The organism is Winogradskyella sp. (assembly GCF_045105575.1).
In the GTDB taxonomy this organism is placed as follows: domain Bacteria; phylum Bacteroidota; class Bacteroidia; order Flavobacteriales; family Flavobacteriaceae; genus Winogradskyella.
In genome coordinates, this window is record NZ_JBGCDQ010000051.1 from 1 (window position 1) to 42,384 (window position 42,384).

Below are 42,384 nucleotides of genomic sequence, written 5' to 3' on the forward strand. Positions count from 1 at the left end.
TGTATTTTGTAGCGTTAAGGTACTGTATTTTCTAATCCAATAGGAGATGGTTGATCTTGGCACATTGTACTTTTTGGAAGCACAGTTTGTAGAGATCTGCCCATTTTGAATTTGGTCGACGACTAAAAGTTTGGTTTCTAAGGTTGCTTTTTGGTAGCTTTTTTTTCGCCAGTGTTCATTTTGTTGTTTCATAAGTGACTATCATTAAGTGATTAATTTTTAGTCAACCTATTTCAGGAAAGTACAGATTTAGAATATTGCAGTTGGTCTAATTTGCCAGATGATGATTTTATTTTACAAGATGACAAACCTTGGGTAATTGGTGAGTTTGTTTGGACTGGTTTTGATTATTTAGGTGAACCCACTCCTTATGATGAAGCTTGGCCATCACGAAGTTCTTATTTTGGAATTAATGATTTAGCAGGTTTACCAAAAAACCGTTATTACTTATACAGAAGCCGATGGAATACCAAAGATGAAACACTACATATTTTACCACATTGGAATTGGGAAGGACGCGAAGGAAAAACCACACCAGTTTTTGTCTATACCAATTATGATAGTGCTGAATTATTTTTGAATGGGAAAAGCTTAGGTATTCAGAAGAAAAATAAAGACACACCGCAAAACCGCTATCGCTTAATGTGGATGAATGTAAAATACCAACCTGGAACTTTAAAAGTTGTTGCACTAGATGATAATGGAAATCCTGTCGTAGAAAAAATAATGAGGACTACTGGAAAACCTCATCAAATTATTCTCGATTCTGATGTAAAAACGATTAAAGCAAATGGTGAAGATTTAGCTTTTGTTACAGTTTCTGTTGTTGATAAAAACGGAATTCCGTGTCCTACAGCCACAAATCAACTTAAATTTAAAGTTAAAGGAGAAGGCACTTTCAGAGCTGCCTGTAATGGTGATGCCACATCGCTAGAGTTATTCCATTTACCTACTATGAAACTGTTTAGCGGAAAACTGGTTGTCCTTGTTCAATCTCAAGAAAAAGCTGGTGAAATTAAATTATCTGTGTCTGGAAAAGGGTTACAAAAAGGAGAATTTAGTTTTAGTTCTGTTAATTAATAAACGTTGTATAGTGATTAAAAATAAAGTGGTCTAACTCTATAAAATGAAAATCTTGAAACTAAAATATCAAATTATTATTTTCTTCATTGGCATAATGATGACGCCTCTTGTAAATGCACAAAACTTCGAAAAACACCAGTGGAAAAACCGAATCGTTCTCATCATATCTAGTGATTCCAAATCTAACATTTATGCCTCGCAATGCGAAGAATTCACTAAAGGCTTAGATGAATTTAGTAAACGAAAAGTAATCATTTATAAAATACTTCCCAATAAATACAAACGTGACGAAGAAAGCTGGACACAAAACACCTCTCTATACAAAGCCTATAACGCAAATAGTTCAGATTTCAAAATAGTACTAATTGGTTTAGACGGAAGGATAAAATTATCACAAAACAAATTATTAAGTAGAGACCATTTGTTTAATACCATAGATGCGATGCCAATGCGCAAAAACGAACTAAAGAACAAATAATAACCTATATATGCATATGGCACTATACAATTGTCTATCTGTTGCTAATGTATACCTTGCTCTAAAATATGGTAACGAATATTTAATAAAGTTAACGAATTTAGTTCGGCTAAACGATAAAGGATACTGTTTAGTCTAACGACACCATGAGTAATATTTAAAAAACTGGTAATTTAAATGGCTAAATCTGCACAAATTCCTCTATTTGTGACCTTATTTTTATAAAATGCTTTTTAAGACCTTCGTAATCATCATTGCTAATATGAGTTTTGCTAATTAAGGAACTACCCATACCAACACCTACTGCGCCAGCCTCAAAAAATGATTTAATATTACCTTCGGTTATACCGCCTGTTGGTAGCAACTTTATTTTATTTAACGGCGCCAATACATCTTTAATATAGCTAACACCTAATTGTGTTGCTGGAAATACTTTGACCGCTGAAGCACCAAGTGACCATGCTTTATAAATCTCTGTTGGTGTAAAAGCTCCTGGAAAAACAGGAATATTTAAAGCGACCGTTTTCTTAATAATAGCTTCATTTATTATGGGTGTTACAATAAACTGAGCACCTGCATCAATAGCTTTATCTAAATCGTCATCTGTACATACTGTGCCTGCTCCAACATTCAAATTAGGAAATTTATGTCTCAAAGTTGCAATAATTTCAGATGCCGACTTAGTATTCATTGTAATTTCGATAGTGTTTAATCCAGCTTCAGAATAAGCTTGAGCTATTTTTAAAACAGTATCGATTGGCAAATTTCTTACAATACCTACAATTGGTGCCTGATGGTATAATTTCCAAGAAAATAATTTCGTATTAACCATATAATTTTAGAATTTTTTGTTGCCCTAATAATATGGCTTTTTCACTTGTCTCTCTATTAAACACGTTATAATTATTTGATTTTAAAATGTGTTCTAAAGCCATTTTATATAACAGACTCAGTGGTTCTGGAGAAGCTAGAAAAACCATTTTGTCTTCATTTTTTAAATAAGAAAGCTCGTCTCCTATAATTAACCCGCTTAAAAAATAATAGTTCTCTTCTTTTTTAGATAATCCTAATAAATCACTTGCTCTAATACTAAAAAGACTTGACGTAAGCTCTCCTTTTACACCTTTCTTTAAACCTTTAAAAAACGCATCTTCAATTAGCGTGTCTTTTGCGTCTTTAAATATAGAATTCGCCAAAATACTCTTTTGAGATAAAATTTCAAAAAGTTCACCCGTCATATAACTTTTTAGCTCAGTAAAGGTTCCGTTTTTATATGTTAAATGTTTACTGTGAGTTCCAGGCAATAAGAGTATGCCTTCCGAAGTTATCTTTTGGATTTCATCAGATAGACCAATGACTTGTGTTTCCTCTCCTCGCATCATTCCAAAATCATTTCTAACACCAGAAACCAAAAGCACTTCTAATACATTATTTACAATTATTTTTTTAGTCAATAATGTTGAACCATTATTTCTAAAAGGCATTAGCGCATAATCTAACTCATGCAAACCGATGTTGGCTGTTACCATACCTGAGGCAACGACGCGATAATTTTGGTAAGGTTTTGGAAGTAGTTTAATCTGACTTATTAAATAATTACAAAAAAATTGATACTGATTGAACTTCGTTTGCTGTAAGTAATCATTATGAAGTATCTTAATTCCCTTTGCAGAAACAGACTCAAAAATTACAGCTAAAGAATCTGTTTTAACTAATCGTAACCTAAAATTACTTGTTCCCCAATCGCAACTAATAAAATATTCGGGCATGTACGTCATATTAAATTAACAAACTATGTATGTATTCAATAAACCAAAATACCATTTTTTGGATTCTGTTATAAGCGTTAAAGTTAGGTGTTTTAAAATTAAAACTCAAAGCGTTCATCGGCTATTCTTCTCATTTAATTTTGGTTGGTAATATCACAATTATTATATTTGTATGATGTATGACATCTTATAAAATTAAAACATGTTTAACTCTATAGTATCGAACAAATCACTCAGCGAACAAGTTGAGAATAAATTAACAGAAGCGATTAGAGCTGGAAAATATCTACCTGGACACCAAATACCAACGGAACACGAACTTTGCGATATGTTTAATGTAAGTAGAACGTCTATTCGTGAAGCTGTAAAAAAAATGAGTGCTCGAGGTATCGTTGAAGTAAAAAGAGGTAAAGGAGTTTTTGTGTCAGAAATGAGCATTAAAAATACGTCAGAAATTCTAAATTTATTTTTTGAGCTTTCATCAGATAAAAGCATCATTTCACAAACTATTAAAACTAGGCTCATTATAGAACCTGTATTAGCTGCAGAAGCTGCTATTTATAGAACTGACAGCCATATAGCACTTTTAAAAAACAATATGGATGAAATGAAAAAATGTGCTTTGGCAGATAAAAAAAAAGAGGCAGATATCGACAACGATTTTCACAAAACCCTTCTATCTATTGTTGATAATAAGGTATTGGATTTACTATTAAAACCAATATTTAACCTAACACCTAAATTTAAGAATGCTGTATATACAAAATCATTAACTGGCGAGCTGCTGCGAGACAAAACAATAATGATTGACCACCACAACAATATTCTAGAAGCCATTATTGCGCAAGATGCTCATAAAGCTGCGGAAGCTATGCGAGCACATATCATTGAAACACAAAAAATTCATACACAATCACTTCAATAAAACTACGATTTACTAATTTTTTAAAAACATATTTAAACCGAGACATGGACGACCTAAGGATTATAAAAGTAGAATTATTTAAAGTTCCACCAAGATGGCTATTTGTTAAGATAACAACCAAATGCGGAATAATTGGATGGGGAGAGCCCGTAGTTGAAGGAAAAGCTAACTCAGTTGCAGCATGTGTTAAAGAACTTGAACAATACCTAATTGGCCGAACTGCAAACAACATTGAAGATATTTGGCAGGTACTTTATAGAGGTGGTTTTTACAGAGGAGGGACTATTTTAATGAGTGCAATTTCTGGAATAGACCAAGCCTTATGGGATATCAAGGGCAAACACCTAGGAGTTCCTGTATACGAACTTTTAGGCGGAGCAGTTAGACAAAAAATAAAAATGTATTGTTGGATTGGTGGTGACAACCCAGATGTTGTTATACAGCATGCGCAAGAAAGAGTAAATCAAGGCTATCGTGCTGTTAAAATGAATGCCACTGGCAGTATGGAATGGGTGTCGTCGATCAAAGATATTCAAAATGTTGCTAATAATATTAAATTATTACGTGAAGAGTTCGGTTATACCATAGATATTGGTTTAGATTTTCATGGAAGAGTTCATAAACCGATGGTGAAAAGACTGATTGATAAACTGGCACCTTATGACCCTATGTTTATTGAAGAACCCGTTTTAAGTGAAAACAATGACGCTCTTAAACATATTTATTCCTACACCAGCATTCCTATAGCGACTGGAGAACGAATGCTTTCTAGATGGGATTTCAAAGATATTTTGCATCAAGGCGTTGTAGATATTATCCAGCCAGATTTAAGTCATGCTGGCGGCATCTCCGAAGTAAAACGAATTGCGACAATGGCAGAAGCTTATGATATAGCCATTGCACCACATTGTCCGTTAGGGCCAATATCCCTTGCGTCTGCTCTACATCTGGATTTTTCATCGACGAACGCTATTATTCAAGAAAGCAGTTTAGGCATACACTATAACAAGGGTTATGATCTTTTAGATTATGTTAAAAATCCAGAAGTGTTTTCTGTAAAAGATGGTTATTTAGACTTAATGTCTAAATCTGGTTTAGGTGTTGAAATAAATGAAAAAAAACTAAGGGAGGGTCGTAAGATTATTCATAATTGGACTAATCCTATTTGGCGAAATGAAGATGGAAATTTTGCAGAATGGTAATAAGTTGGTGTATTGAATTGCTTTAATAGCTTATTTGAAAAAAATTAACGCATCACTCTTTTTGATATATTATTAAAATTAGCTGCACCGCTTGCCATAATCTATATCGTAATTCCATGCTTCAGTATTGAAGGAAACAATTGAAAAAAGCTATCGATTTAAAAGATTTTGAGGTTAGATCTATATTTGAAGTCGGTATCTTTCCATCAGGATTAAAACTTGTTACATCACCATAGCCTAAATCATCGAGATATATAATAACGATATTAGGTTGTTTTACCTCATTTTTACATGCCAATAGACTGATAAAGCCAAGCAGGACTAAGAATTTTTTTCATAGTAATAGTTTTATATGGAATTCTTTACAACAAAGAGCTTATGTTAAATCAATGCTCTCAATCTATCAGCAGCTTGCTCTGCAGTAATATCTCTTTGTGGTGAACCAAACATTTCGTATCCCACCATAAACTTCTTAACTGTTGCGCTTCTTAATAATGGTGGATAAAATACTCATGTGCCAATGCCAATGTTCATTAGATTTGCCATTAGTAGGTGATTGATGAATACCACTTGAATACGGAAAAGAACATTCAAATAACTTATCATAAGCCTTAGTGATTTTTGAAATTGCATCTGCAAATCCTAAACGTTCTTGTTCTAAAATTTTGGTAATACTGGTGTGGTGCTTTTTAGGAACAATCATGGCTTCAAAAGGCCAAACTGCCCAAAACGGTGTAAGCACTACAAAGTCATCATTTTGATAAATGATACGTTCGTTAGCTTTTAATTCTTGTGCAATATAATTGCCTAGTAGACTGCTATTATTTTTATTGAAATATGCGCTTTGCTGCTGGTCTTTTTTATCAACTTCGTTTGGTAGTGTGGACTGACTCCATATTTGACCGTGAGGATGCGGATTACTGCAACCCATCACAGCACCTTTATTTTCAAATATTTGCACATAATTAATAAGAGCATTTCCTCCTAATTCTATATATTCTTTCTGCCAAGCCTTAACAACTTTACCAATATCTTCAACATTCATATCTGCCAAACTTTTTGAATGGTCTGGACTAAAGCAAATCACTTTACAAATCCCTTGTTAGCTTTCAACTTTCAATAAGCCTTCAATAAATGAAAATGATTTAGAATCTAGCTGGAGTGCTCCAAAATCATTTGTAAACACAAATACATTTTTGTAATCCGGGTTCTGCTCACCATTAATTCTAGCATTTCCTGAACATAAGTAGCAATTGGGATCGTGTGAAGGGAGTGTCTCGTTAGAAATCACTTCATTTTGTCCTTGCCACGGTCGTTTTGCACGATGTGGTGATACTAAAACCCATTCTCCCGTCAATATGTTAAAACGTTTGTGTGAATAGTCTTGTAAGTTTGAATACATGTTTTTCTATTTATTTTAAAATATGAGTTCCTTTTGAAAGTTTTACTTTGTAGACAGAGCAAGCGTTTCCAAATTCTTTTTGAAACTTTTTTGAAATATCTTTTTTAAATCTTTTATAATCGCTTTTTAAAATTATATTAATGGTACAACCACCAAATCCGCCTCCCATCATCCGTGATCCAATAACATTAGGATTTGCTTTTGCGCTTTCAACTAAAAAGTCTAATTCTTTACAACTTACTTTATATTTTTTGCTTAAACCTTCATGAGATTGGTAAAATAGTTTTCCTAATGTTTTGATATCATCTTCTTGTATGGCTCTGGAAAAGGTCTTAACACGTTCGTTTTCTTGAATGACATATAATGCCTTGTAATAATCACCTTCTGTAATCTTGTCTTTAATAGTATCTAATTGTTCTTTAGTAGCGTCTCGCTGCGCTTTTACATTCAGTAATTCTGAAATATTCTCGCAAACAGCACGTCTGTCGTTGTACGCACTTTCAGATAAATCGTGTTTTACATTGTGGTATTGATTAACATCAATTTATAATCTTTAAAATCAATTTTATAAGCTTGCGATTCCATAGACCTACAATCTAAAAGAAGGGCACTTTTTTTGACACCAAACATACTCGCAAATTGGTCCATAATACCACATTTTACACCTGCATAATTATGCTCGGCTTTTTGCGAAATTACAATCATCTCTGCTTTAGTTAATCCTAAATTAAATAATGTGTTTAAACCAAATACAAAACTATTTTCTAATGCCGCAGAAGATGACATACCTGCGCCTCCAGGAATATCTCCAGCAAAAACAGCGTTAAAACTACCAACCTTTAGTCCTTTTTTTTGAATTTCAGAAATCACACCAAGACAATAATTACGCCAACCTCCATCTTTAAGTCGTTTGATAGTTTCTACGTCAAAGTCATAAAGTTCTTCTTTATTTAACGCATAAATTTTACTAGTGTTAGACGTACTTTTACTCATAGCTAAGGTAATACCTTTATTAACTGCTCCAGGAAATACAAAACCATCATTATAATCTGTATGTTCACCAATAAGATTAATTCTTCCTGGTGAAAACACTAAAAGTGGCTGAGTTTCAAATTGCGCTTTAAAACTTTTTTTTACGCTTTTGATTAGTTTTTTATTCATAATGCATTTTTTTAATGAGCATGAATCTTTAAACTCCATTTTATTTTAAAGACCTCCTTAGGTTGTAAAGTTTTCAACCCAATGTTATTATTAAAACTATTTGAAACTCCTGTTGTAGGTTCAATAGCAACCATATTGGCTTTTGGAGGTGTGTAAACTTGTAAAAATCCATCTGGCTGAGATGAGATAAGTTCTAATTTATAATTTGGTGTAGTAAATATTATTTTTTTATCCTCTAGCTTCCAACAATCATCATAATCTTGCTGCCCAAAACTTATAAATCCTTTGTGCTTAACATTATCTATACCTCGCGTAATATTCCGATGACCGATATTTAATTTCTTTTTGGCATCAAAAATAACACGCCTTTCGTTAAGGTCTGTACTGCAAAAATAAGGATGCCAGCCTAAAGTAAAAGGGAACGACGTAGCTCCGGTATTTATCACTTTGACCTTTACAGCGATACTACTTTGCCTAAATAGATAGGTTAATTGTAGGATAAGGGAAAGGGAAATCCAGCCTCATCACCCTGTGACTGGTAGGACAAAACAATTTTAGCTTGTTGTTTTTTTATGACCTGTTTTATAATGTTGAAGGACTTGTTATAAACTAGTCCATGTATAGCATTACGTTCATCTTCATGATTTATTTCGAATTGAAAATCTTGATTATTAAACCTATACTTGCCATCCTTTATTCTATTAGCAAAAGGAAATAAAATAGAGGATGCATAAGTATTCTTATACACTAATGGTTGTAAATCTGCAATAATTGGTTCTCCATTTAAGACTAATTCTTGCAAACTTCCGCCATCATTTAAGTAAATTTTACCAAATACACTGGCATCACTATTTTTTACTTCTAGTATATTTTTCTCTATGCTATGTTTAATTTTATACATATATAAAAAGATTTATGATATTGATTTTTTAACAATTATCATCAAAACAAAAGTACACAAAACCCGTAGGTTCATAACAGTTACAAACCATATGAAATGAACTATTTTAATAGAATTAATATTTATATTTGGCTAACAATTAATCAATTTTAAACCACCAGATTATTATGACAGCAGGTTTTCAAACATGGGACTATATTGTTTTTATAGCTTATGCAGCCCTTATATTAGGTGTAGGCTTATGGGTTTCTAGAGATAAAAAAGGGCACCAGAAAAATGCCGAAGATTATTTTTTAGCCAGTAAATCTTTACCTTGGTGGGCGATTGGTACGTCTTTAATTGCTGCAAATATTTCTGCAGAACAATTTATAGGTATGTCTGGGTCTGGATTTGCACTTGGTATTGCCATTGCCTCGTATGAATGGATGGCAGCGTTAACTTTAATAATAGTTGGTAAGTACTTTTTACCCATTTTTATCGAAAAAGGTTTATATACCATTCCTGAGTTTGTTGAAAAAAGATTTTCTACAAACCTTAAGACAATTTTAGCTGTTTTTTGGCTAGGCTTATACATTTTTGTAAATCTAGCCTCAGTGCTCTATCTGGGTGGTTTAGCCATAGAAACCATAATGGGAGTAGACATGGTATATGCCATTATTGGCCTAGCCCTATTTGCAGCGGCATATTCTATCTATGGTGGTTTATCAGCTGTAGCTTGGACGGATGTTATTCAAGTTGTATTTTTAGTTTTGGGTGGTTTAGTAACAACATATCTTGCTCTAAATACTGTTTCTGGAGGCGAAGGTGTTATGGCAGGATTTTCTAAAGTATGGGAAGCTGCACCAGATAAGTTTCACATGATACTTGAAGAAACAAATGAAAACTATGTTAATTTACCAGGAATTTGGGTTTTAGTTGGTGGCTTATGGGTTGCTAATCTTTATTATTGGGGATTTAATCAATATATTATCCAAAGAACTTTAGCCGCCAAATCTCTCAAAGAATCGCAAAAAGGTATTCTTTTGGCTGCTTTCTTAAAATTAATTATACCGCTTATTGTTGTTGTACCCGGAATTGCTGCCTATGTGATGGTAAACGACCCATCGATTATGGCTAATCTTGGTGAAGCAGGTATGTTAAACCTACCAACCTCAGAGCAAGCAGACAAAGCGTATCCTTGGTTATTACAGTTTTTACCTGTTGGTTTAAAGGGTATTGCATTTGCAGCACTTGCGGCAGCTGTGGTGTCGTCTTTAGCCTCTATGCTCAACTCTACATCTACCATATTCACCATGGATATCTACAAACAGTATATTAATAAAAATGCTAATGATAAAACTACCGTTAATGTAGGCCGTATTTCTGCTGGTGTCGCTCTACTTATCGCTGTAATTGTAGCGCCACTTTTGGGTGGTATAGACCAAGCTTTTCAGTTTATACAAGAATATACAGGTATTGTAAGTCCTGGTATTTTAGCCGTATTTATGTTAGGATTATTCTGGAAAAAAACCACCAACAATGCTGCTATTTGGGGAGCTATTTTATCCATCCCAATCGCACTGATTTTAAAATTTACACCTCTAGAAATACTTGAACCTTGGATGCATCAAATGGGAATCACAGCACTTCTTACTATGGCTATCATTATAGTATTAAGCCAACTTCAAAATAAAGGTGCAAACGATGCTAAAGCCATCATTATAACGGACGGATTGTTTAAAACCAGTCCTCTATTTAACATAGGCTCAATGGTTATTTGTATTCTCTTAGCTGTACTATATGCCTTGTTTTGGTAGAAATCAAAAGCAATACCCTTAAAGTTATGCTTTTGCACAAAGTATAAAATCGGATCTATTTGTTTTAACATAATTTGTAATAAACTTAGTATTCATGGCATATCAATAACTTCATAGACAGAAAAAAGCTTCTTATTTCTAAGAAGCTTTTTTAATAAGTACAAGCTGAAAGACTTACCTCGGCTTGTTACACAAGGTACTTTAAATGAAAATATATTTTCATTTCAGTAATGCTTAGCATAAACTTCTTGTCATAAGCATTTATTAAACGAAAAAGACTCTAACCTTAACGATTAGAGTCTTATTTAAAATTGTACAGGCGGAGAGACTCGAACTCTCACACCTCGCGGCACTAGATCCTAAGTCTAGCGTGTCTACCAATTCCACCACGCCTGCAATTACCCAATAAATATTGGGATGCAAATATAAACAATAGTTTGATATTCAAATAAGAAATATTTAAGAAAAATTCATTTCTGAATTCTTACATTTGTTTCAAACACAAATCTCTGTATGCAAACTATTACATCTTATATCGAAAAGAACAAAGATCGCTTCATAAACGAACTTATCGACTTACTAAAAATACCATCCATCAGTGCCGACTCTGCTTATAAAGGAGACGTCTTAAAAACTGCTGATGTCATTAAATTGAGTCTTGAAAAGGCGGGTTGCGACCATGTAGAAATATGTGAAACCGAAGGCTATCCTATAGTTTATGGTGAAAAAATAATCGATAAAAACTTACCTACCATACTGGTTTATGGCCATTACGATGTGCAACCACCAGACCCTTTAGATTTATGGAACTCGCCTCCTTTTGAACCTGTGATTCAAAAAACAGAACTACATCCTGAAGGTGCTATTTTCGCCAGAGGTGCTTGTGACGATAAAGGTCAAATGTACATGCATGTTAAGGCTATGGAATACATGACCTCCCAAAACGAATTGCCTTGCAACGTAAAATTTATGATTGAAGGTGAAGAGGAAGTCGGTAGTGTTAACCTTGCCAAATTTGTAGCTGCTCATAGAGATAAATTGAAAAATGACGTCATTCTGATTTCAGATACAGGAATGATTGCTAAAGACGTACCATCCATCACCACAGGCTTAAGGGGTTTAAGTTATGTTGAAGTTGAAGTGACTGGACCAAATCGCGATTTACACTCTGGTTTATATGGAGGAGCCGTAGCAAATCCAATTAATGTATTAACTAAGATGATTGCTTCGCTTCACGATGAAAACAATCATATTACCATTCCAGGATTTTACGATAGGGTTGAAAATTTATCAGATGCAGAACGTGCCGAAATGGCAAAAGCACCTTTTTCATTAGACGCTTATAAAAAATCATTAGACATCGATGCGGTTTATGGAGAAACTGGTTATTCTACCAACGAACGTAATTCCATTCGTCCAACATTAGACGTCAACGGTATTTGGGGAGGTTACACAGGTGAAGGTGCAAAAACCGTTATTGCAAGTAAGGCTTATGCAAAAATATCGATGCGTTTGGTGCCCAACCAAGATTGGGAAGACATTACTAAATTATTTAAAACGCATTTTGAAAGTATCGCTCCTAAAGGGGTTACTGTAAAAGTAACACCACATCACGGAGGCCAAGGTTACGTCACTCCTATCGATAGTATTGGTTATAAAGCCGCTTCAAAAGCTTATGAGCAGACCTTTGGTAAAACACCTATTCCGCAACGTAGTGGAGGTAGTATTCCTATTGTGTCGCTTTTTGAACAAGAACTCAACAGTAAAACCATTTTAATGGGCTTTGGTTTAGACAGTGATGCTATTCACTCTCCAAACGAACATTTTGGAGTTTGGAATTACCTAAAAGGTATTGAAACCATTCCTTGGTTTTATAAGCATTTTACAGAATTAAAAAGCTAATTTATGCTTTCACCATTTTAAAAGTTGACGCTTTCGATTCTGAAGCAATGGTAATAAAATAAATGCCTGAAGCGTATTTTTTAAAATCTACTTCAACATAGCTTTTTTCAGATTGAAACTTATTGATGGTTTTGCCAGAAATTGTATGAATAGTAATACTTAGATTTTCGTTTGTACGATTATCTATTTTTAAAACTGAGGCCATCGGATTTGGATACAGATGTAATTCGTCCTCAGAAAATTCAGAGGCACTTAGTACCGAAAAATTAATACAAGAACTGCGTTCCGTGCACAAACCATTAGTCAGTTCTACAGCATAATTTCCAGTAGTGGTTGGCACAAACGTTTGATTGGTTGCGCCTGAAATTTCTATTTCAGTATCACAATTATACCATTGATAGTTGGCAGCTGTTTCGTTAGCCATTAGACTGGTGTCTGTTTGCGTCACCATATTATCTAAAGCCACCAAGCCCGATTTGGTTGCTACATAAGCTGCCACGAGTTTAGTTAGCTCTGTCATGTATTGAAAATCGATGTCTACCACGCGATCATTAGCCGTGTGGTAATTTGGTGTTTCATCATTTGTCGCCCAAGATTCACCAACTAAAACAGCAGAATAGCCTTGATTCCAAAAGCGCGAATGGTCACTGGCAGGAGTACCAGGATTGACTACAATCACATTCAAATCGAAGGAATACGTATTCAAAATAGTTAATAAATCATCTTTAATGGCTATTGAATTCGCAATGGGTCTTACATCAATATCAAAATCGTTATCTCCAGGAGTTCCTGGTGCGTCGCCATCATAACCAATCATATCCATATTTAACACACCGAGAATATTATCTCTGGTATTACCATTGGTATCATCCGCAACTTGTTGTGCATAAAAATTTGCGCCTAAAAGTCCAATTTCCTCTTCATCCCAAAGCGCATAAATAATGGTATTATCAGTGCATTGTTGGGACATAATTCTAGCGATTTCTATAACCGCTGCAACTCCTGTAGCATTATCATCTGCACAATAGTCAGCCACTGAATCGTAATGCGCACAAATCATATAAATGTTATCCGGATTGGTCTGGCCAAGTTGTGTGGCAATAACATTTTTGCCTGTACTATTAAAATTTTGAACGGCTACCGTAAGATTAGGAAATGCTGAAAGCCGTTCTTCAATATAATCCGCTGCCAAATCGTTATTACTATGTAAGCGATTGGCTATAGTTCGAGAAACACCGTTAATGACCGTCGCTTGCTCACCAGAAAGTTCATTAACACGCAATTGCAAATTAGCGTTACTGACTTGGTTTATGATGTCTTGGATAGATTGTGAGAATGACACATTAAAGCATAACATTAGCAGTAACAACGAAAAAATAAGCTTGTGTTTCATTCTATTAAATTGTTTTTTGTTGACCATTTCTTTTAGCCTTATCAATTATACATTATATACCTACAAGGTTTTAAAAACCTTGCAGGATGATATAACAAAGAATTCTTCAAAATAAACCAATTACAAATAGTCACTTTCAGAATGTGGATTAAATTATTTTCCTATTCCTGTTTTATTAATATGCGCCGTTAGTGCATTATTCAAATCCTCATGTAACTCCCAAAACTTTTCGTCCATTCTGTCAATATCATCACTTAATTGTTCTTTTGAAAAATTATCAAAGTGTTCTTGTCTTGCATCAGGTCCTTTGGGAACTCCCTCAGGGAAATAAATCTTGTTAAACTCGTTTAATCGATTTGCTATTGATTGAAAATTCAGGTATTCTAAATCTTCAATCACGTCTATATTTTTATCAGCTCCATAATTAACATAATGTTCCCATAGTCCAAAAGCCAATAATGGCTCAATATTAAACCAAACTCTTTGTTCTCTGGTCAATTTTGAATATTCAGAAAAACCAAGGGAAACAATTTTGTTCCAAGCAGGTTCAGCTTCTTCCCTTATCATATGCTGAGATTTTCTCTTTTATTACCATAAACAAATATACCTATTTACAACTTTTTAGAGTTTAATATTTTATAATTCATTTTTTAACTCTACATTTATAGAGTTAATTCTAAACACGTAGAGCATGCAACTTTCAAAAACCGAAGAACAACTAATGCAACACCTCTGGAAGCTCGAAAACGCTTTTATGAAAGATTTATTAGACAGCTATTCAGAACCCAAACCAGCAACTACGACTGTGGCTACCTTACTGAAACGTATGATTGGTAAAGGCTTTGTTGCTTATAACACTTTTGGCAATTCAAGAGAATACTATGCACTGGTTAAAAAAGAAGATTATTTTTCTAAGCACGTCAATGGATTAATAAAAACATTCTTTAATGATAGTGCCTCTCAGTTTGCTTCCTTCTTTACGCGTAAAACTGATTTAACCAAGGAAGAATTAGAGGCCTTAAAAAAAATTATAGATAACGAAATTAAAAACAAGTAGTCATGGCAACCTATCTCATTAAATTTTCGGCATGCTTGGCTATATTTTGGCTCTTTTATATTCTGTTTTTAGAACGTCAGAATATGCATCGTTTTAAACGTTTCTATTTATTAGGAGCATTGGTATTGGCTTTAGTTATTCCAACCCTAAAAATAACCGAATATATAGAACCTATTGCCACTACTTTTGAAACCGCTCCCGTTTTTATTCCTATGGAATCCTTCACAGAAATACCGGTGGAAACGCCTTCATTTTGGAATTTAGAAAACGTCCTTTGGCTAGTCTATGGTTTAGGTGTTTTATTATTGTTAGCAAGATTTTTAATCAATCTGCTAAAAATGAACCGCAGAATTTCTAAGAACGAAACCATCGCTAAACAGCATTTCACGTATGTGCTTTTAAAAGAAAATCTTATTCCACATTCGTTCTTTAAGTATCTGTTTTTTAATAAAATCCGTTATGAATCTCAAAACATTCCCGAAGAAGTTATACTACATGAAGAAACCCATGCCAAGCAACTACACAGTTTAGATATTATCATTTTAGAGCTACTTCAGATTGTGTTTTGGTTTCATCCACTCATTTACATTTTGAAACATCATGTAAAACTGAATCACGAATTTTTAGCAGACCAAGCCGTTTTAAATCACGGCGCAGATGCTAAAACCTATCAAAACATATTATTACAATTTTCATCTTCCGATAATTATCAGGAAACTGAAGCTTATCGGCTAAGCAGTACCATCAATTATTCATCCATCAAAAAACGATTTACAGTTATGAAAACACAAACATCTAAAACCCGTATTTGGCTAAGCACGTTCCTAGTCTTACCAATTATTGCTCTTCTTTTTTACAGTTTTGCTGAGAAAGAATATGTTGAGAAACCAATTGTATTAACTTCTGAAATTTTAGAAACCAAAAACGAAGCATCTCAAAAAGAGATGTATGACACGGTAATACAAGAAAATCGAACAAAGATTTTAAAAACCAATAAAAATAAAAGCATAATTCTTTTAGAGCATTGGTATATTACAATTAATAACAACAAATTTTATTATCCATATAAAAAAGGAGACTTAAAGAAATATTACGACAAGAACGGTAACGAAGTAGATTTAGATATTGTAAAAGAATATGTAATAAAATACGAAACTTTTGAAGCTCTCAAAAGGATAGGTAAACATTATGTTTATAAATCTAATAAAGAGCAAGAAGAAATAGATGCCTTATTTTCTGACTTAGGAGGTATCTATTTTAGAATGTCTAAAGAAAATAAATCTAAAGTAAAACGACCTATCTCGCCTATTAAACCTTATGTTCAAATAACGCTTAATGGAAACACCTATTATAAAAAACGAAACGAATTAACCTTAGACGAAATTGCGACTTTTCCACCACCACCTGAACACGCTATTCAACAAAAAGCAACAGCAAAACAAGTCGCAGCATACAATACTTGGGCAAAAGAATTAAAAACAACTGAATCTAAAATCATAATGAAAAAAGATTTAGATAAGTACCAACACATATATAGTATAATGACTGCTGAACAGAAAAAGACAGCGGAAGCATTTCCTAAAATACCACCTCCACCACCTCCAACAGAAGCATCACCAAATAAAAATGGTAAAAAGAAAACATTAAATGAAATCATACAAGACACACCAAAAGGCATGACATCTGGTTTTGAAATGCTAGATAATGGAGAATCTCATTATTTTACAGAGTATAAAGGCAAAAAAACATATTATAATAAAGATGGATTTATTACTGATGAAAAAGGTAAAATTTCACCTCCACCTCCACCGACTTTAAAGTCAAATCAGAAAACTAAAACTAAAGAGAAAGGAGGGCCAAATGTTAGTCAATTAGACCAAAGTAAATCTAACCCTTCATTTCTAGAATTCATTATTGAAATGGAAGAAAAAGGAGCGACATTTTATTATCATGACAAAAAAATATCTGCAGAAGAAGCTAAAACTTTAGCTAGAACTAACACTGGTAAGAGTCATGATATGATAACTCAAAAAGATGCAAATGACCGCTATATTGTTAAACTATCTAAAACTAAATATGAAATAAAAACAGAAGATGGAGAAACGCTGAGTATGACCGTAAATGATTGTCTTGAAGTACCATCAACCCTTAAGGTAAACTCTGTATTAAATAAGTTAAACATCAATTGTATTGAAGATTACCCTAACAACACCATTGAAATTTACAATCGTTTTGGTAAAATTATTTATTCTAAAAAAGGGTACGATAATAGCTGGAAAGGCACTGATGAAAACGGTAAACTTTTAGTTGAGGGAAAATACTATTATAGTTTAGATATTGGTTCTAAAAACGGAAAACCGCAGGTTGGTTATATTACAATAATTAAATAAATTTTAGACAACCTTATATTTTAAGCATTTAGTCATTTCAAGACTTCACAGGTTTTTAACCTTTGCACAAGGCTTCGGTTAGCAAAGGAAACCTGTGAGGTCTTTTTTATTATAAAATTATGTAACAAAACACCTGTTTTAGCGTTCTAATAGTCAATCAGTCCTGAGCGAAAGCGAAGGGTCAATCAAAAAACAATCCATCATGTTAAAACAATTCTTCATCCTTTGTTCGGGAGCAGACACCGATATTTTAAACGACTGTTCTATTGGCGAACAAAACAAATACGCTGGTATTGGTGCCACCGTTTTCTTTACCGCAGTTATGGCAACCATTGCAGGCAGTTATGCTCTATACACCGTTTTTGATAACCTCTACGCTTCTATTTTTTTCGGATTAATTTGGGGTTTACTTATTTTTAATCTCGATCGTTATATAGTTTCAACCATTAAAAAACGTGATAATGTCATCGATGAAATTCTTCAAGCCACACCACGTCTATTTTTAGCTGTAATTATTGCTGTTGTAATTTCTAAACCTTTAGAATTAAAGATTTTTGAAAAAGAAATCAACCAAGTACTACTAGAACAAAAGAATGATTTAACCTTAGCCAATCAAAATCAAATTGCTCAACAGTTTAATCCTAAAATTGAAGCATTAGAGACTGAAATTTTAAGCTTACAAACTCAAGTACAATCTAAAGAAGCAGAAGTCAATGCCTTATATGATACTTACATTTCTGAAGCCGAAGGCACAGCAGGCACCAACCGTTTAGGCAAAGGACCAGTTTATAAAGAAAAACGAGACAAACATGATGCTGCTTTAGCAGCGTTACAAGAACTAAAAACAGATAACAAAATTAAAATTACTGCGATTGAAGGTGAAATTTCAAGCTTACAAAGCGATTACACAGCTAATGTGTCAACCTCGCAACCTATCATAGATAATTTTGATGGTTTAATGGCTAGAGTGACGGCTTTAGGAGAATTACCGTGGTTGCCTTCGTTCTTTATTTTTCTATTGTTTTTGGCTATTGAAACGTCTCCAATTTTTGCGAAACTATTATCTCCAAAAGGTGAATTCGATTTTAGATTGCAAGACCAAGAAACCATAATCAAAACTTGGACTATGCAGCAGGTTACAGAACGTCAACTCTTATTAAAAACAGATAATGACATTAATAATAAAGTCTATACTGAAATTGCTGACGAAGAAGAAATTATTAATTACAAACGACAAAAAGCGCGTGAGTTAATGCAGCATCAAGCAGATGCCTTTTTAAAAAAACAAAAAGGAATTCTTTAAATAATTGTCATTACTTTTAGAGTTGAAATTAAAACTCAACCTTATGAGATCTATCTATACTATAATTTTTGCCTTTTTATTAATGAGTTGTATCAGTATTAAAGCGGATCTAACTACAGAAAATAAAATTCAGACACCTGAGCATCTTGCCGAAGCTGAAGCAGGTATACGATTGGTCATGGAAGCACAAGAAATTGCGTGGAATAAACACGACTTAAAAGGCTTTATGCAAGGGTATTGGAACAATGATGCTTTAAAATTTTATGGCAGTAACGGACTTACCAAAGGCTGGCAGAATACATTAGACAATTACAAAAAAGGCTATCCAACCAAAGCCGAAAGTGGCACACTTAACTTTGTAATTAATGATATTTCTAATATTGAAGGAGACAACTATTGGGTTATGGGAGAATACCACCTAAAACGCGACGTTGGTAATGCAGATGGTGTTTTCATCATTATCTTTAAAAAGATAGACGGAGAATGGAAAATCGTAGCGGATATGTCTTGTTGAAGTTGAAATTGAACAACAAATCATTAATTAGGAAAAATCAAATCCATTCGAATAATAAGGTCTTCAAAATACAGAATTTGATTAGTGATACTTCGTGTAATTCATATCAAAAAAAATATGATTTATGAGATCCCGCTAAAAATCGGGATGAGTTCAACTAATTAAATTTGAATAAATCACTTCGTAATTTATTTAAATTTAGAGTTTCACTAAAAAATAAAGTGTATCCGAAACACCTATCTATCACCATAGATGAATGGGAAACACTTTATTTAATATATATGAAAAAAGTGGATTAAGCGGCTACAATATTACCAGATATGGCCATATTTTCGGCTTTTGCCTTAGCTTTTGGTGCGTCTTCTGTTTTGAAGTGTTGGTATAATTCTTTACAACCTAGACCTATAATCGAAAGACGTTTCGATTTGGATATAGACTCATTGTGTAATTTTGCTAACGCCATTACACCTGCTCTATCAATGCCTTTAACGCGCTCAATATCTAGTAAGACGTCATCTAACTTATCAAAAATATTAGCAAAATGTGCATTGAAGGTTTTTAAATTCACCTTATTAAGGGTGCCTTTAATTTGAAAACGGTTGTTGTAACTTGTAATTTCTAAATCCATAATAAATAATGTTAAGGCGTTCAAATAATAAATTAGGGCTATTAATCTGTAATTTTATGCTATTATTTAGAGGTATGACTACAATATCGAACTAATCTCAAAGTCTCAAATATATAATCGACAAACTGTAATTTAGACTAGATAATTCGGACTGGTTTGTTTGTTTTTTCGATGAACTACACGCCGCAAAAATTAATTAATTGTAAAAAAAACAGCAGTACAAACCTTTACATATAAAGGTTCAGAAGATTTACTTTTAAAATTGATAGAACCTACAATTTAAGATATAAATTGATCCGTCTATACATAGGATGCCACTTTGTTTTCAGATTTTTTTAACTAGTGAGTACCTTTTATGTAATTTTTGAAGATTTTAAAATAAGTACTTTACTTTTACAGCATGAAAATGAAGTACGAATACAAAGTTGTGATTATGATTGCCCTTGCCGGAATAACCCTTTACGGTTTAGTCACTGGGCAGTATTTGTTTATGGTATTTTTAATTCCGTTGAGTTTTGATTTTTTCAATAAGAAAAAATAATATTATAATTTCTTGACGTACTCGGTAATAATTACAATTCTTGTTGGGCCTACTTTACCTTCTATATACGTTTCATTTTCGTGATCTAATCTTATATTCCTAACAGCAGTGCCTTGTTTAGCAATCATGCTAGATCCTTTTACTTTAAGATCTTTTATTAAAACCACAGAGTCGCCATGCGCTAAAACCACACCGTTTACATCGCGATGAATCAGTTGGTCTGCCGCAGGTTCTCCGTCTCCTGAGGCTTTAGCTAACTCTAAGATGTCTTCTTCCATATACATCATACCTAATAAATCTTGCGTCCAGTCTGCTTTAATTCGGTTGAGCATGCGCCAAGCCATAATCTTTACAGCATCGTGCTCAGACCACATACTATCATTAAGACAGCGCCAGTGGTTCCCATCGATCTTTTCGGCATCTTCCATTTGTTCTACACAAATATTACAAGCGTAAAGCGCTGATTTGGCTTCGCTTTCTTTTGCTTCTGGCAAATTGTAAACAGCTAACTTTTCTACACTACCACATAACTCGCACGTACTATTGCTTCTTTTTTGTAATTCTCTTTCTAAACTCATGGCTCATTTTATAGCCACAAATATAACAATAGGGTTTAGTATCTAGATATAAACAAGAACTATGATGCTATTCTTTTGAAGTTTGAACCCTTAGAGTCAATAAATACTTCTAAAAATTTTGAATTTTGAGAATTAAAAGTGACACATGCACTATTTGCCGGAATCAAAATAGTTTCTCCCATAGAGACAAACTCCGTTTGATTATTAACAGTAACCTCAGCTTTACCTTCAACACACATAAAAATGACAAATGAATCTTTATTTGAGTAATCTCTTTTTTGAGGACCTTTAACTTCAAAAATATTAGTAGTAAAGAAATCACAGTTTACAAGGTTGGTCGTTTTGTCTTGCTCTAAAACATAATCACTTTTTCTGTTTGAAGCGAAAGGTTTTGTTGCTTTTTGCGCTAATTCTGTATGTAATTCTCTTTGTTGGCCGTTATCATCTTTTCTATCCCAATCATAAACACGATACGTAATATCACTTGTTTGTTGAATTTCGGCAGCCAAAACACCAGCACCAATAGCATGTATTTTTCCTGCTGGAATAAAATAGCTATCGCCTTGTTTTACTTTTTCAGTATTAAAAATAGCGTCTACATTTGAGGCATTGATATCTGCTAGAATAGTTTTATCTATCTCATTATTCTTTAATCCCAAGACAATTTCTGCATCTTCATCGCTATCCATAATGTACCACATTTCTGTTTTTCCGAATGAATTATGATTTGCTTTTGCCATAGCATCGTCAGGATGTACTTGCACAGATAGATTTGTTTTTGCATCTAAAAATTTAATCAATAGTGGGAAATTCTCTCCAAACACCTCGATATTTTCTTGACCTAAAAATTCACTTTTATATTTTGAAATCAAATCATTTAAGGTCTTTCCTTTATATAAACCGTTAGATACTAACGAAATATTATCATCTACGCCTGAGATTTCCCAGCTCTCGCCTACATTTTTAGAATCTGATTTTTTATTTAAGATTGAAGACAATTTTTCGCCTCCCCAAATTTTCTCTTTAAGTATTGGGTTAAATTTTATTGGATATGCTTCCATGATTTTTTTATTTTATTTGCTAAACACTTGGGTTTAGATGGTTAATAGTTTTATTTATATTTTTTAGATAATCGACCAATGAAAAAACACTTTTAAACAAGGTCTGTTTTACATCTTGTTGTTCAATTGTTTTTAAATTTAAATCTATAAGTTCAGCTTTATTTGAACATAAATTTTCAATGATTGTACTGAGTTGTAGTCCTTTGTTTCGCAGTTCTGTAACATTTACAAATCCTATATGTTTTAAATTAAATTGATTAAACATATAGCGTGCTCCTGCTCTTTTAGCTGCGACTTCAGATGTTTTTTTCTTTATTTCTACAATTGAGAAGTGCGATGCGCAGACTTCTTTTACATCTTTTAAAAGCGTTAATGTACTGTCGCTACTATCATTATCTACGAAGCAGAGTTCTATAGTTGCAGAAGCGTTAATTTGTTCCGTTAAAAACTCCTTATCTATTTGCGCTTCGTTATTATGACATATTATGATGATTCCTATCTTCATCTTAGTCTCTGATTAAGCAATTTTTAATTTTGTTGAAACCGTAGCTTTAGCAACTGATTTTTTTGATCTGTACACCCAAGCGATCTGACCTAATTGTCCAACAATTTTTACGGAATCTTTCATAGAGAGTTTAGAACCATCTGCATGAATCCATCGTTTTAAAGGCTGTTCACAAAGCATTGCTTTGGCTTTTTTAAGACCAAAGTGAATGGTCATTCTTTTAAAAATCTCTACATCAAAAATCCATTGTGTCACAAATTTTTTACCAAATGCGATATCAATAACATCTTTATGAAAAATTTTAGCACCACATTGGGTGTCTTTAAAATCCATTGATAAAATCTTTCTGATTATAAAGTTAATCGTTAAACTGATAATTTTTCTTGCAGATTCTTTAGTAATATTGGCTCCCATTCTTGCAATACGAGATCCACTCACAATTTTAAAATCAGAAGTTTCAATTGTTTTTACCAAATCATCAAAATCGGCTAAGTCTGTAGATAAATCTGCATCTAAAAACCCGATGTAATCTAAGTCTTCTTTCTTTGCCATGTATAACATACCTAAACGAACTGCTTCTGCTTTTCCGCCGTTTTTCTCACAATCATAAACGGTGATAAAATCTTCTCTCCCTTTTTGTAATTGGTGCAAGACTTCTAACGTCTTGTCCTTACTTCCATCGTTTACGAAACATAAATGGTAACCTGAATTTTTATCAATAAAGGTTAAAAACTCATCACTTAATAAACGTTCTTCTTCGTTATAACATGGAATTACGACTCCAACACAACGTTGTTGAATCATGATGTTAGAATTACTTTTCACACCATTCGATGTTTTTGGTAAGCCGATTAAATTTTTTACCCTTGCACAAATTTCGTTCAGGCTTAATGGTTTTTTCATGTAATCGTTTATACCTAATTCAAAAGCTTCTGTAATTATAAAATCTTGCGTATTACCGGACAAAACCATTACTGGTGTCTTATCCTTTTTAAAAAATCTTATATGCTTTACGACATCTAAACCAGAAACACCTGGCATATTAATATCAACGACAACTAAGTCTGGATTAAATTCTTCATAGATCTCTAATCCTTTTGAAGCATCCGTTTCTATTCTTACTTCGTATCCTAAACCCGACAATCGTTTTTGTAATGGAAGTAATACTAGTTGTTGATCGTCTATCGCTAAAATCTTCATAATAGTTGTTTTTAATTGTTAATTACAAGACAAATTTACTTGAGAAGATGCCTCTAAATTCTAAATTTAGCTTAACCTAAGACCAAGTGTAGACGAATGGCAGATTACTATAGATAATTAAAAATCGTAGCGCTATTTAAATTATATATCTTTACAGTATTGATAGTAATATCAAGGTTTTACATGAAAAACACTTCAAATAAATATTTAATAGCCGCTTTACTCATTGGTATAGCATTTCATGGTACGTCTATATTCTTCACATTAGAAACGACTTACGATGCACTAATCCATTTATTCTTTGCAGACCATTATGCAACAAGCTGGTTTGAGCCTTGGAACTATAAATGGTACACAGGCTTTACGGTTATGAGTTATCCGCCTTTGGTGCATCAATCTATTGCTGCATTATCGTTTATTGGTGGTTTAAAATTCGGTATGTTTACCGTCGCTTTAATAGGTATTGTCTTATTTATAACGGGTGTCTATAGGTTTGCCTTATTAATGACCTCTAATCGAACTGTGGCAGGTTACGCTGCACTATTAGCGGTATTTTCTTCCTCGTTTGTTGAAACCTTGCACGTCTTTGGGCAACTGCCAAGTATCATTGGCATTTCAGTATTAATGCACTCCTTACCAGAAATTTATTTGTGGTTAAAAACAGGAAAATTACGCTACTTGGCTACCTCATTATCATTGATTGCTGTAACGGTTACTTCGCATCATGTGACACCTATTTTCGGAATGATATTTTTTATATTCCCGTTAATAGGTATGGTAATTATGGATGCTTCGAGAGATACAGTTGAAACAATGAAGGCTGTTACTTTTAAAGTATTTTTAAACACCTTCTTTAAACTTTTTAAGCGTATTATCAGTTTTGGAATGCTGTCTTTAGTGATTATAATAGGTTGCATTTTACCATATTGGATTAATTCTAAAAACAACCCAATTACTCAAGTGCCAATTCCGCATGGCTCGCGAGATAATTTCTTAGAAATAACATCTTCTGGTTTGGTGTTCTTTTTAATTCCTTGGGGTATTTTATTGATTATTTTACCTTATATATTTCACAGATATTACAGTAAACGTTATTTATTTTTTGGTTTGTCTATGACCATTTTAGTTGTTTTAGGCACAGGCGGCACTACACCAATTCCAAGACTTGTATTAGGCGAAACCGCATTTAATATTTTAACCTTAGACCGTTTTACACTTTGGGCTTCTATTATGTCTCTTCCGCTTTTTGGTGAGTTTACGTACCGCTTTGTTGAAGGTGATTTAAAAACATTGATTCAAGCTAAATTTGGTGCTGTTTATCATCGCATTGCAGGCGGAATTTTAGCAGGTTTGTTTTTGTTCATGACAATTTTTACCATGAGTTTAAGCTACTTTAAACCGTCGCAGCCGCAACAAATTAAAATGCTGCCTATTGTAAATTTCCTTAACCAAGATCAGCACGATCAATGGCGCTATATGACATTAGGTTTTGGTGACCAGATGGCTTGGTTATCTGCACAAACCAATGCCATGTCTGTAGATGGAAATTACCATTCTGCAAGACGCTTACCGGAATTAACAACACGACCAATCGAGCGTTTAGAGAATTCAAAATTTAAAGGTGTTGAAGGTATTGGCTCTTTACAGCAGTTTTTGACCACACCCGAAAAGTATAACTTCAAGTATATTTTTTCTAACGATAAATTTTACGATCCTATACTATATTATTGCGGCTGGCAACGTTTACGACAGTTAGAAAACGGGATTATGGTTTGGGAAAAACTCAATGTGCCACCACTATCTTCCATCTTACCTAAAGAAGATGTCAGTACGTGGCAAAAAATACTTTGGGGAATTGTGCCGTTCTTAACTGTTTTAATCGCCTTTATTTTAAACATACAAATGCTTCTTGTCCGTTTATTAAAAACGAAAGCTAAAGGCATACCAGCTTATCTCAACTTTAAAAATAACTACACTCAGTTTTCTCATGGTGTTTTAAAACTAACACATATCTGGTCTGTAATTTTAGCCCTTATTGTCTGTTATGGGACATACCTGTTTTATATTAAAAACGAATCGCATCACTCACCAGAAAATGCTATTCTTGCCTACTATGATGCATTAGATTTTAAGGAATTTGAAAAAGCACACAGCCTTATCAATCCAAAAAGTGATTTACCAATAGCGCAGTACATGTTAGAAATTTCTGTAACAGATGGTCTATTAAGTTCTTATGCAAAGTTAGATGCGATTACAACAGAAACCATAAGTAAAACCGATAGTTTAGCAAGTTTAAAAGTATTTACCGATTGGATTACACCTTTAGAAAAAATTAAAAAAACAGATTATAAGACTTTAATTAAGGTTGACGGAAAATGGTACATCGAACCTGAAGATATCGATTTAGATTTGCCACCAGACCAATTATATTCTAGTAATACTACCAATTATTTTAACCAAGGAAGACGTCGCATTACCACAGAACAAACGCATCATGAAGATGTTTTAAAACAACCTGTACTTGAAATTTTATCAGCCAAACTCGTAAAGTTTGAAAACCACTATGCGCTCGTTGGTGAAGTTCAAAATATAGATAACGTACCAGCAGATGTGGTTCTAAAAGGCACACTTTATAATGATGACAATAAAGCGCTGGCAACCTACAATGCTAAATATCATTTAAAACACAAGTTAATGCCCAAAGAGGTCAGTTCGTTCAGAATTAATTTTGAAGGGATTGCTTGGTCTAAAACCCAAGATTCTATCCCAAAGACGTTTAACCCAGATGAATTTACACCCATTGAATTTGAAGAACAACCGACTAAATTCAACCTTCAGGCTGCAGGAAATGTTTCAGGATCTGACTTATTTAAAAGCACTACTGCGAATATAACAGCGATTACGGATTCGCATATTTCAGGAACGTTATTTAATGGTGGTACTCAGGAAGTGACCATTCCGCAAGTATTAATTTCATATTATGATGAAAATAAAGTCTTAATATGGGTAGATCATCTTTTTGTAAAAGAAGGCATTCGTCAGCAACGTTCGCAACCCTTTCAATATCCTATACTAACTAATAAAACGGTCCGTATTATAAATAATGATATGACGAATTGTTTTGTCAATGGTTTACCAAATGAAAGTATTGCAGATAAAATTGTTTCAGACCGCATTTTAAATCATAATAATGAAGAGTTACAAGCCATAGATCATCCTATTTTTAAATTCGTAAAACTAGAAATCAACACCTATATTGGTAATCCTAATTAATGAGATTTAAGTATTTATACATAGCGCTATTTTCATTTCTTCTGCTTTCAACAACCGTTGCATTACAGACTAATGAAACGTCTGATGCTTATAAATTACTTTCTAAAAAAAGCTCATATACGGCTGGTGATGTTATTGAATTACAATTTTCAATTACTGGTAATACTGATGTTTATTTATATTGTTCTAATTCTTATGGTTCAGTTGTTTTGAATCCTGTTACTAATGAGAATAGGTTAAATTTCACAATTCCAGAATCGATTTCAAAAAAATCTGGTGTATTAAATTGGCAGTTAATTTCTGATACAACTGAACTTGCAGGTCAAGTAAACATTTTACCAAAAGCCAATATTAAAACTATTGAGAGTTATTTAGGACCACCAAGTATTGAAGCTGGCGGAACGGATTTTACCATGTTAGTCGTTATACCGACAGATGATTTAGACAATCCACTTATCGACAGCACAAAAGTTGTGATAAAGCATCAATTTTTATCAAATCAGAATGCTTCAGATGTATTTACTGAACATGGTTTTGGGTACAAAAACATCTATTCAAAAACCAAAAGCGGTCGCATACTTATCAGTTCAGATAGTTTTGACTTAAACTCAAAAGAATATGATGTGAATGTTGTGCCTGCAATTCCAACAAATTTTAAAATCAACGCAGAGCGCATTCATGAGTATGCCGATGGCAATCAAATCACCACTTTTAGAACTACAGTTATTAGAGATCGTTACAATAATATCGTAAGCGATGGTACTTTTGTCACCTTCTTTATCACCAATACAAAAGGTTATAAATCTAAAACCTCTGGTACAACAATTAATGGCATTGCAACAGCAAAATTAGTACAACCAGACCATGAAGATCAATGGACGGTTAAAGCTTATGTGGAAGGCATGGCAAATAGTAATACCATTGTTTTAGAGTATAAACAAGCTGTTGAAGATTATAACGTTGTGTTTTCTAAAGACAAACGCACCATCACCATCGGTCCTTTAAAAAGTTTTATGAATCAGCGTATACCTGATGGCTTACATGTGCAATTATCCATCTATAAAAATGGTGTTTTAGAAGATGAGTCTATTGAAAATTCACTTAATGGTATGGCCAAATTTCATTTGAATCCTGATCGTTTTTCAAAAGGCAATTATAAACTCGTATTTACCGCTGCTGGTATTACAAAAACTTATGAGGACGTACGCTATGAGTAAGACAAATACAAATATATTACGAGGTTTACTTCTATTGTCTTACGTTATCATTATCGCTTTAGTGATTTATGGTTTTGGTGCTTTGTACAGTTACCTCAACACAGGTGCAGATCGCAGTAAAATGTTGCACACAGAAATTAAACAAGTAGATCAATACTTGCCTGAAATACAATGGGCACCTTTAACTAATGAAGGTAGAGCCATAGATGAGCAAACACTAAATAAAATAGAAAACGATTATTTAGACGCTTGGTATGTAAAATATGTAGCATTTAAAACAAATACAAAAAAAGGCATTGATGATTATTATACAGATAGTGCTAGTGAAAACATCTATTCTATTATAGCTATTAATTCAGAAAATAAAACCACAATTGAGGCGACAACTTTAGAACATCACCCAAATTTAGAATTCTTTAGTGAAGATGGCCAACTCGCAGTTTTAACAGATCATGATGTTATAGAATTTAAACGCCTTTTTAGTGGTGAAACACTTATTACAGAAGTTACTGAAAAATCGAGTTATAAAGTCACGCTTTTATTAGAAGATGGCTTTTGGCGTATTAGGCATTTGGTAAAAATTAAAAGTGAACCTTATGTTGTTAAAAAACAAAATGAACCTCTAAAAATTTCTGAATTAAAGGGTATTAACTACTATCCACAAGCCAACCCTTGGGATATGTTTGGTGATGGTTTTGATGAAGGTATTATTGAAAAAGATTTTGAAATTATTAAAAATTCAGGTTTAAATAGCATCCGTATTTTTGTACCGTATGACGGTTTTGGAAAATCTAATGTGGATGTAAAAAAACTAGAACAGCTCACAAAAGTACTTGACCTTGCTGAGGCAAAAAACTTAAAGGTGATGGTGACCCTTTTTGATTTCTATGGCGATTATTCTGTACTCGATTGGACACTTACACAACACCATGCAAAACGAATTGTGAATACCTTAAAAAATCATAAAGCCTTAGAATCTTGGGATATTAAAAATGAGCCTAATTTAGATTTTGAATCTCGTGGTGAACAGCTCGTAACCGCTTGGTTAGATAAAATGATAGATTTTGTAAGAGCTCAAGATCCAAATCATGCCGTAACCATCGGTTGGTCTAATGCTAAAAGTAGTACCATTTTAAAAGACAAATTAGACTTTGTTTCGTTTCATTATTACGAAAATCTTGATGATTTAGATGCTACATTTAAAGATTTGAAAACAAAAATTACAGATAGACCTATTGTTATTACAGAGTTTGGCGTATCCTCTTATAGCGGTTTATGGAATCCTTTTGGGAATTCAGAAGACGACCAAGCTGAGTATCATAAAACCATTCAATCTGTATTTACTGAAAATAATATCTCTTTTATGTCCTGGACATTGTACGATTTTGACGATATACCAAAGGAAGTCGTTGGACGACTTCCTTGGCGACAAAATGCTCAAAAGCACTTTGGATTTATAGATGAAGAAGGAAATAATAAAGCTTCTTTTAAGTACATTTCTAATTAAATCGTTTGTTTCTTCAACTAATATTTGAAGTACAGATATCATTCAGAGCAAAGCGAAGAATCTCATTTCAAAATTTATAGATTCTTCGCTGCGCTCTGAATGACAAACCGCTAACTATTGCGTGTTATGAAAACATAGTTTCTAAGCCAGATTTGCTATTAATAATATCTTGAAACGTTTCGATATATAATTGCGCAATTTGAGACATTGGATGCGCTGTTGCAGCTTTATAATTAGTTTTAGCTAAGTTTAATCTATGTGCTTCGTTTGTTACAATCGCTTCAATTGCTTTTGCTAAACTTTCTACACTAGTTGGTTCAAAAAATTCACCTTGATAGCCTTCATCTTGCACTAACAAAGCTAAGTCACCTAAGTCTGGCATTACAACCGCTTTACCATAACTTCCAGCTTGATGCAATACTCCTGAGCTTCCTGTTGTAGATGTGTATGGAAATACAACTACAGCACTTTCATTAAATAGTACTGGTACATCTTCTTCTTCTACATAACCTGTAAAACGCACTTGTGAAATATGCTTATAATCTTCTTCTACTTTTGCTAAGTATCCTGGCACATTTGGGTTGTCAGTTCCTGCAATAACAACCTCTAAATCTAATCCTGTAGATTTTCTTACCATTTCCACAGCTTCAATCATGCCTTCTACTTTTTTGTAGGTTCCAAATTTTCCGAAAGTCATAATTTGCAAAGGCCCTTCTGGTAAACTGTAGTTTGGTTCTTCTGGAATTTCGAAAGTTCCGTGTGGTATTAATTTTACGTTTGTTGCTAAATATTTCATCTCTAAGATATTTACATACTTCTGCATGGTCACCGCAACTGTATCTGCTTGTAATATGAGCTTCGTTAGGCTAGTTCCAATAAATCCATAAAGCTTTTGCATTAGTTTATTTGATGTAAAACCTGCACTTCCTAAATCTACTTCTTCAAGAATATTGTGTAATAAAACGATACTTGGTATCTTTTTAAGTTTGCATACTAGCGGTAGCATTAATCCTAGTGCTGCTGCTATCTTCTTATCACCAAACTTCATGAATTGTAAATTGAATAATACAGAATCTGGTGCCGTTTGGTTTATCGCTTTTGTTACTGAAAAAATATTTTTATAACTATTAAACGACCAGCATTCTTTTACCGTAATCTTACAACCAGCTTCTGTAAAGTTGATATCTTTTGCGCCTTCCGTTCTGTCTGTTAATAAGATTAATTCTGTTACGTTTTGGTTTTGTCTAAACTGCTTTACTAAATGGTATGCATATTCGTTTAACGTGACTTTACTTGGTGGATATGCGGTTACAATTGCTAGTTTCATTTTGTGTATGTTTTAATGTTTGTTATTATTTACAGTACAAATTTGAGGTTTTATAGCGTTGATTTTTAAGAGTTTCGATAGGACGACTTTTACTGTAGACGAATGGCGTCTTACTTTAGATTAGGCCTTTTTATTATCATTCAGAGGGAAGTATAACCAGAGTATCTGTTTAAATTAATCTTAGTTATTATGAGATTCTTCGCTGCGCTCTGAATGACACAATCGCTCTAAATGACATAACGCTCTAAAAACTATTTTTTCTTCACTTTTGAATCAAACATAAAAAAGCCAATCTGTATAACTAACAACAAAATCATCGCAATAATTTGCATATGCACAACCTGTTCTAATGAATCGTGATAAAAAACAACAAGCACCATTTGTAACATACCGAATACTCCAGAAATAATTACGGGAACATATTTATCTAAAGACAAATAATAATAAGCGAAAATATTTGAGACCGCAAACATGGATGTCGCAATTGCATATTTCCATAATAAAGGTGCCATAGCGATATAGTCTTCACCAAAAAGAATGTTTATAATCAACTCAGGAAAACATAAACAGGTCACCACAATGATGATAGATATGGCAGCAATATAACCAACATACTTAAACAATACAGATGCTGTTTCTTTGCCTTCTTTCTTCAACTCTACAACTGCTGGCAATAATAACATTACAAACATCCAAGCAATGAAATAAACGATACGACCTATTAAGGCTAATGAAGCATATAAACCAGCTTCGTGCGCATCAAAATAATGTTTTACCAGTAAAATATCACTATTATTAATGATGATCTGAGTGAGTTCGTAGAAAGCAGTTAGTAAAAAGAAGTTTTTAATTTGTTTGCTGTATTCCGCTTCTAATGGGATTGACTTTTTAAAGCTAATTTGTTTCAACTTAAAAGGAAACAAACCAAACACAAAAGATAAAGCAATACCTATGGCGATAACTGCAGACGATTGTATATTGAATACTAAAATTAAACCTAGCGTAATTAATAAGCGGCTTAACATTTCGGACTGATAGGTAATCGATAAGGATTTATAAGCCTTCTTTCCTTGAAACGCTCCTCTATTGACACTCATTAAAAAGTAAAGTGGCACTCCACAACCAAAAATGATAAACATAGTTGCCGACTCCGTATTAAAAAGTGCTTTTAATTGCTCTGCAAAAACAATAATTAATAAACCTAGAAGTAAACCGACTGCAAACGCTTGTTTGTAAACTTTAGAAATAAAATTAGCGAAAATGCTATTCTCAAATAAAACTGAGAATTTTGCGGTAACCAATTGAAACGTCATTGCCACAAATGAGAGTACCAGTAAAAATGTAATTAATACTGCTGCGTCTGCAAATTGTGTAGGACCTAATAAACGACCTAAAATAAGATTGTATAAATAGTTACCTCCGTTTACAGCCAGAACGCTTATCATAAATAATTGCTCTGGTGTTAACTTTCTGGATTTGATTACTGCTAATAATTGCATGTCGTTTTGTTTTAGTTTTAAAATTTTATTTTATGCTGCTATTGCCGCTGCTGAAAAATTACGTAAGCGATTGTAAATATTTTCAGTTATATGACCAATGACCATAAAACCCTTATTTGTTTGTTTTGCATTCTTAAATAGTGTTTGTATCACATGGATTCCATAATCATCAATTTCTGTTACGTTTTCAATATGAATTGTGAGTTCTCCTTTTGTATTTAAAAGTGCTTCACATCTGTCTTTAAATGAATTGGCAGTCGCTGAATTCAGTACTCCTTCTACTAAAAATACTCCTAATTTTTCTCTAATTGTAAGTGCCATAATTTTGTTACTTTTTTGTGATTAATTGTTTAAATCTGACGCAAATATCTAGAGTATTTCCATGTATGTGCGTTCTATTTCGACGGACGGTAGATTGCTGTAGATGAGTGGAGGACATATGCACCGTAACTTGCAGTAAGTAAAATGATACAGATATGAACACTTTAAAATCACTTGTAAACCTTAGCTTTTTCTTAATCGTTTTTAGCGCAACTGCTCAAAACATGAAAGAAGGTTTTACGTATTTAGAAACCGGTAAGTATGCACAAGCCGAGTCATTCTTTAATACCATATTAAAAGACCATCCTACTAATAAGACCGCACGCTTATGTTATGGACGTGCCATAGGTCTCAACGGAAAAGCAGCAGAAGCAAATGCATTGTTTACAGATTTGCTAAGCGATTACCCAAATGATTTTGAGGTAAAACTAAATTATGGTGAGTCCTTATTATGGAATAGCAACTTTACGGCTGCTAAAACCTACTATAAAGGTTTAGTTACTGAAGACTCAAAAAGCTTTGCTGCACTATTAGGTTTTGCTAATACGCTTTCTAACCTAAAGGAATATGAAGATGCGCTTACTTATGTAAACAAAGCATTAGAAGTTTCACCAGGCAACCCAAATGCACTAAACTCTAAAAAGTATATCTATTTAGGTTATGCCTACCAAAACCAGCAAGCGCAGAACTATGATAAAGCCGAGTTACTTTTAACAAAGAACCTGGAGTTATTTGGTGATGATAAAGACACTTTATTAAATCTTGCTAATTTATATTTAATATGGAATAAGCTCGAAAATGCCAAAGCCATCTATAACCGATTAGGTGAACAGCCTGAGCATAAAATTATTGCCTTAAACGGGTTGGCTTTAGTAGAACACTTAAATACTAAAGAGAAGAACGCTTTAAATATAAGTACTGAGGCTTACACAAGTCTTAATGAAAACACGTCTAAAACTATTACGAAGCAAACAACTGAGCGTTATGCACAAGCTTTAATTTGGAATAAAAAATACAAAGCAGCCACAAACCTCATTGATACATTAGCCGAAACCCAACCTAACGAGAATTGGATTTTAGCTTTACGTGCAACCTTAAACATTTACAAAAGTAATTTTAAAAAGAGTTTAGTAGACTATAATAAGATCTTAGAAAACGACAGTACGTCTTTTGATGGTAACTTAGGAAAAGCAAATGTCTTAAAAGCCTTGGGCCGTTATGATGATGCCTATACTTCTGCCGAAAACACTTTGAAGTTTTACGATAACCAAAAAGATGCGGTTAACTTTATTAATAAAATGGATATTGGCTTTGCACCAACGTTAGAATCTAGTGGAGCACATACCTTTGATAATGGCGATAATAAAGCCTATTCTTTTAATAATAATGTTATCTTTCCCTTATCTACTAAATTTAGTCTTTTAGGAAACTACAATTACAGAACTACAAATAACACCGTTACTAATAATAGTGCTACCTCTAGTAATTTATCTTTAGGCTTAGCTTACCAATTAATTCCTAGTATTACATTTAAAGGCACTGCTGGCCTTACGTCTGCAAAAGCAGAAACTACAGATTACAAACAACTCATCACTGATGTGTCATTTAATATTAAGTCGTTTAAACTACAAACTTTAGATATTGGTTATAAACGCCAAATTGAAAGTTTTAATGCCGATCTTTTAGACCGTGAGTTGGTACAAAACAATCTGTATGCTAACTATAACCTTGGTACAAATTTTAATTTAGGTTGGTTTACACAAATTATGCACACGGCACAAAACGATGGTAACAGCAGAAACTTATTATTTACGTCGTTGTACTATAACTTATTACCAAAGCCAGCTCTAAAAGTAGGATTCAATTACCAGTACATTACGTTTAAAGATCAAGTACCAACCATCTATTTTAGCCCAGAAAAATTTAATGCGTATGAAGTTTTTGTAAATATCATTAAAGACGAAGCTGTTGCAAAACCACAAGAATGGTTTTATAATGTTACCGCTGCTTTTGGGTACCAATTTATTGAAGATGATGAAAAGCAAACGGCTTATCGCGTACAAGGTGCTTTTGGCTACAAATTCTCTGAACGTAGTTTATTAAATGTTTATGGCACACGAAGTAATATTGCCTCAGCAACTGCTGCTGGTTTTACATTTACTGAAGTGGGTGTACGTTTTAAATGGCAGTTTTTGAATAGGGCTGTGTTTAGGAAGTAACTAGATTGTATATTTTGCTTAGGTAGTTAAGCAAATAAATTAGTTTATCTTAATTGCTTTGGAGTTCCGCCATAGGTGACTTTATATGAAAAAGGTGTTTTTCTTTTTTTCATTATTTTAATCATTTCTTCCCATTGCCGAGATAGAATAAGCAACATTTCCCATACAGTTAAATTTGTTTTTTTAGAGGCGCCACGAATAAAAAACAATCCGATATCAGCTTCATGATAAGCAGCAATTTCATCCTTACGCTTATCCAAATGTATATCACGTGTAACTATGAAAGAGTTTGTCCCTTTAAGTTTTGGTATCCATTCTAAATCCTTACTGCCAGTGCCAAAATCGTCTTTTAAAAGTTTTATGTTTACTGTACGATTATTACGTTTAAGATTTTCAACGTTTTGAATAACATGAAATCCTCTCGCTAAATGAGGTGGCATATTTTCATCAAAATAAACTGTCACGCTGCTTTACGAGTTTTATAAGCAATTGCATCTTTTACATCAGCTTTGTCTAGTTCATAAATAGCAGCAATATAATCCAAACTATCACCAGCCTTATAGTGATTATAAAGTATATCAGGAAAAGTGTTATGTGTTTTAAAAACGGGCTGTCCAAATTTTCGTTCTGGATCGACCAAAATAGATTTTTCTTTTCCTAATGGATAATACTTAGAAGCTAAATCGTCACTATTAAAATCAAGTTTAATAAAAAATTGTTCAATAAGATTTAGGTTAAATTGCTTGCTTCCATCCAAAGTCATATTAGAACCTTCAAAGTCAAAAAAGATTGTTTTTTTATCGGTATGAATGTTCTGTAAAACTTTTCGTTTTGCAAAAGGGAAAGGGGTATTAAAAATTTTAGATAATTCTCTATGCGCATCTAATACTTTCTTAGGTTTTACTCCTGCTTCAGAAAACTGCATCATTATATAAAATTCGACAAATGTGTGGAAGCTTACTGCTCGTTTTCCATCTGTTAACCAAGAATATTTATAACCATATTCCTTTCCTATCTTTCCATCCCAGTAAATATTTATCCATCGATGTACTTGGTGATAGTCAATATTCAGAATATCGGCGATCTCTACCGCAGTAAAGCTGCCATTTCCTATTTTAGGTATATTTTCGAAATCCATCATAATTATATTTCAATATTACGAATATTTCTAGGAATTCTATTTCTATTTAACATTATGTCATCAATAAAAAATTCAATTCTGATATATTATTTACATTTAAATCCTTTAAGAAAAATTTATCGTATTCTAAAAAGCCTTCTGTAATTCGAGGGAAGCCTGACCGAAGAATCTAGAGAAATTGAAAACAAAGTAAAATAAGATTCTGCACTACGCTCAGAATGACACAACCAAACCTCTACAAACAAAAAAAAGGCAAAAGCTTGCGCTTTTGCCTAAGTAGGTATTGCTATTAATCAAGGGCTATTTAATAATCAGAATTAAGGGATTAGCTTATCATTTTATTCTAATACAAATTTAGCGAGTAATGCGTCCTTATTTTCAAATTTTCGCTCTATGGAATGTTCGCGTCGTTGGGTGTCCATTTACTGTCGGCGAATGGTTTATCTTATCTATTACTACAGAATACTACAACAAAAAAACACAGAACACTTTATCTTTCAGAAGGAAGTATGACCATAGAATCTACAGAAATTAGAACTTCAATAAAAGAGATTCTTCGCTACGCTCTAAATCACAAAATAGAGGCTTCGACTTCGATAATTTTCGGAATGCTCAGAATGACAAAACCATCACAAATAACAAAAGGCAAAAGCTTACGCTCTTGCCTCAAGTAGGTTAAGATATTAATTTAAGGCTATTTAATAATCAGTTTTAAGGGATTAAAGTTATTCTGACTACTAAAGATTTTACAGAAGTATAAACCTGAACTTAAGTTCGCTCTATTTATAGTGATGCTATTTTTACCAGAAACAGCATTATAGGTTGTGTTATAAACTTGCTTTCCTAATTGATTATAGATGGCAAAACTTAACGTTTCGTTTTGGCTTGCCATAAAGGTAATTGTGGCTTTTGTTGTCATTGGGTTTGGAAACGCTCTTATGGTCATTTGCTCTGTTTCAAAGGCTGTAATAGATAGAGCACTGTCCTGAGAGAAACGTAAATTATTAAGTGCTACTATTTTTGTGGTTGGAGTGCCATCTTCGGCAATCATTGTGAATACAATAGTAAGGACATCGTCTAGTACAGCATCAGATCCATTACTAGAAATTAAATCAGAGATGGGCACTACGAAATCTTGAGATGTACTTGTTAACGCAATGGTGGTTTTATATTGATCGTTCCAATTAGTAATGCTTTGCTTTACAAAAGTGATTTCTAAATTACCATTACCCTCAGCCCTAAACTTAAAGCTATTGTAATCGGTAAGATCTACGGCTTTAAAACGTGGTGTTAAAGCTCTGTAAGTCGCCAGGTAAGAACTTGTAATTCCTCTTAAATTTACATTACGCTCTATTGGAAAATCATTAGCATCAAAGTCAAAATCATTCGTTGTCACCTCGTAAAGACTTACGGAAGTATCTGGTTGTGCAGCATCAATTCCCCAAGGTCCGTCTGACATAAATAAATCATCTGGTGTTGCCGTACCATCACCAATTCTAAAACCAATATCAAATAAATTTCCTGTATCAACTGTAACATTAGTAATATATCCTGTTAGGTTTATAGTTGAGTTTAGTGTATCAAATGCTTCTGTTTCCGTTGCTCTATAACCAGCATCTAAGGTTACACTTTCTGTTGCATTGGTGTTAATAATTTGTAAATCTAAACCTCCATTAATGTATTGTCCTTTTCTAACAAATACAGTTGGTGGTGTTGAATTATTATACTCAATAATTGGCTTTTCAACATTTAAAAGATTTAAAACCTCTTCGCCTAAACTGTAAAGGTTATCTATAGTATTAGACCAAATTTGGAAATTATAAAATGTTACGTTTTCCTCGTACTGATCTAAATTCCAGTGACTCTCTACTGAAAAATTAGCTCCATCATTAATTACTTTTGCAGCTAAACTTAATACAAACTCATAAGTGCCATCTACATTTTTAATGATTGACTTGATAAAGGATTGTTCATTAATATCTATGGTCGATACCTGTATTAATTCTGCTCCCAACAAACGATCACAGATATATTTTGTGTGCTCATAAACACCATTCTCGGTTTTTAAAGCTAATATAGATGCTACAGGAATATCATTTCTTAAATAATCTACTCCATAAATTTCTGTTGCGTTTGTAATGCTTACTAAATCTTCTGGTGACGCGTCAATCACTTCATTTTCATCTATAACATCTAAAGGAATAAAATCTTGCAGTACAAAATTAGTGTTAGCATTACGTTGCGCATAACTAAAATCTCTTGTAACTCTTGGAGCTGTAGCTTTATCGAATGTATAACCTGTTTTTGCTCTATTAAAGTTTCTTTTGTTGATTTGCTCAGACAGTCTATTGTTACTCTCTAATCCACCTGCATTACTTCCAGATGTTGGTGGCTCAATGGTATCGCACATTCCATAACCAGAACATGAAGGATCTTCACAATCTATAAGTCCGTCACCATCATCATCAATACCATTATCACAAATTTCTTGTAAAACTGGTGCTGTTGGGCAACGTGCTCCATCATTACTGGCACTAGACGGTCCGAAAGCGAATAAATTAGCTTCAATATCATCTACAGTTTCAATAGTTTGAACCGCTTGAATCACATATATAGTTCCTGTTTGGTTGGCTGACACATAAAAACGACCTTCGTTATCAAAGTAAACTGCTCCGTAGGTATAGTTTAATCCGTTTAAAATTGGCACTACGCCTAAAGCAGATACAACACCGTTTTCAGGATTAATTCTATATAAAATATTAGAGCTTTTTGCTACAGCGTATAATTGACCATCAACCGCATTAAATGCCCAATCGTGAATACTGATATTCTGAGACAATGTTTCAGTAGCTTGGTGCTCAGTATAGTTTAGCGATTCTGGATCTAAATCTATTTTATAGTAAGTCGTTCCTCCTGCTTTTAAATAATAAATACCTTCAGAACTTACATCACCAACATAACGACCATTTGAAGGAAGCTCGTCAATATAAAATGAAGTTGTATTGAAGTCTTTTCCTATTCTAACAATAGTTTTTGCTGGTATACTTAAAGAACCCCAAATAAATCCATCTGCAGGATTGTAGGCTGCTGCGTTTATATTTCCTGGTGTAACATCTTGTGCAACTTGGTAAGAATTACCAGATGCCAAATCAATGGCATACACATCGTTGTATTGAAATAAATAAGCATTGAAATCGCAATTAAATGGGATGGCCTCTTGCGCTTGCGTGCTAAAACTTAATACAACTATTAAGCTTAAAATTAATTGATTTTTTAAAGTGTAAAATGTATTCATCATCGATTTATCTATCTGATTCTGATACAAATTTACTTCGATACTAGGCTCTTTTTTGTGATTTTCGATTGGTACAACAAAGACAACGTTGGGTCGCTCTTTACTATCGATGAATGGTTTTTATGTGTTTGATTCTGATGTCAGTTCGAGTGAATTCGAGGAATGACAGTGAGTTGAATTAATATCGAGAACAACCTTACAAAGCAAAGTTCTCGATACAATTTGTAATTGAAATTCGCTTACGCTAAATTCAAATACAAATCACTCGAACTGACGTTAACGAGAATGATCTGCTAAATATTATAGTAAATTAAGACGTTTCATCAATTCTGGTCGGTTAGAACGACTTACAGGAATAACATCTTTTTTAATCAACACACTATTATCTTCAATATCAATAATTTTATCGACGTTAATAATGTACGAACGGTGAATTTTTAAAAATAAACTATCTGGTAATTTATCTTCTATCTTCTTTAAAGTAGAGTGAACCGTATAATTTTTATCTTCAGTCTTCACTTGAATATAATCGCCTTTAGCTTCTACTAAATAAATACTAGGAATATCTATTTTAATAAGACGTCTATCAATATTAACATACAAATCATTACCAGAACTTGTTTCTACCTGACTTGAGGACGATGTTTCAGCAGGTGCTGCTGGTTTAATCGCTTCTGCTTTATCAATCGCTTTCTGAAAACGCTCTGGTGTAATCGGTTTTACCAAATAATCTACAATACAATCGTACCCAAAGGCTTGAATGGCAAAATTTGGATCTGAGGTTGTAAGTATAATTTTTGGTGGATTTTTAATGGTGTCAATAAAATCGAAACCCGTAAAATCTGGCATATGAATGTCTAAAAAAATTAAATCTATCTCATTAGAATTCAAATATTTTATGGCCTGCATGGCATTTGGAAATTCCTCTAAAACATTTAAAACGGCGACGTTAGAACACAATTGACCTATTATGGCTCTTGCAGTAGCTTCATCATCAATAATAATACAATTCATGTAAATTCTAATTATAACTGTTGTAAGTAATTAGTCATGATGGTGAGAATAGATTCGAATTCTTCTTGAAGTTTAGTATTTCCCTCAATCAAATTATTTTCGAAAGCTACTGCAGTCTCATAACTTTTTTCAAGACCTAAAATACTAATTTTATGTTTAAGTTTATGTACGTTTTCAGCGGTAAGTTTGTAGTTTTCAGCTGCTATGTTATTGAAGTACACTTTCTTCTCTTCTGGAAACTCAGCTTTAATAATGCCAATTAACTTTTCTTCAAAAGCTTTGTCTCCTCCAGACATGCTATGTATGTATGATAAATTAGGCTTCTCCATTAGGTTCTTTTTTTAACGTGAAATAAAATGTAGTGCCTTCACCTAATACAGATGTTAACCAAACTTTACCACCATAAAGATCTACTATTTTTTTAACTATTGATAGACCAATACCTGTTGATTGCATATCATTCTCTAATTTTTCGAAGGTTTTAAAAATCTTTTCGAAATAAACTTCGTCAATTCCCTTACCATTATCCTTAATGTAAAATTCCCATACGTCTATGGTATTGGTAACACCAATCTCTATGAGACCATTAACTTTATCGTTATATTTAATGGCATTACCTATTAGGTTTTGAAACAGTTGTTGAAGTCTATACTTATCACCTTTTACTACTGGCAGATCTGTTTTTGTTATGCTTATGTTGTTTGGTACTTGAAATATCCCTATAATATTATCAATTAAGTTATTGAGATTAACATCATAGACTTCTATTTGATTTTTGCCAATTGTAGAATACTCTAAAATACCATTAATTAGTGTATCCATTTTTTCTACATTCCCTCTAATTAGCTTTAATGTTTTCTGTCCATTCTCATCGAAAGTAGCTTTATAATCTTCACCGAGCCAAGCTGTTAATGTATCTATACTTCGTAAAGGTGATTTTAAGTCGTGAGACACCATATGTGCATAATCACTTAACTCTTGGTTTCTTAACTCAAGATTACTCAATAAAACTTGTTGTCGGTTAAACGCTTTACAAGCTTTAAGACTAATAGAAAATTTATCAACTACAGGTTGCAATTGCAATAAGTCTTTTGCTTTTAGCTTTTCTACTTTTGAGTATAGAAACAAATAGCCTTGCTCTTTTAAATTAAAGATGGCTAAATAGCCCGAGTTAATATCAATTGGTATTAATTTAGAAATCGAAGTATTAACCTGAGTAAGTGTATAATTCTCGAAACTTTCTAGAAAACTGTTATCTGATGTTGTAATAATTTGCCTTCCTAACGGAATAGAATAAGTTGAAATAAACTGGCTTTCTTTTCTTTCTAGAATCCATGCAGCGTTTAAATTTTTGCGTCTTAAAATTAGTTTTAGAAATAAATCACAACTTTCTTTATAATCTAACGATTGACCGATAGCCATGGCATATTCGTATAGCGGAAGAATCTCTAATATGTTATTATCTAACTTCATTTACTCAAACAAACCGATAACTACTGTTTTATTATAGAACTCTAAGAACCCTTCGCCATAAGATGATATTTCACCTAGCGTTAGTGCACCACCAATTGACACATCGGGAAATCTATCACGAATGGTTGCTGTAATAGCATTGAGTTCTTTTTCAAAATTATCTTCTAGAAATAAAATTCTAGAAATACAATCTATAATAATCGCTTTTCGTGGCTTTTCAGCAAATTTAAGGCTTTCTAATGCAGCATTTTTTGCTGCTTCTATTAATGAGTTTTCACTTCCATTAAGAATATCTACTAAGGTATTGTC

At 33.2% G+C, this 42,384-nt stretch carries 36 protein-coding genes, 1 tRNA gene and 3 pseudogenes; 15 read left to right on the plus strand and 25 right to left on the minus strand.

The features are described from left to right. The coding region (locus AB8B52_RS12410) for a helix-turn-helix domain-containing protein (protein WP_406028582.1) at positions 1–192 on the minus strand (192 nt) is incomplete at its 3' end. A gap of 48 nt (positions 193–240) precedes the next feature. Here AB8B52_RS12410 and AB8B52_RS12415 point away from each other — a divergent pair. Together AB8B52_RS12415 and AB8B52_RS12420 are read left to right on the plus strand one after the other, a co-directional pair. Next, positions 241–1,080: pseudogene (locus AB8B52_RS12415) on the plus strand (DUF4982 domain-containing protein); the annotation flags it as partial. 55 nt (positions 1,081–1,135) lie between these two features. Next, positions 1,136–1,561: a DUF4174 domain-containing protein gene (locus tag AB8B52_RS12420; RefSeq protein ID WP_406028584.1), complete on the plus strand. Its 426-nt coding sequence runs from the start codon at positions 1,136–1,138 to the stop codon at positions 1,559–1,561. Positions 1,562–1,742: 181 nt separating this feature from the next. Here the strand turns inward: AB8B52_RS12420 and AB8B52_RS12425 are convergent, their stop codons facing one another. Beyond that, the gene (locus tag AB8B52_RS12425) at positions 1,743–2,393 is read right to left on the minus strand and encodes a bifunctional 4-hydroxy-2-oxoglutarate aldolase/2-dehydro-3-deoxy-phosphogluconate aldolase (RefSeq protein ID WP_406028586.1); all 651 of its coding nucleotides are present in this window, start codon (positions 2,391–2,393) and stop codon (positions 1,743–1,745) included. Further along, positions 2,386–3,330 carry a 2-dehydro-3-deoxygalactonokinase gene (locus tag AB8B52_RS12430; RefSeq protein ID WP_406028588.1) on the minus strand — a complete coding sequence of 315 codons (945 nt, stop codon included), beginning with the start codon at positions 3,328–3,330 and terminating at the stop codon, positions 2,386–2,388. The genes AB8B52_RS12425 and AB8B52_RS12430 overlap by 8 nt, the downstream gene beginning before the upstream one ends. 202 nt (positions 3,331–3,532) lie before the next feature. Here AB8B52_RS12430 and AB8B52_RS12435 point away from each other — a divergent pair, with 202 nt between their 5' ends. Both AB8B52_RS12435 and dgoD read left to right on the plus strand, forming a co-directional pair. Beyond that, positions 3,533–4,255, plus strand: coding sequence for a FadR/GntR family transcriptional regulator (locus AB8B52_RS12435; protein ID WP_406028590.1), 723 nt, complete (start codon positions 3,533–3,535; stop codon positions 4,253–4,255). A gap of 44 nt (positions 4,256–4,299) precedes the next feature. Then, complete coding sequence (gene dgoD, locus AB8B52_RS12440) at positions 4,300–5,457, plus strand: galactonate dehydratase (RefSeq protein ID WP_406028592.1); 1,158 nt, start codon at positions 4,300–4,302, stop codon at positions 5,455–5,457. A gap of 381 nt (positions 5,458–5,838) precedes the next feature. Here dgoD and AB8B52_RS12445 read toward each other — a convergent pair. The 4 genes and pseudogenes from AB8B52_RS12445 to AB8B52_RS12460 all read right to left on the minus strand — a co-directional run bounded on the left by AB8B52_RS12445 (position 5,839) and on the right by AB8B52_RS12460 (position 8,921). After that, positions 5,839–6,859, minus strand: a pseudogene (locus AB8B52_RS12445) (UDP-glucose--hexose-1-phosphate uridylyltransferase). Between the two features lie 10 nt (positions 6,860–6,869). Further along, positions 6,870–7,403 (minus strand): galactokinase, encoded by a 534-nt coding sequence (locus AB8B52_RS12450; RefSeq protein WP_406028651.1) that lies wholly within the window; start codon positions 7,401–7,403, stop codon positions 6,870–6,872. Beyond that, on the minus strand, positions 7,376–8,020 hold the full coding sequence (locus AB8B52_RS12455) for a galactokinase (protein ID WP_406028594.1): 645 nt from the start codon (positions 8,018–8,020) through the stop codon (positions 7,376–7,378). The genes AB8B52_RS12450 and AB8B52_RS12455 overlap by 28 nt, the downstream gene beginning before the upstream one ends. Before the next feature lie 11 nt (positions 8,021–8,031). Beyond that, a pseudogene (locus tag AB8B52_RS12460) lies at positions 8,032–8,921 on the minus strand (aldose 1-epimerase). Positions 8,922–9,088: 167 nt separating this feature from the next. Here AB8B52_RS12460 and AB8B52_RS12465 point away from each other — a divergent pair. After that, positions 9,089–10,717 carry a sodium/sugar symporter gene (locus AB8B52_RS12465; protein WP_406028596.1) on the plus strand — a complete coding sequence of 543 codons (1,629 nt, stop codon included), beginning with the start codon at positions 9,089–9,091 and terminating at the stop codon, positions 10,715–10,717. Between the two features lie 314 nt (positions 10,718–11,031). On the opposite strand, the gene AB8B52_RS12470 is transcribed toward AB8B52_RS12465, so the two are convergent. Continuing rightward, positions 11,032–11,113: transfer RNA gene (locus AB8B52_RS12470), tRNA-Leu, on the minus strand. 117 nt (positions 11,114–11,230) lie between these two features. On the opposite strand from AB8B52_RS12470, the gene AB8B52_RS12475 reads away from it, so the two are divergent. Beyond that, positions 11,231–12,619, plus strand: coding sequence for a dipeptidase (locus tag AB8B52_RS12475; protein WP_406028598.1), 1,389 nt, complete (start codon positions 11,231–11,233; stop codon positions 12,617–12,619). Position 12,620: 1 nt separating this feature from the next. Here AB8B52_RS12475 and AB8B52_RS12480 read toward each other — a convergent pair whose 3' ends face one another. Then, positions 12,621–14,012, minus strand: a complete 1,392-nt coding sequence (locus tag AB8B52_RS12480; RefSeq protein ID WP_406028600.1) for a M28 family peptidase — start codon at positions 14,010–14,012, stop codon at positions 12,621–12,623. A gap of 153 nt (positions 14,013–14,165) precedes the next feature. Continuing rightward, the gene (locus AB8B52_RS12485) at positions 14,166–14,579 is read right to left on the minus strand and encodes a DUF4375 domain-containing protein (RefSeq protein ID WP_406028602.1); all 414 of its coding nucleotides are present in this window, start codon (positions 14,577–14,579) and stop codon (positions 14,166–14,168) included. A 124-nt stretch (positions 14,580–14,703) separates the two neighbouring features. Here AB8B52_RS12485 and AB8B52_RS12490 point away from each other — a divergent pair, with 124 nt between their 5' ends. The 4 genes from AB8B52_RS12490 to AB8B52_RS12505 all read left to right on the plus strand — a co-directional run bounded on the left by AB8B52_RS12490 (position 14,704) and on the right by AB8B52_RS12505 (position 19,276). Beyond that, positions 14,704–15,069, plus strand: coding sequence for a BlaI/MecI/CopY family transcriptional regulator (locus tag AB8B52_RS12490; protein WP_406028604.1), 366 nt, complete (start codon positions 14,704–14,706; stop codon positions 15,067–15,069). 2 nt (positions 15,070–15,071) lie between these two features. Further along, entirely contained in the window at positions 15,072–17,459 is a 2,388-nt protein-coding gene (locus AB8B52_RS12495) for a gliding motility-associated C-terminal domain-containing protein (RefSeq protein WP_406028606.1), read from the plus strand. 202 nt (positions 17,460–17,661) lie between these two features. Then, entirely contained in the window at positions 17,662–18,762 is a 1,101-nt protein-coding gene (locus AB8B52_RS12500; protein ID WP_406028608.1) for a DUF4407 domain-containing protein, read from the plus strand. A gap of 43 nt (positions 18,763–18,805) precedes the next feature. Beyond that, a complete protein-coding gene (locus tag AB8B52_RS12505; RefSeq protein ID WP_406028610.1) occupies positions 18,806–19,276 on the plus strand; it encodes a YybH family protein in 471 nt (156 codons plus the stop codon). Between the two features lie 295 nt (positions 19,277–19,571). Here the strand turns inward: AB8B52_RS12505 and AB8B52_RS12510 are convergent, their stop codons facing one another. After that, positions 19,572–19,904, minus strand: a complete 333-nt coding sequence (locus AB8B52_RS12510) for a hypothetical protein (RefSeq protein WP_406028612.1) — start codon at positions 19,902–19,904, stop codon at positions 19,572–19,574. 406 nt (positions 19,905–20,310) lie between these two features. Here AB8B52_RS12510 and AB8B52_RS12515 point away from each other — a divergent pair, with 406 nt between their 5' ends. After that, complete coding sequence (locus tag AB8B52_RS12515) at positions 20,311–20,445, plus strand: hypothetical protein (protein ID WP_406028614.1); 135 nt, start codon at positions 20,311–20,313, stop codon at positions 20,443–20,445. A gap of 2 nt (positions 20,446–20,447) precedes the next feature. Here AB8B52_RS12515 and AB8B52_RS12520 read toward each other — a convergent pair whose 3' ends face one another. The 4 genes from AB8B52_RS12520 to AB8B52_RS12535 are packed head-to-tail and all read right to left on the minus strand — an operon-like array spanning position 20,448 to position 23,789. Then, positions 20,448–21,023, minus strand: a complete 576-nt coding sequence (locus AB8B52_RS12520; RefSeq protein WP_406028616.1) for a PhnA domain-containing protein — start codon at positions 21,021–21,023, stop codon at positions 20,448–20,450. Between the two features lie 59 nt (positions 21,024–21,082). Next, positions 21,083–22,084: a type I phosphomannose isomerase catalytic subunit gene (locus AB8B52_RS12525; protein ID WP_406028618.1), complete on the minus strand. Its 1,002-nt coding sequence runs from the start codon at positions 22,082–22,084 to the stop codon at positions 21,083–21,085. 19 nt (positions 22,085–22,103) lie between these two features. Beyond that, entirely contained in the window at positions 22,104–22,589 is a 486-nt protein-coding gene (locus AB8B52_RS12530; RefSeq protein ID WP_406028620.1) for a family 2 glycosyl transferase, read from the minus strand. Between the two features lie 12 nt (positions 22,590–22,601). Continuing rightward, the gene (locus AB8B52_RS12535; protein ID WP_406028622.1) at positions 22,602–23,789 is read right to left on the minus strand and encodes a response regulator; all 1,188 of its coding nucleotides are present in this window, start codon (positions 23,787–23,789) and stop codon (positions 22,602–22,604) included. 183 nt (positions 23,790–23,972) lie between these two features. Between AB8B52_RS12535 and AB8B52_RS12540 the strand changes: the two genes are divergently transcribed. From AB8B52_RS12540 to AB8B52_RS12550, 3 genes are read left to right on the plus strand one after another with little or no spacing between them, the layout of a single operon-like run. Next, positions 23,973–27,062 carry a hypothetical protein gene (locus AB8B52_RS12540; protein WP_406028624.1) on the plus strand — a complete coding sequence of 1,030 codons (3,090 nt, stop codon included), beginning with the start codon at positions 23,973–23,975 and terminating at the stop codon, positions 27,060–27,062. Next, positions 27,062–28,279: a hypothetical protein gene (locus tag AB8B52_RS12545; RefSeq protein ID WP_406028626.1), complete on the plus strand. Its 1,218-nt coding sequence runs from the start codon at positions 27,062–27,064 to the stop codon at positions 28,277–28,279. Before AB8B52_RS12540 ends, AB8B52_RS12545 begins: the two co-directional genes overlap by 1 nt. Continuing rightward, positions 28,272–29,786: a cellulase family glycosylhydrolase gene (locus AB8B52_RS12550; protein ID WP_406028628.1), complete on the plus strand. Its 1,515-nt coding sequence runs from the start codon at positions 28,272–28,274 to the stop codon at positions 29,784–29,786. Before AB8B52_RS12545 ends, AB8B52_RS12550 begins: the two co-directional genes overlap by 8 nt. 124 nt (positions 29,787–29,910) lie before the next feature. Here AB8B52_RS12550 and AB8B52_RS12555 read toward each other — a convergent pair whose 3' ends face one another. The 3 genes from AB8B52_RS12555 to AB8B52_RS12565 form a co-directional block, all read right to left on the minus strand. Further along, positions 29,911–31,113 (minus strand): glycosyltransferase, encoded by a 1,203-nt coding sequence (locus AB8B52_RS12555; protein WP_406028630.1) that lies wholly within the window; start codon positions 31,111–31,113, stop codon positions 29,911–29,913. A gap of 251 nt (positions 31,114–31,364) precedes the next feature. After that, entirely contained in the window at positions 31,365–32,612 is a 1,248-nt protein-coding gene (locus AB8B52_RS12560; RefSeq protein WP_406028632.1) for an oligosaccharide flippase family protein, read from the minus strand. Positions 32,613–32,642: 30 nt separating this feature from the next. Further along, positions 32,643–32,933, minus strand: coding sequence for an STAS domain-containing protein (locus AB8B52_RS12565; protein WP_406028634.1), 291 nt, complete (start codon positions 32,931–32,933; stop codon positions 32,643–32,645). A gap of 155 nt (positions 32,934–33,088) precedes the next feature. Here AB8B52_RS12565 and AB8B52_RS12570 point away from each other — a divergent pair, with 155 nt between their 5' ends. Then, entirely contained in the window at positions 33,089–35,152 is a 2,064-nt protein-coding gene (locus AB8B52_RS12570) for a tetratricopeptide repeat protein (RefSeq protein ID WP_406028636.1), read from the plus strand. Between the two features lie 44 nt (positions 35,153–35,196). Here AB8B52_RS12570 and AB8B52_RS12575 read toward each other — a convergent pair whose 3' ends face one another. From AB8B52_RS12575 to AB8B52_RS12605, 7 genes are all read right to left on the minus strand, one after another. Then, the gene (locus tag AB8B52_RS12575) at positions 35,197–35,616 is read right to left on the minus strand and encodes a hypothetical protein (RefSeq protein WP_406028638.1); all 420 of its coding nucleotides are present in this window, start codon (positions 35,614–35,616) and stop codon (positions 35,197–35,199) included. Continuing rightward, positions 35,613–36,293, minus strand: coding sequence for a DUF433 domain-containing protein (locus AB8B52_RS12580; protein ID WP_406028640.1), 681 nt, complete (start codon positions 36,291–36,293; stop codon positions 35,613–35,615). Before AB8B52_RS12580 ends, AB8B52_RS12575 begins: the two co-directional genes overlap by 4 nt. Positions 36,294–36,987: 694 nt before the next feature. Beyond that, positions 36,988–39,591 carry a T9SS type A sorting domain-containing protein gene (locus tag AB8B52_RS12585; protein ID WP_406028641.1) on the minus strand — a complete coding sequence of 868 codons (2,604 nt, stop codon included), beginning with the start codon at positions 39,589–39,591 and terminating at the stop codon, positions 36,988–36,990. A gap of 297 nt (positions 39,592–39,888) precedes the next feature. Next, positions 39,889–40,602, minus strand: coding sequence for a LytR/AlgR family response regulator transcription factor (locus tag AB8B52_RS12590; protein ID WP_406028644.1), 714 nt, complete (start codon positions 40,600–40,602; stop codon positions 39,889–39,891). Between the two features lie 11 nt (positions 40,603–40,613). Further along, a complete protein-coding gene (locus tag AB8B52_RS12595) occupies positions 40,614–40,898 on the minus strand; it encodes an Hpt domain-containing protein (RefSeq protein WP_406028646.1) in 285 nt (94 codons plus the stop codon). 19 nt (positions 40,899–40,917) lie between these two features. After that, positions 40,918–42,075, minus strand: coding sequence for an ATP-binding protein (locus AB8B52_RS12600; RefSeq protein ID WP_406028647.1), 1,158 nt, complete (start codon positions 42,073–42,075; stop codon positions 40,918–40,920). After that, positions 42,076–42,384 (minus strand): FIST C-terminal domain-containing protein (locus AB8B52_RS12605; RefSeq protein WP_406028649.1); only part of this gene is annotated, 309 nt, incomplete at its 5' end.

Excerpts from the sequence above, each read along its gene's own strand:
- AB8B52_RS12425 (WP_406028586.1), bottom strand. The coding sequence starts at position 2,393 with ATGGTTAATACGAAATTATTTTCTTGGAAATTATACCATCAGGCACCA.
- AB8B52_RS12430 (WP_406028588.1), bottom strand. The coding sequence starts at position 3,330 with ATGCCCGAATATTTTATTAGTTGCGATTGGGGAACAAGTAATTTTAGG.
- AB8B52_RS12435 (WP_406028590.1), top strand. The coding sequence starts at position 3,533 with ATGTTTAACTCTATAGTATCGAACAAATCACTCAGCGAACAAGTTGAG.
- dgoD (WP_406028592.1), top strand. The coding sequence starts at position 4,300 with ATGGACGACCTAAGGATTATAAAAGTAGAATTATTTAAAGTTCCACCA.
- AB8B52_RS12455 (WP_406028594.1), bottom strand. The coding sequence starts at position 8,020 with ATGAATAAAAAACTAATCAAAAGCGTAAAAAAAAGTTTTAAAGCGCAA.
- AB8B52_RS12465 (WP_406028596.1), top strand. The coding sequence starts at position 9,089 with ATGACAGCAGGTTTTCAAACATGGGACTATATTGTTTTTATAGCTTAT.
- AB8B52_RS12475 (WP_406028598.1), top strand. The coding sequence starts at position 11,231 with ATGCAAACTATTACATCTTATATCGAAAAGAACAAAGATCGCTTCATA.
- AB8B52_RS12480 (WP_406028600.1), bottom strand. The coding sequence starts at position 14,012 with ATGAAACACAAGCTTATTTTTTCGTTGTTACTGCTAATGTTATGCTTT.
- AB8B52_RS12485 (WP_406028602.1), bottom strand. The coding sequence starts at position 14,579 with ATGATAAGGGAAGAAGCTGAACCTGCTTGGAACAAAATTGTTTCCCTT.
- AB8B52_RS12490 (WP_406028604.1), top strand. The coding sequence starts at position 14,704 with ATGCAACTTTCAAAAACCGAAGAACAACTAATGCAACACCTCTGGAAG.
- AB8B52_RS12495 (WP_406028606.1), top strand. The coding sequence starts at position 15,072 with ATGGCAACCTATCTCATTAAATTTTCGGCATGCTTGGCTATATTTTGG.
- AB8B52_RS12500 (WP_406028608.1), top strand. The coding sequence starts at position 17,662 with ATGTTAAAACAATTCTTCATCCTTTGTTCGGGAGCAGACACCGATATT.
- AB8B52_RS12505 (WP_406028610.1), top strand. The coding sequence starts at position 18,806 with ATGAGATCTATCTATACTATAATTTTTGCCTTTTTATTAATGAGTTGT.
- AB8B52_RS12510 (WP_406028612.1), bottom strand. The coding sequence starts at position 19,904 with ATGGATTTAGAAATTACAAGTTACAACAACCGTTTTCAAATTAAAGGC.
- AB8B52_RS12515 (WP_406028614.1), top strand. The coding sequence starts at position 20,311 with ATGAAGTACGAATACAAAGTTGTGATTATGATTGCCCTTGCCGGAATA.
- AB8B52_RS12520 (WP_406028616.1), bottom strand. The coding sequence starts at position 21,023 with ATGAGTTTAGAAAGAGAATTACAAAAAAGAAGCAATAGTACGTGCGAG.
- AB8B52_RS12525 (WP_406028618.1), bottom strand. The coding sequence starts at position 22,084 with ATGGAAGCATATCCAATAAAATTTAACCCAATACTTAAAGAGAAAATT.
- AB8B52_RS12530 (WP_406028620.1), bottom strand. The coding sequence starts at position 22,589 with ATGAAGATAGGAATCATCATAATATGTCATAATAACGAAGCGCAAATA.
- AB8B52_RS12535 (WP_406028622.1), bottom strand. The coding sequence starts at position 23,789 with ATGAAGATTTTAGCGATAGACGATCAACAACTAGTATTACTTCCATTA.
- AB8B52_RS12540 (WP_406028624.1), top strand. The coding sequence starts at position 23,973 with ATGAAAAACACTTCAAATAAATATTTAATAGCCGCTTTACTCATTGGT.
- AB8B52_RS12545 (WP_406028626.1), top strand. The coding sequence starts at position 27,062 with ATGAGATTTAAGTATTTATACATAGCGCTATTTTCATTTCTTCTGCTT.
- AB8B52_RS12550 (WP_406028628.1), top strand. The coding sequence starts at position 28,272 with ATGAGTAAGACAAATACAAATATATTACGAGGTTTACTTCTATTGTCT.
- AB8B52_RS12555 (WP_406028630.1), bottom strand. The coding sequence starts at position 31,113 with ATGAAACTAGCAATTGTAACCGCATATCCACCAAGTAAAGTCACGTTA.
- AB8B52_RS12560 (WP_406028632.1), bottom strand. The coding sequence starts at position 32,612 with ATGCAATTATTAGCAGTAATCAAATCCAGAAAGTTAACACCAGAGCAA.
- AB8B52_RS12565 (WP_406028634.1), bottom strand. The coding sequence starts at position 32,933 with ATGGCACTTACAATTAGAGAAAAATTAGGAGTATTTTTAGTAGAAGGA.
- AB8B52_RS12570 (WP_406028636.1), top strand. The coding sequence starts at position 33,089 with ATGAACACTTTAAAATCACTTGTAAACCTTAGCTTTTTCTTAATCGTT.
- AB8B52_RS12580 (WP_406028640.1), bottom strand. The coding sequence starts at position 36,293 with ATGATGGATTTCGAAAATATACCTAAAATAGGAAATGGCAGCTTTACT.
- AB8B52_RS12585 (WP_406028641.1), bottom strand. The coding sequence starts at position 39,591 with ATGATGAATACATTTTACACTTTAAAAAATCAATTAATTTTAAGCTTA.
- AB8B52_RS12590 (WP_406028644.1), bottom strand. The coding sequence starts at position 40,602 with ATGAATTGTATTATTATTGATGATGAAGCTACTGCAAGAGCCATAATA.
- AB8B52_RS12595 (WP_406028646.1), bottom strand. The coding sequence starts at position 40,898 with ATGTCTGGAGGAGACAAAGCTTTTGAAGAAAAGTTAATTGGCATTATT.
- AB8B52_RS12600 (WP_406028647.1), bottom strand. The coding sequence starts at position 42,075 with ATGAAGTTAGATAATAACATATTAGAGATTCTTCCGCTATACGAATAT.